Below are 45,711 nucleotides of genomic sequence, written 5' to 3' on the forward strand. Positions count from 1 at the left end.
CGGCGGCCTTTCAGAGGGGAGGGCGCTGCTCCGGGCTCGCCTCTACCAGATCAGGAGAACGTGCCGTGGCAAAGACCACCGATAGATCGTCGCCCGCCGACACCATCACAAACGCGATCATCGACAAACTCGAATCCGGCGTGCGCCCTTGGGTGAAGCCGTGGCGACCTGGCCTTGGCGGCCGTCCACTTCGCGCGACCGGCGACCCTTACAAGGGCATTAATTGCTTCTGGCTGTGGCTCTGCGCCGAAGGCGCGGGCTACCATTCGCGCACTTGGATGACCTACAAGCAGTCGCAGGCGCTGGGCGGCCAGGTCCGCGAAGGCGAGCGGTCGCAGATCGCCATCTTCTACAAATCCTACAGCAAGACCGTGGAGTCGCCCGTTACCGGCGACACCACCGACGAAATGCGCCGCGTGCTGCGATCCTACGCCGTCTTCAATGCCGATCAGATTGAGGGGTTGCCAGAGAAGTTTTATCCCTGCGCCGTCAGCGCCGTCGCCCCCGACGACGCGCTGCCGGATCGTGCACAGCGCTTTCTCGATGCTCTTCCTGCGAGGGTTTACCAGCGCGGCGATCGCGCCTTCTACGACCGCGTTGCCGACAGCATCACGATGCCGCCTGTCGAGTTGTTTTCCACCCGCGCGTATTTCGCTTCGACGTTAGCGCATGAGGCAGGGCATTGGACCGGCCATCCTGACCGGCTCAACCGAGAGTTTGGCAGGAAATTCGGCGACAACGCCTATGCGTTTGAAGAGCTTTGCGCCGAGATGACATCCGCCCTGCTTGGCGCGGATCTTGGCCTCCCGACCGCCCATATCGACGATCATGCAGCATATATCGGCTCGTGGCTCGCGGTGTTGCGCAAGGATGCCCGCGCCATCATGACGGCTGCGGCAAAAGCCGAAGCGGCGGCCGCCTTTCTGCTCCGCGCAACTGGCCTCGCCACGTCGGACGAAGCCCAGGAACAGATCCGTGAAGCGGCATGATCGCGGCGATCGCCTGCCCCGACCCCGGCGCCTACCGCCGGATCGCCGCAGCGTTCCGCCGCCGCAAGGAGGGGGGAGGAGAGGACGCCTTCGGCCTTTTGAGCGCGCCAGAGCGCTCAGAAGGAGGCTCCCATGTTCTACGATACGCTCTACCGCCACAATCAGGCCCTTTCCCCCGCCGGTCTGGACCATCTGCCGGCAGCACTCCACGCCCTCAACGCCGCCGTCGACGACTGTCAGCGTGCTGGCAAGCCAGTCGCCAGCGACGCGGCAACCCTTCTCCTCATCCGCCATCTGGCAGACGTTGCCCTACGCGATGCGCCCAGCGCGGCCGCCCTTCGCCTTCGTTGCGAAACGGATCGCTTGGCGGTCGACGCCGCACCAGCGCTGCTCGGCATTGCCGGAAAGAGCGTCGGCGGAAACTACCACGCCAAACGGACCTTCCACTATCAGGCGCGCCGCGCGCTTACACGTCTCGCAACGGCAATCGGCCTCGACGCGGACGACACCCGTATCAACACCATCATGGGTGCCGATCACGAAGACGGCACGACGGAGCTGCGCCACGCGGATCTCGCCCTTCGCGTGGTCCCGCGCGGCTTTCTTCCGGGCAGCGAGGTCTCGATCAGCCGCTGTCGCGACGGGCAGGAGATCGGCAGGCCCCACCGCGCGCCGATTACCGAATTACTCGACGTGGCCGCGTTCCAGCACCGACTTGCCGGCATCCCCGGCGACATCGGCGCGGCGCGTTTCGCGGCTGCCGCCTGAACCCCGCAATCGCAGGAGATATCTCATGGGTTGGCTCTTCATGCGCGATATGGGTGGCTACGCCACTCCGCGCTCCTATCTCGACAACCAGTTCACCTATGCGCACGCGGACCATCGTCTCACGGTTCTCGCGTCTTCGATGGTCGGATCTACCTATTACGCGGCGTGCGAACGGATCGAGGCGTCCGGCGGTCGGGCCGTCTTCGCCGTCGTGTGCCTGACCCGGCAAAGCACCGGCGCGCGCGACGGCTGCACGTTCGGCTACAAAGACATGACGGAAACGATGGGTCCGTGCGAAAGTGACTGCCCTGCTGCCATTCTCGATGAATTGACCGAGACTGACAGCACCTACGCCTCCGAATGGCGCGCGCGCTGCCGTGCCAACCTTTTTCGCCGCAAGCTCGAACGCGCGAAGCCGGTCCCGAAGCCGGGACAGACCATCATCTTCGACGAACCCATTCGTTTCAATGACGGCGAGGATCGCAACCGCTTCACGGTCATTGCCAATCCGAAGGGCAAGGCCCCGCTATTTCGCGATCCCATAACCGGCGCCGTGTGCCGGATTGCAAAGTTCAGGACGCGCGCATACCGGCTTATCAACCCGGGCATTGTCCCGAAGGACACGACCGATGGTTGAGCGCGCGCCGGTGATCGCGGCCTGGGGCGCGGGCGTCGATTCTACCGCCATGATCATCGAGCTCGTCGAACGAGGCGAGCCGATCGATATGGTGTTGTTCGCCGATACCGGTTCCGAGAAGACCGATACCTACGCCTTCCTCCCGGTCTTTCGTCGTTGGATGGATCGTCACGATGTCGCGTCCGATGTCGTCCGCTACGAACCACGAAATTTCAAGCATTGGCCGCCCTATGATAGCTTGGGCACCAACATGCTGACCAACGCCACCCTGCCGTCCAAGGCATTTGGGCGGGGGTCTTGCTCGCTCAAATGGAAGGTGGCGCCGCAGGACAAATGGACGGCGCAATGGGCACCCGCGATACGGTGCTGGGGAGAAGGCGGACGTGTCGTCAAACTGATCGGCTATGACTGTTCCAGTGCCGATCAGCGTCGCTACGCGCATGCCGAGGGATATGCCGACCCACGCTATGACTATCGTTATCCCCTTCGCGAACTGGGCTGGACCCGGGCGGATTGCATTGCACGCATTGAGCGTGCGGGCCTGCCTGTACCGCCCAAATCCTCCTGTTTCTTCTGTCCCGCGATGCGGCCGCACGAAGTGGATGCGCTCTCTAAGGATGAACTGCGCACCATCGTTCTGATGGAGGCTCGCGCAAAACCTCGCTTGCGCACGATCGATGGCCTCTGGCGCAAGCCCGTTGTCGGGCGAGGCGGGGCGACACCGAGACCGGGCAATATCACCGCCTATATCCGTCAGCACGGCCTTCTCTCGCCGAGCGAAGTTGATCGGATCGTGGCGGATGCACCGCTCGCGCTCGTCGCGTTCCAGGCGGCGCAAGCCTGCAAGCCCGTCGAGCAGCGCATGTCGATGGCGCGCTGGCTCGACGCATTCCACCGTGGTCAGTCCACAGGCTGACCCCCCTCACTAGCTACGGAGACTCTCATGGCCGATCGCGCTTCTGTCGCGATCCGCATTGGCGGATCGCTGTCCCCTGAACTCCTTCCCGGCTTCTGTGCTGCCGTCGAGAGCGACGGCGCCTTCACGGATTGGGAGGGCACCGCGTTCGACCCGGACGATCTCGATCCGAGCGTTCCCCTGTACCTGGCCGACCATGAGGTTGCCTGGGGCCGGTTCGAAGCGATCGAGACTTTCTGTGTCGATCATGCGCTTGTCTTCGCCCGCTGGGCGGGCGGCGCTTCTGGGGCGTTTGGCCCGGAGCGGGTGGTCTTTGACGGCACGACCGTTCGGAGTTTCAGCGCCTCGGACGATGACGAGATCCTAATCTCGGCGGAAACGGTGCGCGGTCTCGGCAGCTACGCGGCGGTGCTCTCGCATCTCGCGGCGGCGGATTTGGAGATACCCCCGTTCCGGATCGACGGCGCAGGCTGAGGACAAAGCGAAAACCGGTCTGTGACGACACCTCCCCGCCAGAGGATGCTGCATATGGGCGCCCGCGAGGCGCTGGCAACCCGCGAACGGCGGGCCGAGTTGCCGTGTGCCACGGCTGCCCGCACCACCCCTTGTTCGCGAGTTTCCCTCGGCTGTGCCTCGGTGCCAGCCCCTCTTTTGCGAGCGCCCGGAGGATGCGCATCCGGCGGAGAGGCCGCCGGCACAGACAGAAAGGCTCGCTATCATGTCCACATCGCTTGCAGCCGCACTCGCGGCACTGGAGCTAGGGCACCTCGAACCCCGCGCTGAAGACCTCAGTGGCATGGCGCCGCCACCAACCGAGGCGCTGGAGCAGACCGTTACCGCAATCTGGAGCGATCTCTTCACAACGATGAGCAACACATCGATCGAGCGTGACATCGAAGATCTGGGCTGGGGGCTGGTGAACCTCTTCCACCGCGCCGCCGCCAAGAAACACGGGCTGGTCGACCGGTTGACCGACGACATTCGCTTGCTCCTCGCCGAACAGGACGGCTCCGAAATCAGCACGGCCAATCTGGAGGAAAAGATCGATCTCGCCAAGAAGGTCGAGGAATCCGCGGGTGCCTTCGAAATCATGCGCGATGTCGCCGCCGCGCACTATATCCGGGAAACCGGGAGATCGTGGGTGCCATCGTCCGGCAACCGCATTTCGCTCGGTGTCACCGCCGGGATCGTCGATGGCCACGCCTTCTTGCGGGCGCGCCGCGAGCGGGCTTTGAACGCCAACACCGCGCAGGGTACGCCCGTTGTGTTCGCCGGTGGCCGCCTCACCTTCGCCAACGATTTGGATATGAAGACGTTCGCCGACAACCTGCTGGCGACACTCAACAAGGTTCGCGCCCATGTCGGCGACATGTATCTCGTACACGGCGGCGATATGAAGGGTATCGAACGGCTTGCAGCGTCCTGGGCCGAGCAGAATGGCATCCAGCAGGTGCGGTTCGGTCTCGATCGCAAGCTCGGAGATCGCGCCGGCTTCCGTCGCAACGAGCAGATGCTCTCGCTCAAGCCGAGATTCGTGATTGCCTTCCAGGGCAATGGCGTGACGGAGCGGCTTGTCATCGAAGCCAAGGCTCGGGGACTCCGGGTCGTTGATCGTCGCGGCCCATTGGGAAGCCCTCCTTCAGCTGCTCGTCGCGGTGCGGGCTGAAGCCGCGGGCCGCCGGTTTGCCGGCGGCCCTTTTTTGGCTCTGCTTACGGTTGTCCCATCGGAATTCCCGCCAGCGAGAGGGGAGGGTGCCGAGGCGTGTTGGTTTGGCTGAATAGCGCCGGAATCCGTCGGCCGTGTCCGCAGCGTGGATCCATTTCAGTGTCCACCAGCCATCCGCGTTGCTCACGCCGCGCCGGCCGGCGCCTTGCCACAAATGAGAGAGAGATGATGATGCGCGATTTGCATGATGAGGAACTGCGCGCTTTGCTTGCGTTCCGACAGCGCCATGGTCGCTGCTGGAAGGCGGCGTTGCTGCTGCGCTGGTCGGCCGGCACCGACACCGATGAACCCGGTTCGGCGCATTTGCGCCATCTGCGCAATATCGGAGGACCGCGCTGGCTGATCGGGCTATCGGCCGCCACGCTCGATGACGCTGCGCGGCGTTTCGCCGGAAATGTCGATCCGGTGCTGATCGACATTTTCATGGAGAATGCCACGGGCTTTGCCCGCGGCGCGTCGGCAAGCGTCGGGATCGCTCCGGCGAGTGCTGCACATTCGCTGGCCATCGCGATCGAACTCAGCCTCAAAGCCTTTCTGATGAAGGCGGGCTATGCCGACGACTGGAACCGTGTCCATATTCGGCATGACCTCGAAAAGGCCCTGGCGCTTGCGACGGAAGCAGGCCTGTCCGGCCTGCCTCTGGAATTGCCGGATCTCACAGCGATCCTTTCGCCGGCCTATAGTCACCACGAGATCGACGCGTTGTTCCGGGTCGGGGCGTCACCCTTCGATGTGGCCGACGCCTGTCGCTGCGTCGACCGTCTCCTTGCCGTGATCCGGGTGCAGATCGCGTAACCGGTCCCGCAAGATCATCCGTGCGCGCACCACTCGAAAGGGATTTGCCAACCCGATTGAAGCCAGAGACGGTTTTCCGACTAAACCCGCCGGACGGCCATCATGTCTTCTTGTCGTAGGGGCCGCCGCTGCTTCGCTGCGAACGACAAGTCGAACTGGAAAATGGGCTGACCAACGGTGGTGGGGCTATCGGGCGTAGATTGCTGCGGTGATAGGGCAATGCTTCTGCAGCGGTTCCTGGGTTCATAGAACCAAAGCCACCATCCCTTCTTTTTGACCTGATCCCTAAGTCGGTCGTTCGGTGCTTCCAACCCGCTCCCCTTCGGGCCGAGTTGCCGTGTGCCACGGCTGCCCGCACCACCCCTTGTGTCGGGGTTCCCCTACGCCGCTTGCGCGCTCCAGTGGAAGCACCGCCCATGCCCGCCTTTTGCGGGGGTCAGTCGAAGGGACGGTCCCTTTGGCACCCAAAAAAGGAACTTCGACATGCAGAACCTCGTCATCCTCGCCGGCAATGTCGGCGCCACGCCGGAAGCCCGCACCACCCAGGGCGGCACCAAGATCACCCACTTCAGCCTTGCGACCTCGCGGCCCAAGCGAGACAGCAACGGCAAGATCGTCAAGGACGACAATGGCCGCCGGATCGAAGATACCGAATGGCACCGGATCACCTGCTTCAACGGCGTCGGCAAGACCGTCGAGCAATATGTCGACAAGGGGATGAAGGTGATGGTGCGCGGTCGCATCCACTACACCCGCTGGACCGACAACGAGAATATCGAGCGGTACGGCGTCGAGATCATCGCCGACGAGGTGACCTTCCTCACCCGCGCCAAGCCCGCCAGTGGCGACCAGGGCGGCAATGACAGCTCGGTGGATGACGACGAAATTCCCTTCTGAGACCGGCAAAGGCCCGGCGGCTCACGCCGCCGGGCCTTTTGCTGTTTTTCTGTAGCCGGTTCGGGATCGAGGAAAGTTCGGGAAATGGATCTGAACGAGCGCGGCTAGGATATTGCTCTTCCGCGTCCTCTCAGCGGCAGTGGCCCGCCGCATAGCGGCTCCATCGCAGCACCGTGCCACTCGCAATCATGGCGCAGCTTAAATCGCTGATCGCTGGCGCGGCGCACCAGGCACCGGTGCGATCCCCTTTCGCATTGCCAGTCGATCGGCATTGGAGTCTTGGACCTGTGACAAGGATATGGCCTGTGGCGCTGCGCCCCTTCGCGCCGCCCAGCAACCGCACCAGCGTGTCGCGCGCGACAATCCCGCTGGCGCGCGGGCAGGGGTGTCCCGTGCGGCACGAGCCATCGATCTCCCGCGCCGCTATCCCAGCGAGCCGGATCCGTGGTCCCTCGCGACACCAGATCGGGCCATCGCCGTCCCAAACCCTGATCGGTGTGCAGGTGAACGACTGGCCGCCCTGCACGACCGCGACGGCAAGCAGAAATACAGCGAGCATCAGCGCTCAACCCGGACAGGGGTGTAAGTCATGCTTCAGGGAAGAGCGGCAATGTATCCGACCTCGTGGCGGGCTCGTCGGCGAGGATGTCGTAGCAGCGCAACCGCATTGCCAGGTGTCGCGCCAACTCCGCCGTTGCACGGCGTCGTGCAACGGTATCGCCACACCCAATATCGGTGACGAGGGCCGGTTCGGCCGTGGCGAGCGACACCTCGAGGTGGAGGGCCAGACTGTCTTCATCGACTCGGAGCATGGCTGCAGAATAGAACAAAGGAAGAACATTTATCAAGTGTCGAGATCCAGCGAGCCATCCATTATTGCTTGGGTGACGCCAGCCAAGACTGGACATCGCCCAGCGTCCCCAACAGCGTGCTGATCGCCAAGCCCTTCGCGATCAGCCGTAGAGCCGGTCATCCCACCAGATTGGTTCGGACAGCTCGAAGCTGATTGCTTGCGCGTCGGGGTGTCCGGGATTGATCAGGATGTTGCGTTCCACCCGCGCCGGGATCGACGGCACCAGCAACAGCGCCGAGCGCCCTGCCGCGAACCACGCCTCGCCAAAGGCCTTGCAGATATCTTCGCGCTTGCCGTCCCACCCGGGGAATTTCGCGGTTGGGAAGACTTCGTAGCTGACGCCGTTGGGGATCGTGATGCGGATATAATGCTGGTTGGGCGGCATCACCGTGTTCGCGTGGACGAGCTTTTCGAGCATAGCCGTCGAATAATGTTCTGACGTGTAGATGATCGGGCTGGCCGCGGTGTTCCACCGTCCCGGATAGAGCCGTGCGCCCTCGCTGTCATAGATCGGATGCGCGCCATCGGGATCGCCGATCCGGAAACAGGTCAGCACGCGGTCGGTGATCTGGGCGCTCACGCCCCGCCGCCATACGCCGCCCGTCCCAGCAGGTTGATGACGACATCGGCTCCCGGACCCGTCGCCAGCGCCACATCGAGCGGCGCTTTGTTGTCGAGCATAGGATGCGCGCGGCCGAGAAAGTCGCGGACCTTGGCGGGATCCTTATAGATATCGAGCGCGAAGCTGAACACCTTGGCGATCCGCGCCAGCTTGTCGCCTTCCTCGCTGGTCAGGCGCTTGGACGCCGATTTCTTGCGGCGATCAAGCGTCGCCTTGGAAATCAGGCGGAACTTGAAGCGGCTGTCATTGGGCGCGACGGTGTCGGCGAGATGGTCGAGTGCGCCGACCGGCAGGCCTTCGAGAATCGAATAGCTCAGCCCCAGGCGCGTGTCGCCCTTCCGGGGCGCAACCCCAAGCAGGGTCTCGATCGTCACGGGCTGGCTCGCCATCTGCTGCTCCTGTATCATCTGATGCAGATATATGTCTCACATGAGGCAAACACAAGCAACGGTGATATCAGCCCGGTGGGGCCATGACTTCTTCTGGCCGGCAGCTTCACCCCGCTCTTTGAGGCGCAATCCTTGGTCCGGCGGGCGGCCTAATGCGATCAACCCGTAAAGGGTCCGGTCGCTTCGCTACGGCTTTTGGCCTGCGGCAAAAAGTGATCGCGGCCACCCACCGAACACTTCGGGCGCCAGTCGAGCGGGGATGAACCCGCCGGCTTTCAAGGAGCCTCGACATGTTCACCGACATCAAGATCGCCCGCCTCAATGCGCTCGGCCTCTCCAAGACCCTCATGATCGCGACGATGGTCATCGGGATCGGCAACCAGTTCGCCGTCATCACCGCCGACGACTTTGACGGCGACCTGGTCGTCATCAACGAATATGATCCGTTCGCGTGACACTTGCCGGGAGCCCCAGGGCTCCCGGCTCTGTCCAACATCAACGGGCATCGCGCGCTGTTTGCGCTCTCGAGCAACCGATTATCAACATGCGCGCGATACAAAGTTGGGATGAATGCCGAAACAAAGATTCTACCCCAAAGTGATGACGCATTGTGGAGCCGGGTGGTCCATGATGTGAACGCATGGCGCGGGGCCTGTCTGCAGTGTTTCTCCGCGGCCGAGGCTGGCGTGACCGAAACCTTGCTATCTTTGAGCACGGTGCCGGAGAAAGGTGCGGCCGTCCGTCTGCGCCATCTGACCGGGCAGCGGTTCGACGATATCGCGGCGGTCCTTGGTACGGAAGGGGCCTTTGCCGCTGAGGGAAAAGCGGCGTTCAAAGCGATTGAGGCTTTTCGTGCCCATGAGCGCCTTCGAACATTTCTGGCGCATGGGGTGGCAAAGATTGCGGTTGAGCGCACGGACAAGTGGATCGTGGTTTACCGTCAGGTCTCTATCCGTGCGCGGCAGCCCGAACGCACCATGCTTCTGGTCGAGGAAGCGGAAGGCCTTGAGATGCTCGCTGATATACGGCGGAAAAGCCAACAGCTCTGCTCAATTCTGGCAAACCTGCGCCACCAACTGGTGAAATAGACGCAGCACGCATCGCATATCGGAATGAAGCGAGGGCGTCGGCGGCTCCGGTTGCACCGGACCGGGCTCTAGGCTTGCGCCCCGAGCCCCGTGCCGGGTCTCGGCCCATGCGGGTAACGATCCCTGCCGTGGTCGCACAGTCAACAGCGCTCGGTTACGAGCGGCGCTGCGCCGTCGCTGCAAGGGGCTGGTCGACCAAGCGCAAGATGGGCTGGCGGGCATAGGCTCAGCCCGTCGCGGAGCGCCGCATCGTCGACCAGGATGCGCCACGGTCCACCATAGCGCCGGGCGGCCAGGTAGAAGGTCGCGCCATCGCACGCGACCATGCGGCATCGCTCCTGGCGATCGATCAACGACGCATTCCCGCCATAGCGGGCGACCAGCTCGTCGAGATCGGCGCGCATCAGGGCGCCGCAGCGGCGGCATTGGGTGCGGGCCTGGATCTGCAGCCGCTGCATCGCGCCGACGCTCGAAGTCCAGCTTGGCCAAAGGGCAATGATCCGGGCGGTGTCTGTCATGATCGCAAGGATAGCGAAGCCCTCGCTCGCGCGTCCAGCAGCACGTCTGAAAAGTCGGCCATGCCGTTCCTTATTCCCTCTGACCGCCGCACCAACGGTCCCTTCCTGGCTTGGCGTCCTCGCCGCGGCACTTGCCAGCGCAAGCCCGTGCCGGGCTTCTCCACATCCGTTGCGACCCTGTCGGGTGCGCGGGCGCGCTATGCCCCGGCGGTCCGGTCGCCTGTCGGAAGGCCCCGATCGGCGGGGTCTGACACAGCTTGGAAAGTCGAACGTCATGGCCGACCCCCAGAATGACAAAGTCCTATCCGCAGACCAGCGCATCGCGACCATCGCGCGGCTCAATGATGCCCTGCGCCAATCCATCCACAGCCCGGGCGTAAACCAGGTGGTGATGACTGCCGGGGTCGCCGACCTGATCGGCGATACCAGTCTGTTTCGCGGGTTCCAGCGCCGCGCCGAACTGCTGCGCACCGTGCGCGACTATGACGCTTTTGGTCCCGACGTCGATCCGCATGGGGAGCGTGATTTCGGCCGCTTCGAGTTCGCGGGCGAGAACCTGTACTGGAAGATCGATTATTATGATCGCGCGCTGACATACGGATCGCCTGACCCGACAGATCCCGACGTCACCACCCGCATGCTGACGCTGCTTCTCACCCACGAATATTGAGCTATCATGGCCCCGACCCTGTCGGGGCCACCTTTTTACTGAAAGGATTCGCCGGTGCCGCCCGCGCGGATCGCTTTGCGTACCCGGTTGCGCCCGGCGTCGGCCTGACCAGATTTCCCATCCCTGGCGAGCGACCCCGGCCATCCCCCTGACCGGGGGGATAGCCGAAAAGTCTGCTTGAGCAGACTGTCTGCGGTGCCGCCCGGACGTCCCATCGGGCCTTGCTCACCGCGATCAGAGGGGAGGCTGCGCGGCGAGAGCGTCCGCGTCTTGCTGCGCGGTGAGGGGACCGATCGGTTTCCTGCAACAAGCCTAGGAGACCGGCTATGGCCGATTATTTTTCCCGTCATCCAGACCATGCGTTCGTGTTCGCATTCGTCTGCTTCGCGATCACCGTTTACCTGTTTCGCTATGTCGGCCCGGGTATCGGCGGCGGTGGCGACTGGTCGTCGCGTGACCATTATGAGCGCAATCTGCGCGATGGTCCCGACGACTATGAATCGTGAAGGCGCTGTGCCCATGAAGACGATCGTCGTCAGCCTGCTCAAGGGCGGGGTCGGCAAGACCTTCCTCGCCACCCACCTCGCCTGGTATCTGGCCGAGCAAGGCGGCAATCGCGTCGCCTTTCTCGACCTTGATCCGCAGGGCAGTTCCACACGCCGGCTTGCCAGCGAGCGGACCGGGTGGTTCTCGGCGGACCTGTTCGATCCCGAGGCGCGGCTCGAGCTTACCGATGCGCCCGGCATCACGGTCTTCGCCGCCGATCAGCGCCTGCAGATGGTCAAGGCGGCTGCGGATGTCCGCGATTTCCTCGGTCGGTTCCCTGCGCTTGGTGCCCATTTCGATCATATTGTCATCGACACCGGTCCCAAATGGGATGAGCTGACCTTGAGTGCGATGGCAGTGGCCGACGCAGTGATCGCGCCGGTCCAGGTCGCCGAGGATTCGATCGAGTGCGCCAAGATGCTGCTCACCGCGCTCAAAAAAGCGGAAGGCGCTCGCGGCGGGCGCAAGGTCAATTTTCTCGGGCTGTTGCCCTCGATGGTCAATCCGTTCGACCGCCGCGAAATGGACAATGCGGTCAAGCTCGCCCGCGCGGTTGGCGAGAAGCTGATGTTCCCCGCCTTCATCAAGGCGCGGCCGACCTACAAGCATTCGGCCGAACAGCATCATCCGGTGTGGCGCGAAACCGGCAGCGGCGCAAAGGCGGCCGCTGACGAAATCCGGCCGATCCTGGCGGAGATCGTTCGCCGGATGGACGTCTGCCATCTGAGTGCGGCGTGATGGGCAAGTTCGATCAGCGCGCCGAAGAGTTCGGGCTGCTTGTCCGTCTCCACGACAGCGCGCGGCGCGTCGAGGATCTGCCGCTCGACTGGATCATGGCCGATCCCGAAAATCCGCGGCGCGTGTTCGACGAGACGGAGCTCAAGGATCTTGCTGCCTCGATCGCCGCGCGCGGCGTCCTGCAGCCGATCATCGTCGCCCCGAAAAATGGCGACGGCCTTCACGTCATCCGCGTCGGCGAGCGGCGCTTTCGGGCATCGCGCCTTGCCGGGCGCGAGACCATCCCGGCGATCGTGATGGCGGTGGTGAACCGCGCCGACACGCTCGCCGATCAGATCGTTGAGAATGACCAACGCGCAGGCCTGACCCCCCATGATCTGGCGACCGGGATCGAACGCATGCTGGCTGCCGGCGTTACCCAGGCGGAGATCGCTCGCGCGCTCGGCCGATCGAAGCAGTTCGTATCGCTCTATGCCGCCTGTGCCGACATGGCGCCCTGGCTGCGTGCGGCAATCGACCAGATGCCGATCCGGTTGCTCTACGACCTTCACCGGGCTGCCCGCACCCATGGCGACGCGGTGCGCGCCTATGTCGCAGGGCTTGGCGATGAGAGCGTGACCCTGGCCGAGGGTGGCCGGTTCATCGCGGGGCTTAAGGCATCCGAGGCTCTGCCCGTCGCCGGTCGTCATGACGTGGCCGCGCTCCCGAAAGGGCAGGGCACCGAGCGCGCCGCACCGAGCCGGCCGGTTCGTGCCGGTGCCGGTTTGCGGTCGATGTTCGAAACGGAGGTGCCGCCGCAGCCTCGGCCGCTCGATGCGGTTCGGGTGACCGTGGGCGGGCGGATAGGACGTTTGATCCTGCCCGAGCGCGTTCGGGTGGTGTTCGATGACGGCGAGGAGGTCGAAGCGCCCGTTACCGAAATCGCCATGGAGTGAACCATCGGCGGGGCAGGTCGGGGCGCATCCAATCACCCCTCACTCCGCGTCGAAACGATCGAGCTTTTCAGACAAATTTTACAGCCGTGCCCCTTTCTTCAGGGGCGCGGCTGTCTTCATTTTGGCGGGCGGAGGGAATTGGTTCGCTCGGAGATATTCTCTTTTCCCATCGAGGCCAAGTCGAGTTGGATACGTCGCTTGAAGAGGGGCGGAGTCTGTTTGAGCAGACTATAAGACGAGTGGTTTTAGGTGAGGGCCGGATAGGCTTGGCGCCGTCATTGTTAAACAATAGCAATGGGGTGTGGCGTTTTTTGGCCTCCGTCTGCCCGATGATCTCGCGGCGCGCTTCGATGCTAAGGCGACTGCCGCCGGCGGTCGCTCAGCGCTCCTGCGCAAGCTGATCGACGGTGCGCTTGAGGCTGCCGGGGACGCGTCGAGCGAGACGGCACTGCCTCGGACTCGCACGACTGACCGGCTGCAGCTTCGGCTCATGCGCGAGGATATCGTTCAGCTCGATGCGGCGGCCGACGCGCGTGGCCTCAAACGGACCGAATGGCTGGTGATGCTGTTGCGCCGACGGTTGCATGCGACGTCGCCGCCGCCGCGTGGCGACCGGGTGCTGATCGCGCAGTCCTGGCGAGAGCTCAATCGGATCGGCATCAATCTCAACCAGGCGGTCCATGCGCTGCATGCCGCGACCATGGTTGATTCCCGTCTCGACTTGGCGCGCGAGGCCGCGCGTGTCGCGTCCTTCAGGGACGAGGTGACCGAGCAGCTGCGCGTGCTGGGCCGGGCGCTAAAGGGCGACATGGCCTATTGGGATACGGCTGATGAATGAGGATGACGACGGCGTCCTGCCGCTCCCCAGTCTGATGGAAGCCTGGCGACCGCCGACTGGCGGCAAGCGCAGCCTGCGCGGGGGGACACTGCGGATCCGGTCGGGCGGGAAGGGCAGGGGCGGGAGCAATGCCGCGCCGGCGCTGTCGGCGGCCGAGGCGCGAGCCAAGCTCGAGCGGATCGTGCGCAAGGCCCCCGAGGTCATGGTCAAGATCTCGGGAAAGCAGCGTGGAGCCAGGCATCTTGCCGAGCATTTTGGCTATATCTCGCGTCACGGGAAGCTCGAAATCCGCAGCAGCGAGGGCGAGATCATCACCGATGAAACGCGGTTGAAGGCGATTGCCGCCGACTGGGACATGCTCGATCAGGCGATGAATGCTTATGGCAAGGACCGGCCGACCTCTATGTCGATGGTCTTGTCGATGCCCGGCGGTACGACCGATGCCGCGACTATCCATGATGCCGTCCAGGCGTTTGCGCGCGTCGAGTTCGAAGGGCAGTTCAGCTATATGGTGGCGCTCCACACCGACACCGCTAACCCCCATGTTCATCTGACCGTCGCGACCCAGGGGGGGGACGGGGCGCGGTTCAATCCGCGCAAGGCCGACCTTCATCATTGGCGCGAGAGCTTCGCCCATGAATTGCGCCAGCGCGGCATCGCCGCCGAAGCGACGCCGCGCCGCGCGCGCGGCCATGTCCAAAAGCGTGTGCGTTCGCCGGCGCACCATCTGGAGGCGCGGACAGCGGGGCAGGGCAGGGACTTGGATCTTAACCGGCTGATTGAGGAGCGGGCGCAGGCGTTCGCACGGTCACAGAATCCGGAGCGTCGGGCGGAGGACGTGCTGGCGCTCGGCCGCCAAAAGCAGATCCGGGGGGCTTACGCAGATGCCGCAGCCGCGCTGGCGGCGACCGGGAAAGACGAGGATCGCGCGCTGGCCGAGGATATCGCAGGGTTCGTGGCCGATATGCCGGCGGCGGTGTCGCGGCGATTGGAGCGGGCGCGGGAGATCATGCTCGCCGATCGGAAAGCAGCGTCACAGGATGAACGTGGCAAATCAGGCAGGGGTGAGCGAGAGGAACAAAGCATCGCACCCTCGAAGCCGCGCGATCGTGGGCGCTAGTCCGCAAAATCAGCATGGATAGCTTTTCTGCAAAATCTTAGTCCCCGATTCCGTCGGGTGCGGCATGGGCGACATCACATGTAAAAGCTGTACCGCGGCGCGATTTCCTGGCCTTCTGGCACATATTTCAAGACCTCTCCTACGTTTCGCGCGGCTGCAATCGTGATCGGCATTCCATTGTCGAATTGGGTATTGTTCCAGTTCATCTTTGTCAGTGCGAGCGTCTCCTCGGCGATATGCTGAAGTGGCTGACCCAGCGCCTGACATCTCAGCATCAGGGGCCGCGGCACATACATACCTGGATATGTGCGGAAGAACTCGACGCTTCCACGAGTGTAGAGCAAAGCCTGGTCCTTATCGAAGCGGAGTAACGTACCGCGCAAGGGCGGATAGACTCCCATGCGATAGAGCCGCGTCATCGACTTCTGGATCCAGACAAAGTCCGCATAATCAATGTCGCGTTCGTCGATCGCCTTGTGGAAACCGGCAAGTTCGTTTCGATCGAACCGCGACGTCTTGTGAAGCACGACCCGCGCCGGGTAATGTCCGTGCTGCTGCCTGAACACCTTAAGCGAGCTTTTCAGCAGTTCGTAGGCATCCTCCGCCGTCAAGTGCGGCTTTCGATCCTCTTCGCTTTCTACCATCCTACCGCCGCGGAGGATTAGACCTTCGCCCCGCTCGTCGAACATCTGGGCGGTGCTCGTGTGGATGTGCTCGCCATCGACCGATCGGTAGAAGCTCAATCCCACGAACGAAGTCCGCAGCTGGCGGGCATCGCGCGCGAGCCTCCAGGGCAATCCTCCGGCTTTGTAGTAAATGGCGGTCAGCAGATTCCACGCAACCGTGGCAGGATCTTGCGTGCGTCTGTCACTGGTCTCCTTCAGCTTACGCGGAATCTTGAAGCTGGGATCGTATGTTGTTGGCCAAAGAAGCTGGATCGGCAAATGGAGGCGCATGCAGGCGGCTTTGAGCATTCCGCGAAAATCGAGATCGGGGCCGGCCTCTGCCTCCTCGCCGCCTTCCGTAGCCTCGTTTGAGCCGGCAGCATCGCGCGCGTTATAAGTCCGCTGAATGATTTCGATGGGCAGCGCGACAAGTACGACGTCGGGCTTCGTCGTCCGTTCGGCGAGCACGCCCACTTCCTCTGCGATTGCTTCGACGACCGCACGCGTCATCTCGCGCTGGCCCGCGATCGCAACGATCTTGGCAATTTCTCGAGGCGGAATTACCCTCTGAAGCTCATCGGACGTTACGAATTCACATCGGAACGATTCGTCCGCGCCCGTGCCTGGAAATGGCGGGAATAGATTTGGCTGCCGGCTTTCCTTCGCCGGAAAACCGACCCGGCATGCTTCGAGCCACCGAGCCGTACCTTCGACGGTTTCGCCACTGCCGACGATGCCGACTCGAATGCGTTTCGGGGCGCCCTCCGTGCCTACATCGAAGGGCCCATAGTCCATCAAGCCGAAGCGAATGTCGGGGTGCCGAAATGCGCCTCCGAACTCCAGCGGGGGCTCTTGAACATGGGACAGTCTCATTCCGTGCCGCCCTCTATTTGTGCATATTCGAAAAGTGGGGAAGATGGATCGGCCTCCTGCGATTTCCAAAGATCGTCCGGGACACCCACATCCATCTCAAGCAGATCCAGCGAAGCGAATGAGAGGAAGGGATAGCGTGTGGTCAGCAGATCGTCGGCGCCGTGGGTTAGGAAGAAGTCCCGCCACATCACGAACTGGCCCATGACAGCGGCGTTGTTTTCCATTTCCTTGATCTTTTTCAGATGCTCGCCGGCCCAGGCGTCAGGGTTTTTGCCATCGTGCGTGAAATGATAGGTCGGAGTGATTTCCACGAACCAGTTACTGGCAAAGCGGACGAACCGGTGCTGAAAGGCGGAGTGACGCCAGTATGATGCGCGACCTGGATCGGTCTTTCGCTTCCCGTAGCTCCCAACCACTCTGCGGGTCGTTGTGTTTTTCAGGCTCCGATAGGCGTAGTTTAGGATACTACGATCGTGCGGTTTCTGGAAATAGAAGACCCCTGACTTTCGGTCATGCCAGAGGTCCGGTCTGACGAACTCACCGATCGCCCGATTGAGCAATGCAACGAAGTCGCGCTGCCGGTCCTCATCGTCGCTGTCTGCCCATTCGTCGGCGCCGAACTCCTCCATCGCTTCCGCTTCGCAGAGCTTATTCCAAGGCCACCGGTCGAGATCGTGGAATGACAGGACGGATTTACCGCGTACGATCCACTCGGAACCCGCCTGGCGGTCAAGTGCTCTCAGTGCCGCCCCAAAGGCTTTGTCTGTGGAGAATGTGGTGGGCGCCCAATACAATGTCTCCGCCGTCGTTACGCCAATGAGATTCGTGAGCAAATCTTCTTGCCGCCGGACGCTCGGGCCGGATGCGCCAGGTGACACGGAGGCTGCGACAGCCGTTATGGCGGCCTTTGAATCTCTTGTGAAAAGGTCGGCTGCTTTGTCGAAAACGACCTTTCGCGTTTTCAGTCGTTCAGCGTCGGAGAACCAGTCCTTGATGGACTTCCAGTAGGCTGTCCCCTCTTCCGGGCGAACAACGATCAAAAGGACCGGGGCCGTTCCGTGCATCCAATAGGCGATGTCCGCTTCCGCGCAGGGATATTCAAATGACTCGTCCGTCTCCCCCTGCAGCCGTTTGCGTTCGGTCGCCTTTCCCTGGATCTGTAGCAGCAGGTTACCGACCGCGCCTGTGGCGACGTCACGAAGTTCGATAAACCCGTCGATGCCGGCCTCGACACCACCGGTTTCGTAGAACATGTAGCCCATCGAGAGGACGATTTCCTCAATGCGCGCAATTCCGCGCATACCGATTATGTCGCTACCGCCGATCTTCTTTGCCAAATTGTCCTCCAGTAGAAGATCTCTATCGTCCGAGGCCGACTTCCTCGCCAGAACTTATCGCGAACGTGCGCAGGTCAATCATCCTGCGCTATCGTCCCCAGTGCGACGGCCCCGGCGACCGTTATGTATCAGGCTGCGCACGAGGCGACCGGCGCGAGTGATACTGTGATGATATCGCCCGTCGTCATCAGCACGACCAGCCCGCGGTCGGCGCCGGTCATATCCAGATAGTTGCCTACCTGCGCGCGATAGTGATTGAGGGTTTCGGCTGTCGGCTGCACATCGCTTTTCCAGTCGATGACGACGGCGGGCTTACCCTCGCTGTCGAAGCTGGTGGCGTCAGCGATCCCCACGGTTGCCTGCTCGAGGCCGTCAACTTCCACCGCCGCATAAACCGCCAGTTCGGGCGCCAAAGTGGGGCGCAACTCCGCGACCTCGGGAAGCGCCAATGTGCGGACAACGCATCCGGCAAGCTCGTCAGGGAAAAGGCCCTGAGCGGGGTCTTCCATAACGGGCCTGCCGATCTCGACGATCAGCGCCCGTGCCCGCTCGCTGAGTGTCTCGGGATCGTCCGGCGTCTCACCGGTCAGGACTTCTTCCAGCAGCTTGTGCAGGATCAGGCCTCTTTCGCGGCCGCCCTGAACATTGGGGCGCACCGCCTCGTCATCGGGCTGACCGGCCTCCGACGCTGCCCAGATTTCAACTGCCTCCGGCGTCAAAACCGGTCCATCGGCGCTTTCGTCGCGGCTTGGTGCAAGCCAGATCAGGCGACGTTGGCGCGCTACGATCGATGCCGCTTCAGCGGCAAAGTCATCCCGGGTCTGATCGTTGGCCTCGTCGCCTGCGGCAAGGTCGAGCTCAGGCGGCAAATGCGAGAGGTCGAGTGCCGGCAGTTCGGCAAGCGAAAGATCCAGAAGCGAAATCCATGCCGATTTCGATTGCGTCGCGTCGAGGCGCGGAAGCACCAGAAGCTCACGGGCGCGCGTTGCTGCGACATACCACAAGCGGATGCGCTCGCGGTCGAGTTCGGCCTTCTCGGCGTCACGAGCGATGTCATAGCCAATCGGCTTCACCCCAAACACCGGGCAATAGAAGGTGTCGTTGTCGCGGTCGGTCACGGCGCTTTCGGGCGCCATGATGCCGGTCATCGTGTTGATCGGGACGACGATCGGCCATTCAAGGCCCTTGGCCGCGTGCATCGTGTAGAGCGCCACGGCCTCTTCCTGAGCATCGGGCCGTCCCTCGACCGCCCGGGCCTCATCGGTCCACGCCGCTGTCATCGTCTCGGCGAAAGCGCGCAGACCGCGAACAGCGAAGGACGTGGTCAGGCTGAGATAGAGATCGACGTTGGCAAGCGCGCGCTCTGCCTGGCCGCGATGGCGTTCCAGCAAGATGGGGCGAACCCGCAGCGCGTCGACCGCTTGCGACAACAGGTCGTGCGGTGTGGTGCTGTTGGTTTGACGATAGAGCGCCTGTAGCGTCTCGATGGTCGATCGGGCCAGCGGATGCGCGATATGCTCGAGCTCAACGCCCAGGTCGAGGCGGGGCAGCCGTTCGGGATCGTCTTCGGCACGAGGAAGCGCCCAGATGATGTCGAGCAGTTCTTCTTCGGTCAGACCGACGAGCGGGCCGCGCAGCAATGCCCCGAGGGCGAGCGTGTCCCGGCGGTCGGCGAGAACACGCGTCAGCGCGATCAGATCCTGGATCTCCTGGCGGCGGAACAGGCCTTTGCCTGCCTGCGTGGCGACCGGGATGCCGTGGCGTTCGAGCGCCTCCTCGTATCGCCAAAGATCACTGCCGGTGGGCGCAAGCAACGCGATGTCGCCTGGCCTGCAAGGTCGACTGGCGCCGGAGCGACGATCGAGGATCATCTCACTGCCAATCAGCCGGGCGCACATTTGGGCGATCGCGTCGGCTTCAGCGTCGCGCTGTTGTTCGGCTGAGGCTTTGCCGTTCTCGTCGGCAACGGCGACGTCGAGAGCCGCAACGCAAAGGGCCTCGCCGCGATCGGCGTGAAAGGGATCGAGCGCCGTGAAGCCGGGTTGGCCCTCGCTCGAAAGCAGCGCCTCGAAGCGGTCGTTCACATAGGTCAGGATCGGCGCGCAGGAACGGAAATTGGTGGAGATCGCCAGGACGCTGTCAGGGTCCTGCGCGAGATAGGCATCGCGCGCCCGGACATAGGCGCTGACATCGGCGCCACGGAACCGATAGATCGCCTGCTTGGGATCGCCGACGAGGAAGAGCGCGCCGGGACGGATGATGAATGCGCTCCAGTCTGCGCTCGCGACCCCGGCCTGCGGCTCGCCGCAGAGGCGCCAGAAGATTTCCGTCTGAAGCGGGTCAGTATCCTGAAACTCGTCGACAAGGACGTGGGCGAAGCGGGCGGCGAGGGACCGTCGGACATCGTCGTGATCGCGCAAAAGATCGCGCGCCGCGAAGATCAGATCGTCGAAATCGAGCTGGGCGGCCGAACGCTTATAGTCCCGAAAACGGGCCAGCACAGGCTGTACCTGAGCGATGAGGTCGCACAGGACGCGACTGGCGACGTTCTGGACCAGATCCTGCCAGGCTTGGCAGCACGCGGCGTAATGCGCATCCGCCGCGATGTTCAGCCGTTCGCCTTCGGTCTTGGCCAAGCCTTCGCGCTTGGCGGCTTCGACCCATTTGCCTTTCTTCTTGTAGGCAAGGAACGAGCCGGTTTTAGTGCAGAGGTCGGGATGCGGCGGCGAAACCAGCAATCGCACCAAGCCGACGGGCGTTTCGATGATCGGCCCGCTGTCGAGCCCTACGGCCATTCCGGCGAAGCGCTCGGCGAGCATGGCGGTTTCTTCCTCCACCGCTGGCGCGTTGCGGATGAACTCCATCAGACCATCGACGGCGTCTTGGAAAGCGCTCAGGTGCGGGGTCAGGTCGCTGACCGGCGGCGCGGAGACGGTCCTGCGTTTGCGCAGGTTGGCGACGATCTTGTGGATCAAGCCCACGGTTTCGCCGGGATTGTGCAGCACCATTTCCGCGATGATGCCGCCTTCACCGTCCGAGAGCTGTTCGCGCAGCCACGTCTCGACGATTTCAATGAAGGCGAGATCGGCCTGGTTGCGGTCCATCACGCTCGCACCGGGATCGATGTCCGCCTCGACCGGGTAGGGTTTGATCAGCCGCTGGCAGAAGCCATGGATTGTCGAGCAGGTGATCTCGTCGATGACCGATGCGGCGGCCGCAAGGTTCGCGCTGTGGTTGGCTGACAAGCCGTCGGGAAATGCGATGCGCAACTCGGTCGGAATTGTGCCGGCCGCGAGGTCGGCGACGAAGTCGCGAACGCGGATCAGCAGCTCGCTTGCTGCCAGTTCCGTGAAGGTAACGGCAGCGATCGACTTGGGTGCGATGCCCTCCGCGAGCATGGCGGCGATGCGGCCGGCCATCACGGCTGTCTTGCCGGAGCCTGCGCCGGCTTCGACCAGGATCGAGCGATCATGGACGCCGATGGCGGTGCGGCGGGCGGCGTCATCGCGCAGTGTTTTGGTAGCAGCGGTCATCACTGTGCCTCCCAGACCAGCGCAGCATCGCCGAAAGCTTCGGTTGCGGCGGGCAGTTTTCGTTTGCAGTAGGTGGCGCCCGCATTGGCCGGCAGGGCGAACGCGAGATCGTCGTATGCGCCGCCAGTGTCCGGACCGATGAGGGCCTGACCGGATTGAAGGTTCGCCCGGGCGGCTTGCAAGTAGCCGGTGATCTCGGTGAGCGTCGCTTCCGGGTCGCCAAGCTGGAAGTCGACCTGATCGCGCGGAAAGAGCAGCGATGCACTGATCGACACGTCGTTGCCGAGGAGCGCCTTGACGGCGAAGGCATAGAGGCAGCGTTGCAACTCGCGGCCCCCGTCTAGACTGATATCGTCCTTGGGCGGCCGTCCGGTCTTATAATCGCGAACGAGCGCGCGCTTGCCGTCGCCGGCAATGTCCAGGCGATCAATATAGCCGGCGATGCGAAAGCCGGTTGCGGGGATTTCGACGGGTGTCTGCGAATCCCACGGGCTGGCGGTGTCCGCCTTGGGCGTCGCGCCGCCGAAGGCGACTTCGCCAAAAGAGCGGGCGTCGGGCAGATGCTCGTCGCCGTAAGTCAGGGCGCGCGTGGTAAGAATTCGGGCGTCGTCGAGCGTCCGTCGCCAGATGAGCGCCGGTGGGACCGCTCGTTCGCTTTCCCACACGACCGCGATCCTGGCCGCAGCATCCTGCACGGCGCCGGCGATCTGCGCTTCGTCAGCCGCGGCGAGGCCGCCGGCCTCTTCAAGCGTCGCAAGCGCCACATCGAGTGTCATGTGAACCAGGTCGCCCATGGCCAATGCATCAAGGACAAGCGGGTCCGCGCCGCTCTCCGGGGTGCGCAGGCGCATCCCGTAGCGCCATACAAAGCCGAGCGGGCTGCGGAGCAGCAGACGAAGCGAGCTGGCCGATTGGGTCCGGCCAAGGATGGCCTGCAGGAGAGGATGGTCGGCGCGAACCAGTCCATCATGCGGTGTGATCTCCTTGCGATGCCAGTTCCGCCAGGCCGTGGTGGCGCTGATGGCCTGGCTGTCCCGCGCGAACTCATCGGGTCGCGCCATCAACCGATCGGTCTCGCTGAATGCGTGAACCGGAACCGCATTGCGCCGGATGTAGATCTCGTCAGATGCCGGACCGAGCAGCGCGCTGCGCCCCAGCAAGCGGCCTTCGCTGTCGCGACGAGCGCGCGACATGACGATCTGACCGCTCGTCGTGGCGAGGATGGTCTCAAAATCTCGCCGATCCGCCGCGCCGACCGGCAGCGGGTCCAGCTCAGCGGTTGGAATGATGTGATCAGAAATCAGACGATCTTCGGAAATGCCGCGCGGCCAGCGCGATGAATTCATGCCGATGAGCCGAACGAAACGGCGCGGTGAAGCCGCCAAGGCGCTTGCGGGCATCCAGGCCACGGAAACGCAGGCCTCAAGCCCGTCATCTTGTTTCAGGCTGTCCAGCGTCGCATCGAGCGACCCCGATGGTCCAGCCAGCAGAGCCTTGCGCCAGATCGTTAGGGAGCGACCTGACAGAAAGGCTGCGCCGATCTCGTCGGCTGCCGGATGTCCCTTCGCCAACAAATCAATGATGCCACGCAAGGTCGGCGTATGATCCGTCGCGTCGGGCCAGTCGTCGGCGGTCAGCCGGTCCAGCAAGCGTTGCCAAGATCCCGGCGAAGCCAGCGGCGCGTCGGTCGGCAGGACCCGCAGCCAGCCCTGCGGCAAGCCGCCAAACGGTCCGGTTTCCGAACCGCACAACGCTGCGAGCCGACGCATCCGGGTCTGCGAGAAGCCGCGAATGAGGAGATCCGCGAGCGCCGCAGCCGCCTGACCGTCCCGGGTTGTCGTGACCTTGATGCCGTGGACGAAATGAAGATCCATGTTTGCATCGGCGCGCAGGGCGAGGAGATGATCGTCATAGTCACCGGTCGATGCGGCCGCGATCGCGATGTCGGCGGGCCCCGCTTCGCCTGAAGCCATCAGGCCCCGCGCCCATCGAATGGCCTCGATCGCCTCGTGATAGGCAGTCGCGGCGCTGACCGTGCTGATTGCCGGAGCGGTCGCGTCTGCCCGGTCGATCGTGACGTCGAAGGCTTCCAGCCACGGCGGGGTCGGACGGGGGCCGGCTGTCCAGCGCACCGGGGTATGTGCGGTGAGTTCCTGCAGGAGCGGACGCCAGCACGGCGAAAGCTCGGTGATGCCGACAATCTCGACCGGACCCAAAACCGCCGGAGCGTGAGTGATCCGCCCCAAGGCGCGGTTCACGAGATCGGTGGGAGGCATCATGCCCGGCGGCAACTGGGCGAGAACCGCAGCTTCGAGGCGTGCGATCGAGTCGAGCCGAGGATGATCCCCGGCGCGAGCGGCCAGATCGATACCCGCCCGCCACGCCTTGTGGAGGGTGTCGGCCGCCGCATCGACCATGCCGGGAAGCAGCTTGATGCTTTCCAGCTCTCCGAGCGCTGTGTCCGGCAGCACGGCCTGGATCGCCGTTCGCAAACACTCGTCATCGATCGGGCGGGCGAAGCCGCCGGCCAGACGGACCGCGAGTTGTTCAAATGACATGATCTGAACGCCGTGTCGGCGTTGGCGCGCCGCGTCGAGGCGCAGCTCGCGCATCGCCAAACGGCCATGGGCGACGATGGTCCGCCGGTTGGAAAGGGTGGTCATCGTCGTTCTCCCTGACTTACTTCTTGTTCGGGCGCTGCGTCAGCGCCGAAGCCGCCGCCGATTTTGCCGCCGCGCTCGACTTGGGGTCGCGCAGCACCTGCGATGCCGCAGTCGCGGCTTTCTTGCTCGTTACTTCATTCTTCGAGGGGGTCTTGGCCATGTGGTCCTCCTGTTGCCCGGCACGGTTTCGCTTGACGCGACTCCGTGATGAGAATAGAAACTACACACGTCGTGCAGATGTGTCCATATAGTTTTTATCTGCATCCGGTTTAGAGGAAGATTCGGATGGCGGAAAGCCTGACGACATTGAAGTGGGGCGTTGAGCGTCGGCTCGAGTTCATCGAGTTCCGCCTGTTCTGGGAGGGCGGGGTCAATCGTTCGGACATCATCGAGATGTTCGACGTCTCCGTGCCGCAAGCGTCGAAGGATCTGACGCTCTACCAAGAGCGAGCGCCAAACAATGCCCTCTACGACAAGAGCGCCAAGCGGTATGTCGCGAGCGAGCATTTCGAACCCCATTTCCTCAAGCCCGATCCCGACGGCTATCTGTCGCGCCTGCGGTCGGTCGCTGAAGGACTGATCGATCTATCGGAATCCTGGATCACCCAGGTTCCTGACACTGACATCGCCTTGACACCCCGGAGAGATATCAACGCGTCCGTGCTGCGCACGGTCCTCAGCGCTGTGCGCGATCACCGGTCGGTGGAGGTTCACTATCAGTCGATGAGCAAGGATCGGCCCGATCCGATCTGGCGACGGATCACACCCCACGCTTTCGGCTATGACGGTTTCCGCTGGCACGTTCGCGGCTATTGTCACGTCACCGACAAGTTCAAAGACTTTCTTTTGCCCCGAATCCTCGACATAGGTGACCTCGGCGAACCAGGCCCTTCGGCCGAGCAAGACGCGCTTTGGCAGGAGCGTTTTTCCGTTGAGATAGGCCCTCATCCCGATCTGACCGAAAGCCAGAAGGCGGTCGTCGCGAAAGATTACGGGATGACCAGCGGCTCGGTCGTCCTGACGGTCCGCTATGCAATGCTGTTCTATGTGCTGAAACGTCTCGGCCTTCTTGGCGACGCCGTCCAACTGCCCGCTCGCAGCCAGCATATCGTTGTCGTCAACAGGCATGAGACCGTCGCGGCCCTAGAGAAAGCGGAGTTCGCGCCGTGAGTTCTGGCAGATTTCCGCAGAAGTCAAAGTATCGGATGTCCTTCAGTGTGGGCGGGTTGATGCTCAATGAGAGCCTCATGATTGCCCAGTCTTATCAACCCGGAGAAAGCTGGGCGTCTGCGCGTGAGCGCTTGCTGGCTCAAGGTGCTTCTTCCTTGCCCAAATTGGCGTCGCAAACCCGCGCACTTCGGGAAGTGTACGACCGCATAGGTCATCTATCCGAATTTGAGCGCCATTACGTGTCGGCCGAGGCTGACCGCGCTGAGCAGCAGGCGATGATATGGCTGGCGATCTGCCGGACCTATAGTTTTGTCTATGAGTTCGCTGTCGAAGTGATCAGCGAGCGCTACCAATCCTGGCGGCTTGACCTGCGTCATGAGGTTTTTGATCGCTTTCTCGCGGAGAAAGCTGAACGCGATACAGGCCTCGCGGAGCTTTCATCATCAACCTGCGCGAAATTGCGTCAGGTATTGTTTCGGATTTTGCGCGAAACCAGTTTGATAAGCGTCGAGGGTAGAATTCAGGCGATTTGGTTGTCGGGGCGCATGAAGCGGCTGATTGAGGAGAATAATCCGGCGGATCTGCGGATCTTTCCCGGAAATGGGGGGTAGTTGTGAGCACGAGAACTGATCGGCGCGCCCGTGCCGAGCACCTATTCAGAGTGATTTCCAGTGACCGGTTCTTGCAAAAGCAGGGACTGGGCAACGAGGTTCCCTTTTTCATCTGCGCTTTTGATGCCGAAGACGGGCTGAGTCTGGGGGACGATCGCGAGGACCTGATCGCCAAGTTGGGGCACGCCGGTGTTCGCGTACTTGATATTGACCTCTACGACCTTTCACTCAGGATTCTCGAGGATCGGGGAATCTTTGAGCAGATTCTTGAGGTTGAAGCCGAGACGGAGAAGGCGGAGCTCAAGGAACTCTTGCAAGGCGTTCTGGACCCGCAGGCGCATCTCATTCCGGAGATCGCAAGCCAGATCGAAGAAATTCCACATGATGTGATCTTTGTGTCAGGCGTCGGTGAGGTTTACCCCTTCCTGCGTTCGCACAACGTGCTCAACAACTTGCAAAGCACCGCGAAGGATCGGCCGACGATCATGTTCTTTCCGGGAAAGTATACCCATGCGTTGGCGACAGGGGCCTCACTGGAATTGTTCGGCGTGCTGCACGACGACAAATACTACCGCGCGTTCAATATCATGAATTACGAGGTCTGACCGATGGCTAATCTTCTGCGTGATATCTTTGCCAAACCGGTCGACCGTTCGATCGATGGGGTCATCAAGGCTGATGACATGGGCAGCCTCCTGACCGAGCTCGATGAATATGTCATCACCAACGAGATCGGCGCCCGGCTGGAGCAATTCCTCGACGCCTACAACAATTACGATACCGCGAATGGCGTGTGGATTTCCGGCTTCTTCGGATCAGGTAAATCTCACCTGCTGAAGATGCTCGCTCTTTTGCTGGAGAACGACGAGGTCGAAGGGCAGCGCGCCATCGAAATCTTTGAACGCAAGCTCGCGGGTAACCCGATGCTGGCGGGGGCGTTGCGTAAGGCGGTTTCTATCCCTTCGCGGTCGATATTGTTCAATATCGACCAGAAGGCGGATGTGATCTCGAAGACGGATGTCGATGCTCTTCTGGCCGTATTCCAGAAAGTCTTTGACGAGATGTGCGGCTATTATGGCAAGCTTCCGCATATCGCACAGTTCGAGCGTGATCTGGATAGTCGCGGCAAGCTTGATCCCTTCAAAGCGGCTTTTGCGCAGTCTTCTGGCAAGCCTTGGGAGCGTGGGCGCGAACAGGCGCTGATGGAAGGCAAGCACATTGCTGCGGCTTTTGCGCAGGTCACGGGCGATGAGGCCAAGGATATTCTTGGCCAGTATCGCAAGGATACGAAGGTCTCGATTGAGGATTTTGCCAATATGGTGAAGTCGTGGATCGATGCGCAGGGGCCAAAGTTCCGGCTGAATTTCTTCGTCGATGAGGTGGGGCAGTTTATCGCCGACAACGTCAAACTGATGACGAACCTGCAGACCATTGCCGAAAGCCTGAACACGAAGTGCAAGGGGCAAGCCTGGATTGTTGTCACCGCCCAGCAGGACATGGGTTCGGTTATCGGCGATTTGACGGCGCAGCAGGAGAATGACTTCTCTAAAATCCAGGCGCGCTTCGCCAACCGGATGCCGCTGAACTCTCAGGATGTGGCCGAAGTCATCCAGCGCCGTCTGCTGGCCAAGACCGAGGCTGGCCAGATCACCCTTGGCAATCTTTACGATGCTGAGGAGAACAACCTCCGCACCTTGTTCGATTTTGGCGATAATTCGTTCAAGTTCAAAAACTTCTCCGGAAAGGAGCAGTTCGTCGCGAGCTACCCGTTTCCGAACTACCAGTATGATCTGTTCCAGCGTGCGATCATGGGTCTCTCGCAGCATAATGCATTCGAGGGCAAGCACAGCTCGGTCGGCGAACGCTCAATGCTGGGGGTGTTTCAGGAGGTCGCAAAGCGGTTGGCTGATACGCCGGTCGGCGGCCTTGCGACCTTTGATTTGATGTTCGAGGGGATCCGTACCGCTCTGAAATCATCGGTTCAGCAGTCAATCCATCTGGCGGAAGCGAACCATCGAGGCGAGGATTTCGCTCTACGGGTGCTTAAGGTGCTGTTCCTTGTGAAATACGTGAAGGAATTCAAACCGACCGCCCGTAATATCTCGATCCTCATGTTGTCCCGGTTCGAGGCGGACCAGACCGAGCAGCGCCGCAATATCGAAGAGGCTTTGTCGCTTCTGGAACGCCAGACGCTGATCCAGCGCAATGGCGAAGTCTATGAATTCCTCACGAATGAGGAAAAGGACGTCGAGGCCGAGATCAAGGCAATTGCCGTTGATACCGCCGAGATCGAACGTCGGCTCGACGAGCTCGCTTTCAGTGCGATCCTGCGTCACGGCAAGATCAAGCATGCTGGCACAGGGGTCGACTATGCCTTTACCCGCAAGCTCGACGGGCACAGCCTGAACAAGGAATATGAGCTGGCGGTGAATATCGTCTCGCCCTTCAGCGACGAGTCCGACACTCCGGATGTGGTTCGTTCGAACAGCATGGCAAGCGATGAGATGGTTGTTATGCTGGGGCGGGATGTGCGCTTTACCCGCGATCTTATCCTGGGGCTCCAAACCGAAAAATTTGCCAAGCAGGCTAACAGCGGGGATGCTCAACCCGGTCGCGATCGTATCATTGCGGAAAAGCGTGACCAGAATACGCGGCGTGAAAAGGACCTGGTGCAGCGGCTCCGCAATCTGATCGCAAATGCGCGGCTGTTCGTGCGCGGAGCCGAGCTGGAAATCGGGGGGGAAGACCCGCAAGAGCGGCTGGTCAGAGGTTTCCAGACCTTGGTGGACAAGGTCTATACTAGCCTGCCGGTTTTGCGCGGGGCCACTTACGCCGAAGCCGATCTTGCCCGCGCAGGCAAAACTGATGGCGAACTTTTCGGTGGCGAAGGCAGCGGTTTGACCGAAGCCGAACAGGATGTGCTGAACCACGCTCAGGCCCAGATGCGTCTTGGAACGCGGGTTTCGGCCAAGGCCTTGGTCGAAAAGTTCGGCGCAAAACCTTATGGTTGGCCGGCCATTGCGGTTCTGTGCCTGACCGCGAGCCTTGTCGCGCGCGGCAAGCTCGAGGCGCGGTCCGAAAGCGCCCTGCTGGAAGGGGAAGCGCTGGTGCAGGGGCTGCGCAACAGCCACGCCCTTGGCAATATTCTCCTCTCGCCGCAGATTGAGTTCACCGCTCCTCAAGTTCGTAAATCGCGCGAACTGTTCCAGGAGCTGTTCGATCTACCCGCCTCGGGGAATGACGCGCGCAGTCTTGGTGCGGAGTGGCAGGCGCAGTCGCGCAAGCTGACCAGCGAACTCGAGGGGCTTGGCCGGCAGGCGACTGGCTACCCGTTTGTTGCAGCTCTCGATCCCTTGCGGATCCTGCTCGACAGCATGCGCGATCAGCCGCCGAACTGGTTCATTACTGGCCCGGTGGGGCAGGAAGACCAGCTTCTGGATGCGAAGGAAGATATCCTCGACAAGGTCCGCAGCTTCATGTCGGGGCCGCAAAAGGGCATCTATGATGAGGCGCGTGCATTCCTGACCGCGCAGGAGCAGAACCTTGCCTATGCCGAAAATCCTGCTGCCGACACGTTGCGCCAGGTTCTTGCCGATCCGCAGTGCTTCAAGGGCACTGCAATTCAGGAATTGAAGGCGGATTTCTACGACCTGAAAGAACGCATCGAACAAACGGTTCTGGCGGAGCGCAACGCCGTCATCGCCGCAATTGACGAGGTGGCTGAAAAAATCGCCCAGACCTCTGAATTTCGTGCGCTACAGCCCGAGCAGCAGGGACAAATCCGCGAAGGGCTTGCCGCGCAGAAATCCGGCCTTGCCTCACAAAGCCTGATCCCGGCCTTGCGCAATCGGGCGACCGAGGTGCGGTCAAACCTTCTGGCCGATACGCTGACTCGGATCGCCGAACTGACGCCCGCACCAGCACCAACACCCGCGACCCAGCCCGAACCTGCGGGTGGTGTGGCCGAAGGTCCGTCTGCCCCATATGTGCCGCCAGCACCTATGAAACCGCAATATATCAAGGCGCAGTCGATCACCGTCCCCTTCGCGAAAACCTATCTCGAAGATGAGGACGATGTGACCAGCTACCTTGATGTGATGAAAAAGACCCTGCTGGCTGAGATCGGCGCGGGCAAGAAAGTGATTGTCTGATGGATACCAATGCCCTGAAGAAATTTGCGCAAAGCGCGCGCAACTTGCTGATCGATCAGGTTACTGCCCGGCTGGACATGGTGCTGGCCGAAGGCGCAGCGGCTCGCCGTGAACATCCCGAGGCGATTGGCAGGCTGGAAGCGGCAGCCAAGAGTAACCGCCAACAGGTGATCGAGCAGGCGGCTTACACCTGGTTCAACCGCTTCACCGCTCTGCGCTTCATGGATGCAACCGGTCTGACCAACCCGCGCGTCGTATCGCCCGCAGACGGCGCCACCCGGCCCGAGATTCTGGCCGAGGCGATGGCGGGTAACCTGCCGGATCGCGCGCGCGCCGAGATAGCCGAATATCTGAACGGCACCCGCCCCGCCCATGACGGGCAGGCGGAGGCCTATCGGCTGCTGCTGATCCATGCCTGCAACGAATGGCACGGCCAGATGCCCTATATGTTTGAGCGTGCCGATATGCTCGACCGGGCCGAGGATTATACCGAACTGCTGATGCCCGATGATCTTCTGGCGCCGGACAGCATCCTCGCCCGCCTGCGCGGCGTGATGACCGAGGACGCCTGCCAGGATGTCGAGATTATCGGCTGGCTCTATCAGTTCTACATCAGCGAGAAGAAGGATCAGGTCTTCGCCGGGCTAAAGAAGAACATCAAGATCACGGCGGAAAACATCCCCGCCGCGACGCAGCTGTTCACTCCGCACTGGATCGTCCGCTATCTGGTGGAAAACTCGCTGGGGCGGCTGTGGCTGCTGAACCGCCCGCAATCAAAACTCGCCGCGCAGATGGACTATTACATCGCGCCGGAAGAGCCCGAGACGGACTTTCTGCGGATCGAGCGGCCCGAGGATATCCGCATCTGCGATCCGGCCTGTGGCTCTGGCCATATGCTGACCTACGCCTTTGATCTGCTCTACGCGATCTATGAGGAAGAGGGGTATGAGGCCGCCACGATCCCGGCGCTGATCCTGACGCACAACCTGACGGGGATCGAGATTGACGACCGGGCCGGGGCGCTGGCGGCATTCGCGCTGTCGATGAAGGTGGCGGCAAAGCTGGGGCGGCGGCGGTTCCTGCGGACGGACGCAAAGCCTGACATCGTCGTGCTGCAGGATGTGCGCTTGACCTCCGCCGAGATGCACGACGTGGCCGTCGTGGTGGGTAAGGATCTGCTCACCGATGAATTGCGCGAGACGCTGGGGCAGTTCGAGCAGGCAAAGAACTTCGGTTCGCTGATCGTGCCGAAGCTGCGCGACCCTGCCGAGACGCTGCGGGTGGTCGAAGCGCGGGATTTTGGCGGCGACCTGCTGCTGAAGGAGGTGCAGGCGCGCGTCGTCGCGGTGCTGCGCATGGCTGAGGCGCTGTCGCCGAAGTATCATGTGGTGGTCGCGAACCCGCCGTATGCTGGGTCGAAGGGACTTAACCCCGAGCTTCAAGATTTATTGAAAGGCAAATATGCGGATTGCAAAGCCGATCTTTTTGCAGCGTTTATCCAACGCGGACTGAGTTTGGTTTCACCAAGAGCATTCTCTGCCATGGTGACCATGGAGAGTTGGATGTTCTTGTCTTCATACGAGAAATTGAGACTTTCTATACTTGAAAACAGGACGATTTCGAACATGCTTCACATGCCTTATCTCGGAAAAGGTGGGACGAGCATGGGGATAAGTTTCGGAACAACCGCTTTCGTTGCTGAGAAACGCAAATCCCCAGACGAGAAAGGCAACTTCCAATGCGTCCGCTATTATGAAACCGATGATCTTGGTGTGCCACTCAGCTTCCCAACTCTCAACGAGAGATCGGGCAAAGCATCTTCAGCAGACTTCACATCTATTCCTGGTGGACCTCTGGCCTATTGGGCGAATGGGAAGACGCGGCAGGCATTTGCGGCGGGTCAATCATTCAAAGAGTTTGCCAATCCGAGAGTCGGTATGCAGACGGCAAATAATGACTACTTTCTCCGCTCTTGGTGGGAGGTGTCGCTTAACGATTGCTCTTTCTTCTCCAAAAGCAAGAAATGGATTCCTTATTCCAAAGGTGGAGAATATCGCAGGTGGTGGGGAAACAATGAGCACATCCTATTTTTTGACGCTGACGGGGGGCGCCTAAAGGCTCAGAAAAATGCCACTTTGCCCGACTTGAGCACATATGAGCGGGAACGTTGCACGTGGTCGGATCTGGGAGGGAATAGCAAGTTTGGAGTCCGGAAGGCTCCATCGTGCTCGTTCTACGACATCAAAGGTCATTCCTTCTTCCCGTCCGTGGATGGCTCGTTAAGTTACTCAAATTCAAATGTTTTCTCTTATTTTTTGAGTTTTGTTTGTAGTGGTATGAATTTTCAAGTTGGTGATGTTGGAAAGGCTCCTGCACCCGAAGGCGATGCGGTCTATTCGGCATCGAAACACGAAGGGCGGCTTGTAAATCTCTCCAAATCGGATTGGGACGCTTACGAAGCCTCTTGGGATTTCACCACGCTCCCGCTGCTTTCGCCCGATAACCGGACCGATACGCTCGCTGCCACGTATGCCAATCTCCGCGCCCATTGGCAGGGCGTGACGGACGAGATGCAGCGGTTAGAGGAGGAAAATAACCGCACCTTCATTAAGGCCTATGGATTGCAGGAAGAGTTGGCACCTGAGGTGCCGGTCGAGGAAATCACTCTGACTTGCAACCCGGCTTATTCACTCAAGGCAGCAAAAACCGATGAAGAACGCGAGGCGGCGCTACGCGGTCGCACGATAGAGGAGTTTCTCCACTACGCTGTGGGCTGCATGTTCGGCCGCTACAGTCTCGACGCGCCGGGCCTGATCCTCGCCAACCAGGGCGAAGGGAATGAGGATTACCTTGCCCGCGTGCCGGAGCCGACCTTCGCCCCCGACCGCGACAATGTGATCCCGGTGCTGGATGCTGACTGGTTCGCCGATGACATCGTCACCCGTATCCGCGAGTTCCTGCGCGTGACCTTTGGCGAGGCGAAGTTCCGTGAAAACCTTACCTTCATCGAAAAGGCGCTCGGCAAGGATCTGCGCAAATGGTTCACGAAGGACTTCTTCGACTACCATGTCCGCCGCTACAAGAAGCGCCCGATCTACTGGATGTTCTCCAGCCCCAAAGGCAGCTTCAACGCGCTGATCTATATGCACCGCTACCGGCCCGACTCCGTCTCGGTCGTGCTGAACCAGTATCTGCGTGAGTTCATCCACAAGCTGGAGGTGGAGCGCGCCCGGCTGGAAAAGCTGGCCGCCGACCCGACCGCCACGCAAGGCCAGAGCACGAAGGCACAAAAGGATATCGGCGCAGTGATCAAGCAGATTGCCGAGTTGACCGAATGGGAACGCGAAGTTGTCTATCCGATGGCGCAACAGAAAATCGCCATTGATCTGGATGACGGGGTGAAGCGCAACTATCTGCTGTTCGCTGGTGCTCTAAAGCCGATCAAGGGGCTGGACGCTGCGGATGACTGACCGCATCACCGCCGGCCTGATGCGGCTCTATGAGGATCAGGGGCATCGCATCGTCTTCTGGTATGACGCTGCCCGTGGTCTGCGCGCGGTATTCGAAGCGGTGGACCTGCCCGGCGTGACCAAGGTAGAGATCGTCAACAACGAATTCGGCTTGAAATACCGCATGCTGCGGGAGGAGCCGAAGGCCCGGTTTCTGGTCTATAAGGACGGCCCGGAGCCGCCGATGCCTGAGAACTGGCTGCTGGATGTGCAACTGGCAACAGCAGTCTTCCGCGCCGATCAGGCGGCGATATGGGTGGCGGATCTGGGCATCCCGGCGAAATACGAAGCGGCCGTGCGCGACCATGCCGAGTTCTACCGTTCCGGCAAACGGCTGGAAGCGCTGCGCGCCACCGAGCGCGAACGCCCTTCGCAGAGCGCGAATGATGTTCGCCGCAAGATGCTGGCCGTCTGCGCCGGCGCGGATGGCGATCTAGATACTGTGATCGAGGCGTTGCTGGCCGAGCTGGCCGAAGACCGCGATGATGCCCTGCGATTGATCGATCGGGTCGGCCTGGCGGAGTTCTTCTGGAAGGAAGTGGCCACGCGTTATGGTTACGCGGCTTCCGAACCGGATTTCCAAGACTTCGCCATTACGCTGTTTTCCAGTGCCTGGGCGCGCGCGATGGGGGAGGCGGCGGATCTGAATACCGATGCCGCGCTGATGTTCCGTCGCTGGAGCGCTTCGCGCCGGTGGGGCGAGGCGTTCGAGAAGCTCTCGGGCGATTATCAGGATGTGCTGAAGATCCGAGACGACCTGGCTCCACGTGATTTCCGCAAGCTGATGCCGCATGACCATTTCGAAGAGGTGGATCGGCGGATCGTCATTGCCATCGTTGAGGGGTTGGCCCAGCAGAGCTTGGCCGCGACAGATGTGCTGAAATGGGTACGCGATCGGCGTCAGAGCCATTGGTATGGCCGTTACGCGGATGTCTATCAGGCCATAGGTTACGCCACCGAGTTTCAGCAGGCGTTGGCCGAAGCCGACCTGACCATGACCAGCATGTCCGATGGCGTGAAACGCTATTCCGCAAGCTGGTTTCGTCTGGACCAGCTTTATCGCAAGTTTATCTATCACATGCAGAAAAGCGGGCAGTCAGGGCTGTTGTCCGCGCTCTATGAGGCGGTCGAGAACCGCTACACCACGAATTTCGTGCTGAAGCTGAACGATGCCTGGCAGGATCAAGTTGCCCGCCTGCCGGATTGGGCAGTGCCGGGCTTCCCGCGTCAGGTGGATTTCTATCGGGAACAGGCTGCGGAATACCGCCGCAAGGACCAAAAAGTCGTCGTCATCATCTCAGATGCGCTGCGCTATGAGGTCGCCGAAGAGGCGTTGCGGGAGATCCGCAAGCTCAACCGGTTTGATGCCGAGCTGACGCCGATGATCGGTGCTTTGCCCAGCTATACTCAACTTGGCATGGCGGCGCTCTTGCCGCACCGGCAACTGGCCATCCGCGATGACAATGATCTGGTGCTGCTGGACGGTGAAAGCACCATGGGTGCTGCCGCTCGTGAAAAGGCGCTGCTGGCGGGCCGGGCCGGAGATCGGGCGAAGGTTTTGGCGGCGAAAGATTACATGAATCTCGCGACCTCAGAGGGCAAGGACCTCTTCCGGGATCATGACATCCTCTACCTTTACCACAATCAGATCGACGCGATTGGCGACAAGCTCGCCACCGAAGAGAATGTGCCTGCGGCGGCGGAGGCCGCCATCGAGGATCTCGTGAAGCTGGTGCGCAAGCTGACCTCGGCCAATTTCTCGAACATTCTGATCACCGCCGATCATGGGTTCCTGTGGCAACACAAGGCTTTGGAAGAAAGCGGTTTTGCGCTGAGTGAGCCGGAAGGCGATATCGTCACACGAAATCGGCGCTATGTGATCGGGCGAGGCCTTAGCAGCGGCGGTGGTATGAAGAAGTTCACCGCCGCGCAGCTTGGCTTGGGTGGTGATCAGGACATCCTGATCCCGAACTCGATCAATCGTCTGCGCGTGAAAGGATCAGGCAGCCGCTTTGTCCATGGCGGAGCGAGCTTGCAGGAGATCGTCCTGCCGGTTCTGCGTGTGGGCAAGCAGCGCAAGGAAGATATCGGGCAGGTGTCGGTGCAGATCATTCCTCCGGCCCGCGCCCAGATCACGACAGGTCAGATCCAGATCACATTCTATCAGGCGGAGCCGGTTACCGAGAAACAGCAGCCCTTGCAGGTCTATGCCGCAATCTTTGCCGGTGATGAAACTCTCATCTCTGACGAAGCCGAGCTGGAATTCGATTTCGTGTCCGAGAACCCGCGCGAGCGCGAGCTACCGCGGGGTTTCCTGCTATCTCGCTCTGCAGACGCCTATAACAATCAGACGGTCTTCCTGAAGCTGCGGACGCGCATCGGCAAGACCAGCCGTTTCGAAGATCACGCTTCACAACCATTGTTGCTGAAACGCGGGATCAGCACAGATTTCGATTTCTGAGGTGACGATGTCGACCCTTGATGACAAGATCAACGAGCATTTTGCCGGTTTCGTGGTCCGCAAAGACCTGGTGAAGGCCGTGAAGGGCAATGCCATTGTCCCCACCTATGTGCTGGAATATCTGCTCGGCCAATATTGCGCCACCGATGATGAAGCCTCGATTGCGACAGGCATCGAGACCGTCAAGGATATCCTGCGCAAACATTACGTCCATCGTTCTGAAGCAGGGCTGGTCCAGTCGACGATCAAGGAGCGCGGTCGCTACAAGGTTATCGATCAGGTCAGCGTGGCGTTGAATGAAAAGACCGATGCCTATGAGGCGGTGTTCGAAAATCTTGGGATCAAACGGGTTGCGATCGACAGCGCCACGGTCAAGGCGCACCCGAAACTGCTGGTTACCGGGATCTGGTGCATCGCCGAGGTGCAGTACGAGTTTTCGGAAGAGAGCCGGATATCTCCCTGGATCATCGACACGCTGAAGCCGATCCAGATCGCCCGCGTTGACTATGACGGGTATCGCGAGACGCGTGACAAATTCACCACCGAGGAATGGATTGATCTACTGATGCAGAGCATCGGCTTTGATCCGTCTCTGTTCGGGCGCCGGTCGAAACTTTTGCAGTTGCTGCGACTGATCCCCTTCGTCGAACGCAACTACAACCTCATTGAACTTGGCCCCAAGGGGACGGGCAAATCGCATATTTATTCCGAGTTTTCCCCCCATGGCCAGTTGATCTCCGGGGGCGAAGTCACGATCCCCAAGCTCTTCGTGAACAACTCCAATGGGCGGATTGGCTTGGTTGGCTATTGGGATGTAGTTGCTTTTGACGAATTTGCTGGTCGCGAGAAGACTGCCAACAAGGCGCTTGTCGATATCATGAAGAACTACATGGCGAACAAGCAGTTCTCGCGCGGGGTAAATCCGATGGGCGCTGAGGCAAGTTTCGCCTTCGTTGGCAATACCGACCATAACGTCCCATGGATGCTGAAAAATACCGACCTGTTCGAGGCACTGCCGCCACAGTTCCACGACAGCGCCTTTATCGATCGATTGCATGCATATCTCCCCGGATGGGAGGTCGGCATCATTCGAGGCGATATGTTCACATCTGGCTATGGGTTTATCGTCGACTATCTCGCCGAAATCCTGCGTCACCTGCGTGCCGAGGACTTCTCGCATCGACCGGATCGCTACTTTACCGTGCCTGTTCAAACCCATATCCGGGACCGTGCAGCGATCAGCAAAACCATGTCGGGTCTGTTGAAGCTGATTTTCCCGAATGGAGGCGAGACGGAAGCGGAGGTCGAAGAGCTGCTGCGGTTTGCGATTGAATGCCGCAAGCGGGTGAAAGACCAGCTCCTACGGATCGATAGCACCTTTGAGAGCGCGGATTTCCATTACATTGCGTCGGATGGAGCAAAGCGAGCGGTCACCACGCTGGAGGAGGAAGAGTTTCCCCAGTTCTACCATCGGCAGTCCGCCGGGGATGTGGATGGCAGTGCGGATCAACCTGATATCGTGCCGGTTTTGGTGGAGTCGGCTTCACCGGCGGCTGCCTCCGCAGCGCCTGTTGTTGCCGCTGCTCCTGATTTTGTCCCAAAGCCCGGGCATGTAGTTTTCACGGAAAACCGCAAGGGCATCAGTTTCGACAAGATCTTCGGCCCCTGGACGGATGGAGCGTCGAGGATCGTCATCACCGATCCTTACATCCGCAAGTTCCATCAGGCACGCAATGTGATGGAACTGATTGAGATGCTGATCCGGCGCAAACTTCCCGAAGATCAGGTCGCTGTGCATCTGGTCACGGCTCCGGACGATGGAAACATTCAAGAGCAGCGGGAATGCCTGGACGGGATCGCCGAGGCCTGCACTGGCACGGGTGTTGATTTCACCTGGGCCTTCGACAAGGCCGGGACGCTACATGCCCGCGATATCAGCACGGATACGGGCTGGAAAATGGTTCTGGATCGCGGCTTGGATATCTTCCAACCAACGCCTCGTAAGATGAACGGCTTTTCGTTAGGAGAGCGGATGCAGGAGCATCGTATGGTCCGCAGCTTTTACGTGACCTATGTGGAAATGCCCTGATTTTGAGCGCGACTGAATTCTAGGCGATAGTGAGCAGGCGATAGGTGCGGGATGAGCCTTCAGGCTTCCCGGTTCTTTCAAAAATATCGACGCCGATAAGTTACTGAATTAACTGTCCGTCGTCAGAACATTTGGCGCAACTCAGTGCGCAAATTAGCGGGGTGTCGGCCTCGCCTGACCGGCCATTTTGGGTCTATTTTACGCCTCTTTTCGTCAAGCCTATTCCGGAAGATCGGCTTCGCGCAGCACGCGCATAACCTCGCGAAACACCCCTTCGAATGGCGGCAGATCGCTCATCTGTTGCTGCAGCCGACCCGTCCAGAGCGTGCCTAAACGCTTTTCCTTGGCGGCGATCGCGGCGGTCACGCCATTCGGCATGCGTTCGCGAAGGGCGAGCTTCTGGGTGAACTCGGCGAAATATTCCGCCGGACGAATGTCACGCTCATCGAGCAGATTCCAAAGGTCGTAGAGATCACGCGGCTCGGTGCGCGCCTTGTCCGACAGGGCTGCCAGCTTCTCGATGAATATCTCCGCCAGGCTGTAGGCCAGAATGGTCGGGCCCTCCGGCAGGTCGGAAAACTCCTCGAAGGTACGCAGGATCGGGCGCGCGGCCAGCGGAAAGCAGAACACCTCATTGATCGTGACATCGACTTTCACGTCGCTCCGCGCGGGCAGGGGGCCTTTGTAGCTCAGATAGAAGGTGTGGGTGTTCTGATGGCCGTGCCGGTCTGGCCGGTCGTAGGCCATGTTGATCCCTGACGCCGCCTCGACGATGGCAAAGATCTCGTCCAGGCCGGAGAGGATCGCGTCCAGTTCGATTGGCTTGATCAGCGAAAAATCGAGATCCTCGGAGAAGCGGTAATTCTCGAACCAGCAGCGGCGCAATGCCGTCCCGCCCTTGAAGGCGAGAAATTCGCGCAAAGGATGCTGGGCCAGACCGGTCAGGAACCAGGCCAGGCAATAGTCGCGTTCGATCACCGCCTCGGGCACGCGGCGGCCGCGAGGCTTGAGAAGGCCGTTGGCGATACGGGAGAGATCGCGCTGGGGAATCATCAACTGCTCCGGATCATATCGAGTTCGTCGGGCTCGACGTTGAGTCGGATGCGCCATCGGGCCAGCATCCGGCCCTCATTGGGAAACAGGGGATCGAGACGCTGATAGGTCGGCGTCAGCCGCGCGCGCAACGGCTCCAGTGCGGCTGCATCGGCCAGCCCGTAAAATTCCAGCAGATAGCCAAGGCGGCGGATGACCGCGCCAACGCCGAGACGAAGCGCATAGTCGATCATAAGTTCGACCCGCAGCGTGTCGCGCTTCATCCAGAGTCCCTTGGCGACCTCTGTGACGCCACCGACATATTGCGGATGGTCCAGACCATCGATGATGGTCCGCTCGGGATCGCTGACCCGGACCTGCTCTTCGGATGTAATCCAGATCTCGGTCAGGCCGAAGAAATCCTGCGGTTTGACGTCGACGAAGCGGAACTCATACCCGTGGATGTGCTGCGGGCGCAGGCGTTTGGCGCAGGAGACGACGATAGCCAATTGCGGTTGGGTGACCATGCGGTGCAGCTCGAGGGCGCTGCCGTGGGAGATGAAGTAGTCCGCGTCGCCAACCAGCGTTCTTGCGATGAGGTAAGGATCGCTCACATGCTCGGTGTCCCGGCCCCGCTCGAAAGGCACCAGATTGTATAGGCCAGGCTTGAGGCGCGTGACGATCCCGCGCGCTTCGGTGTTCGCAACCAGGCTGCGTGCCGATGACGGGCTCAGACCTGTGATCTCAGTGACATCCGCGAGCGAAAAGATCGGCTGACGGCGTTCGTTGAGTTCGACGATCAACTGGGCAGCCCGAGGTCCAAGCGTCTTGAGATTATATCCTTCGCGCAATTTGAGCCTCTGTGAGCGATGTCCGGCGCGTTCGATATAACGGTAATTATATTATATGGCAAGACTGTTGCGCTTTGCGGGACGGTTCGCGCGCATAGTATACATCAGGCAGGCTCGAGTTGCACCGCTTGTGGTTTTCAATCACGATAAATGTTCGGCAAAGCCGAACAAAGGTGGCGGTTCTTAAACCAGGAGCGATCGGCTTACCCATCTGCGCAGTGGCGATTGCGGCCCAAAGGACCCGATTCCCGATCACCGAGACCGGCTACGTTCTTGGGGCTTGGGCTCGCGACCCGGACGAGGGATGGGGGGTGTGGCTGGGTCACGGCCGCGGACCACATCCTGCCTGACGCTGGGGGCGGCATCCTTGACCATTGCCGGTCGGATGTTCCTTCCCGCCGCGATATGCGCATCAAGCTGTGTGCGGGCGACTGTCATCACCCGCGCAACCGCCTCGGGATTGTCGAACAAAGTCCGTCGGATCACCGCTTCCATCACGCGCATCTGGCTGTCGGCCGCGCGATCATTCGGCGTGGTGCCACGATCGCCGCGCCGCACACCCGGCCGCTCCAAACCACTGGCGTCGCTCTCGCGGCCCATCCCAGTTGAACCACGGACGACATCGACGTCGCGGGCTGCCAGGGGCGCAATCGTATTGCGGCTCGTTTCCCCGCGCCGCCGGTCGAGTTCCTGGAGGTCGCGATCGTTGGGCTTGTAGCCACGTACCTCCAGCCCCTTTTGGCTGGCCTCCATCCAGACCGATCGCCGAAATTCTTCCGATCCCGTGACGTGAATCCGATCCCAATTGCGGTGTTGTGCGATCGTCACCAGATCCTTGACAACCTCCTGGCTCTCCGTCGCCGTGACCAGACGCCGGCCCTGATCGCGAAACGCGGGATCCTTTGCTTGCGCCGTCGTGAAAAAGGCGGGTTCGCCCGACCATTTCGCCTTGTCGGCATAATAGCGCTTCCGCACGCTCTCCGGCACGTCGCCCGCCTCGAGGGAATGCACTTTGGGCGCACTTCGTGACGCACCGACAGCGCCGACATGGCCAGGTGCTTCGGTGGGCCCGTCCTTTGGTCCCCCGGGCGAGGACTTTTCTGGCGCAGCCGTCTTGCGCTGTTTGGCGTCGTCGAGGCCAACGCTGTTAGCACTCGTCCGGGCCGTACCGGATTGCTTGGAATCATTCTCTGCCATGGTCATACCTCTCGGTCGCAAATTCTGGAGATTGAGCACCGGCATCCACGGGCTCGAGAACGGCCCGGGCTGTCATCGCCGTGACAAAGGCGATAGCGGCCTGTTCGTCGCCGGGCGGTGGTAGATCCACCATGTCGCCAAGCACCAACATGTCATCGGTGATTTCGGCAAAGCCCGAGAACTCGTCACCGGTGAGCGCGCGCATGACAGGTTCCGCCCGCTCTGTGGGCGCAATCGCCTGACCGTCGCTCAACAAGGCGGCCTTCTTCGCGCTAAGTGCCTGTGCCAACGGATCACTGCTGCTCACCTCGCCTGCCAATTTGGCGGCCGATGACACGGCGTTGATCGCGATCGGACGGGGCGCGACCTTGGGTGGGTCGCTGATCCGGCTCGTGAAGCGCTTCGAGCGGAAATACTCGATCTTGCGGCCCCTGACGGGTGGAATGCCGCCGCGCATCAGCAGAAGGTCGCCCTTGGGCATCTGCATCAGTTCCTGCGGCATCATCAGCGCACGGCGCTGGTCTGATTCTGATATGCTGCGATTGGCGAGCAGGCCATGAATCGTCCGGCTCTTCGATTTGACGTTCATCGTGAAATAGCCAAGCCGCTCGGAGAGCTCGTTGGCGACCTTCAATTCCTTGGGCGTGAACACGATCTCCAGTCCGCAATTGGCGATGATCTCGTCGGTGACATCCACGCCATAGACGCCGCGGGGCTGGGACCGGCTCTGGATGACTGGCAGCAGGCGAAGCCCGTAGCCTGCGACATAGGAAAAGGCCGACGCGATGACCGGCGCCTTGCCGAGGCGGGCAAATTCGTCGAGCAAAATGAGCACCGGCACGCGGCCGCCGTTCTCGGGCAGTTCCCGCGTATTGAGATCGATCAGCTGCTGGAGAAAGAGGTTATAGACCGGAGCGATGCGGTCGATATTGTCGGGCGACACCCCAAGATAGATCGATATCCGTTCGCGCCGGACCTGACGCAGATCAAAATCGGTCTCCGACGTTGCGGCATCGACATAAGGGTTGAGCCAGAGATTGAGCTTCGATGTGATCGTCTGCTTGATGCCCGAAAATGTGTTGTCCGACGCGGAGGTAAAGTCGCTCAGCGCTGAGACACAGGCTTGGCTCAGCCGCTGGCCGCGGCGCTGGGCCTCTTCGACCACCTTGGGCAGTTCGACCTTGGGATCGCCCGTCGTCAATCGCCGATAGATTTCGCCGATCGTGAAGGGGCGGGCGGGATTGGCTGCGACGAGCGCGCCGACGCCGACAAAAGCGGCGCGCGCGGCCTCCGCCCAGAACGGATCAGCCTTTTCCGGTGCCGGAAACAGCATGCCGCCGATCTTCTGAAGTTCATTGATCACATCGGTGTCGTCGAGCCGGTCGATAAAGCTCAAGGGATTGTAGCGGGCGCTTCGCCCTTCAGGATCAAGCGGATCGAACAGATAGACCGCTTGGCCATGCCGCGCGCGAAAACCAGCGGTGATGTCCCAATTCTCGCGCTTCACGTCGAGCACCACCACCGAGTCTGCCCAGCTCAGGAGATTGGGGATCACAACGCCGACGCCCTTGCCGGCGCGCGTCGGCGCCTCGAGCAAGACATGTTCGGTGCCGCCGAAAACGAGATAGCGGCCGCCTTTCTGTCCGACGATGATCCCGCTGTTGCTGCGCAGATGTTCGCGGCGGATTTCACTTTCACGCGCGAACCTGGCTTCGCCGTGGAGCGTGCGCCCTCGCTTCAGGATGATGAGCAGGATGACGAAAGCGATCGCGCCGCTGATCAGCGCGCCTCGCTTCAGCCACAGATGAAGCAGCGGATCGCCGCGATAATACCAGAGCCATGCGGGTATCGCCGAGATCTGCATCCGCGGGCCGATCTGGTTCAGGCCGACCAGTGCGACCAGCACCGCGCACAGGGCGCATGCCAAAAAGGTTGCCGCGAGAACCCCCGCGACGATTACGACCCTAGTGAGCGGTCGTGCGTCCGACAGGCGGGTCAAAATACACCTCCTCGACTTCGAATTTTCCGGCGCGCTTGCGCGTCTGGACGACGACGTCGACGAGCATGTGCAACAGCCCGCGGATGTCGTCGCGGGCCAGATCGCGCCCGCCTTCGGATTCCTTGACCAGCAACGTCAGCTGCTCGAACGCGCCCATCGCCGAGCCGGCATGGACGGTTGTGATCGAACCCGGGTGCCCCGAGTTGACGTTGCGCAGATAAAAGAAGGCGGTGCCGTCGCGCAGCTCCTGCAGGAGGATGCGATCGGGCCGCATGCGCAGCGCACTTTCGAGCAGCTGCTTGGGGCCGACCTTCGCCAGCCCCTGTCGCTCGCTCGAATAGACCATGTGCACGACGTTGCGATGCTCGACGACGAGCTCGCGCGTATCCTCGATCGTCAGCAGCCGTTCCTCGGGCGGGATCAGTTGGATCAGCGCCTTGGCGAAGGTGGTCTTGCCCGAGCCGGTCGCGCCGCTCACCAGGATGTTCTTACGGGCGGCAACGGCGGTCTTGAAGAACGCCGGCCAGTCAGCGGCATCGCGCTGCGCCACCAGCTGGGCATCGACCTCGCCGAGACCGTGGGAGGCCGAGCGTGTGCCAGCGAACAAACCTGTTTGCGCGAGTTGATCGATCGCGAGATTGACGCGCGAAGGCTTGCGCACCGTGAAGGATGGCGCGCCGGTCGGGGTTACCGAGGGTATGACGATCTGGCAGCGCTCGCCGCCTGGCAAAATGGTCGAGCAGATCGGGGTCTCGGCATTGACGTCCTGCCGGGTGAAGCTCGCGGCGGCGACGGCCAGCGTCGCGAGCCAGTCGCTGTCGAGTTCGGCGACGTTATGCCAATGCCAACCGCGATGATCTTCGATGCCGACTTCGCCGGGCTTGTTGATGACAAGCTCCGTCACCTCGACCGGCTCCAGCAGCGGCAGGATCGGCGCGAGATAATGGCGCAGGACGGCGGTATCGCTCATGGGTCAGCGCCGCAGCTCGAGATTGTAGACGTCGGCGAAGTTAAAGTCCTTGGCGACGAAGATGCCGACTTCCTCGCCCTGGTTCTTTTTCAGGACCGGACGGATGTTGATGCTGTTCTGGAGCGCGATGCTCGCCCCCTCGCTCGGCGTGCGCGTCGTGTTGTTGAAATTGTTGCTGCCGCCCGAGACCGACTGTCCGGCGATATAGGCGGCATCATCGACCAGCGAGAGCAACAGCGCGCTGCCGAAGCGCGCCCAGAAAAAGGTGTCCACGGACCCGGCGATGCCTGCGCGGCCAAGGGCGTCCGACCCCGGCGAAGCCAGGTCGATGCGCACGCCCTGCGGCGTGACGGCCCGGGTCCAGAGCACAAAGAGCCGGTTCTGCCCTTGCTGGATGCCGCCATGATATTCGCCGAGCACTTTGGTGCCCTTCTCCATCAGCACGACGCGGCCGTTCTCCGAATAGACGTCGCGCGGAATGAGGCAGGAGGTGTAACCTGGCTGCGCCGAATTCATGGCGGTCTGAAGAATGCAGGGGATCAGCGTGCCAGCGGTGACGAGATAGTTGCGATTGGGCAGCATCGAGGCGCGTGCCTCGCCAACGGCCGAACTCTGACGAAGCGCATCGAGCGCATTGGGCGCGCTGCGGACGGCCGGATCGGTCGAGCCGTCGCCAGCTGTGCCCGCATTGCCGGTGTCGGAGCCAGCCTCGTTAGAACCCGCTGGCGCTTGGAGCGCGTCGCGGCCGCCATAGGCGATCAATGTTGAACGACGCGCCTGATCGGCCAGGTTCTGGCGCGTGTTCTGCGGTGCCGCCGTTGGCTGCGCTCCGGGTTGTATTGCCGGTACGATCTGTCCATCGGGGCCAACGGTTGGCGGAGGATTGAGCACAGGCGCGTTGGGATCGGCGCCCACGGCGCCGAGCGGCTTGGGTTTTGCCGCGACAGCATCATATTTGACCGTTTCGCGTGCCGCGAGATCCGGCCGCTTGGCCATTGCCTCGGGCTTCCCCATCAAACTCGAGCCGGTCTTGCTTGGTCCCGAATTCACCCATAAAATGCCGAGCACCATCGCCGTCCCGGCGAAGATCAGGGCGGTATTCCGCTTTGCCGGCGTCATCCCACCGATCGGATCGATACCGCGCTCGCGGATGATTTCATCGCGTTCGGGTGTTGGGTCGCCTTGCGGGCGACGAGGGGCCTCGGCCGCAATCTCGTCCATCGCACTCACTCCTTCGGGTCTTGTATGGGGTCGGTACATAGAACGGACCCAGATATACGCTAAGGTTTCTCCGGACCTTCGACGGCGTGCATCTGGCGAAGGGGCCTGAGGGCCGGCGATGGCGCATCGGGGTCGGTCCAAAGATAATCGCCGGTGAGGTTGATGTGCTGCCATCCGAGCGGCGAAAGGTGTTGCAGCAGGTCCGGCGGGATCGACCGGCCGAGACTGGCAAGATGCATGCGGGCGGCTTGCATGTAGGCGTCGCCTCAAGGTTTGTGCGCCAGACAACGATTTGGCGGACATAATGGGAACAATGGCTATGCCACACGTTTGA

Annotated in this window: 38 protein-coding genes and 1 pseudogene; 23 read left to right on the forward strand and 16 right to left on the reverse strand. The window is 61.5% G+C overall.

From position 1 onward, the window contains the following. Positions 1-65 precede the first annotated feature (65 nt). The 8 genes from AAC640_RS12010 to AAC640_RS12045 all read left to right on the forward strand — a co-directional run bounded on the left by AAC640_RS12010 (position 66) and on the right by AAC640_RS12045 (position 6,728). On the forward strand, positions 66-989 hold the full coding sequence (locus AAC640_RS12010; RefSeq protein ID WP_340266561.1) for an ArdC family protein: 924 nt from the start codon (positions 66-68) through the stop codon (positions 987-989). Between the two features lie 132 nt (positions 990-1,121). Continuing rightward, a complete protein-coding gene (locus AAC640_RS12015) occupies positions 1,122-1,757 on the forward strand; it encodes a hypothetical protein (protein WP_183956155.1) in 636 nt (211 codons plus the stop codon). A gap of 25 nt (positions 1,758-1,782) precedes the next feature. After that, complete coding sequence (locus AAC640_RS12020; protein WP_340266564.1) at positions 1,783-2,394, forward strand: DUF6927 domain-containing protein; 612 nt, start codon at positions 1,783-1,785, stop codon at positions 2,392-2,394. Next, a complete protein-coding gene (locus AAC640_RS12025; protein ID WP_340266566.1) occupies positions 2,387-3,310 on the forward strand; it encodes a hypothetical protein in 924 nt (307 codons plus the stop codon). Before AAC640_RS12020 ends, AAC640_RS12025 begins: the two co-directional genes overlap by 8 nt. Before the next feature lie 27 nt (positions 3,311-3,337). Continuing rightward, the gene (locus AAC640_RS12030; RefSeq protein ID WP_150411979.1) at positions 3,338-3,784 is read left to right on the forward strand and encodes a hypothetical protein; all 447 of its coding nucleotides are present in this window, start codon (positions 3,338-3,340) and stop codon (positions 3,782-3,784) included. A 244-nt stretch (positions 3,785-4,028) separates the two neighbouring features. Beyond that, positions 4,029-4,976 (forward strand): DUF2493 domain-containing protein, encoded by a 948-nt coding sequence (locus AAC640_RS12035; RefSeq protein ID WP_011950787.1) that lies wholly within the window; start codon positions 4,029-4,031, stop codon positions 4,974-4,976. 231 nt (positions 4,977-5,207) lie between these two features. Then, positions 5,208-5,831 carry a hypothetical protein gene (locus AAC640_RS12040; protein WP_150412007.1) on the forward strand — a complete coding sequence of 208 codons (624 nt, stop codon included), beginning with the start codon at positions 5,208-5,210 and terminating at the stop codon, positions 5,829-5,831. Between the two features lie 483 nt (positions 5,832-6,314). Then, positions 6,315-6,728 carry a single-stranded DNA-binding protein gene (locus AAC640_RS12045; protein WP_056366854.1) on the forward strand — a complete coding sequence of 138 codons (414 nt, stop codon included), beginning with the start codon at positions 6,315-6,317 and terminating at the stop codon, positions 6,726-6,728. A gap of 130 nt (positions 6,729-6,858) precedes the next feature. On the opposite strand, the gene AAC640_RS12050 is transcribed toward AAC640_RS12045, so the two are convergent. The 3 genes from AAC640_RS12050 to AAC640_RS12060 all read right to left on the reverse strand — a co-directional run bounded on the left by AAC640_RS12050 (position 6,859) and on the right by AAC640_RS12060 (position 8,592). Beyond that, on the reverse strand, positions 6,859-7,287 hold the full coding sequence (locus AAC640_RS12050) for a thermonuclease family protein (protein WP_150411980.1): 429 nt from the start codon (positions 7,285-7,287) through the stop codon (positions 6,859-6,861). A 394-nt stretch (positions 7,288-7,681) separates the two neighbouring features. After that, complete coding sequence (locus tag AAC640_RS12055) at positions 7,682-8,161, reverse strand: RES family NAD+ phosphorylase (protein ID WP_150411981.1); 480 nt, start codon at positions 8,159-8,161, stop codon at positions 7,682-7,684. Further along, entirely contained in the window at positions 8,158-8,592 is a 435-nt protein-coding gene (locus AAC640_RS12060; protein ID WP_150411982.1) for an antitoxin Xre-like helix-turn-helix domain-containing protein, read from the reverse strand. The genes AAC640_RS12055 and AAC640_RS12060 overlap by 4 nt, the downstream gene beginning before the upstream one ends. Before the next feature lie 290 nt (positions 8,593-8,882). On the opposite strand from AAC640_RS12060, the gene AAC640_RS12065 reads away from it, so the two are divergent. After that, the gene (locus AAC640_RS12065) at positions 8,883-9,047 is read left to right on the forward strand and encodes a hypothetical protein (RefSeq protein WP_170271947.1); all 165 of its coding nucleotides are present in this window, start codon (positions 8,883-8,885) and stop codon (positions 9,045-9,047) included. Between the two features lie 111 nt (positions 9,048-9,158). Beyond that, positions 9,159-9,680, forward strand: a complete 522-nt coding sequence (locus AAC640_RS12070; RefSeq protein ID WP_150411983.1) for a hypothetical protein — start codon at positions 9,159-9,161, stop codon at positions 9,678-9,680. Positions 9,681-9,820: 140 nt separating this feature from the next. Here AAC640_RS12070 and AAC640_RS12075 read toward each other — a convergent pair whose 3' ends face one another. Continuing rightward, a complete protein-coding gene (locus AAC640_RS12075; RefSeq protein WP_340266579.1) occupies positions 9,821-10,198 on the reverse strand; it encodes a hypothetical protein in 378 nt (125 codons plus the stop codon). A 274-nt stretch (positions 10,199-10,472) separates the two neighbouring features. Between AAC640_RS12075 and AAC640_RS12080 the strand changes: the two genes are divergently transcribed. The 6 genes from AAC640_RS12080 to AAC640_RS12105 all read left to right on the forward strand — a co-directional run bounded on the left by AAC640_RS12080 (position 10,473) and on the right by AAC640_RS12105 (position 15,045). Continuing rightward, positions 10,473-10,868: a DUF3768 domain-containing protein gene (locus tag AAC640_RS12080; RefSeq protein ID WP_340266581.1), complete on the forward strand. Its 396-nt coding sequence runs from the start codon at positions 10,473-10,475 to the stop codon at positions 10,866-10,868. A gap of 326 nt (positions 10,869-11,194) precedes the next feature. Continuing rightward, positions 11,195-11,374: a hypothetical protein gene (locus AAC640_RS12085; RefSeq protein ID WP_104955424.1), complete on the forward strand. Its 180-nt coding sequence runs from the start codon at positions 11,195-11,197 to the stop codon at positions 11,372-11,374. Between the two features lie 13 nt (positions 11,375-11,387). Beyond that, a complete protein-coding gene (locus AAC640_RS12090; protein ID WP_340266585.1) occupies positions 11,388-12,152 on the forward strand; it encodes a ParA family protein in 765 nt (254 codons plus the stop codon). Then, complete coding sequence (locus tag AAC640_RS12095; protein ID WP_340266630.1) at positions 12,152-13,087, forward strand: ParB/RepB/Spo0J family partition protein; 936 nt, start codon at positions 12,152-12,154, stop codon at positions 13,085-13,087. The genes AAC640_RS12090 and AAC640_RS12095 overlap by 1 nt, the downstream gene beginning before the upstream one ends. Positions 13,088-13,388: 301 nt before the next feature. Continuing rightward, entirely contained in the window at positions 13,389-13,925 is a 537-nt protein-coding gene (locus tag AAC640_RS12100; protein WP_340266587.1) for a hypothetical protein, read from the forward strand. After that, on the forward strand, positions 13,918-15,045 hold the full coding sequence (locus AAC640_RS12105; protein WP_340266589.1) for a relaxase/mobilization nuclease domain-containing protein: 1,128 nt from the start codon (positions 13,918-13,920) through the stop codon (positions 15,043-15,045). The genes AAC640_RS12100 and AAC640_RS12105 overlap by 8 nt, the downstream gene beginning before the upstream one ends. 74 nt (positions 15,046-15,119) lie before the next feature. On the opposite strand, the gene AAC640_RS12110 is transcribed toward AAC640_RS12105, so the two are convergent. From AAC640_RS12110 to AAC640_RS12130, 5 genes are all read right to left on the reverse strand, one after another. Next, on the reverse strand, positions 15,120-16,583 hold the full coding sequence (locus AAC640_RS12110) for an argonaute/piwi family protein (RefSeq protein ID WP_340266591.1): 1,464 nt from the start codon (positions 16,581-16,583) through the stop codon (positions 15,120-15,122). Continuing rightward, positions 16,580-17,920, reverse strand: a complete 1,341-nt coding sequence (locus AAC640_RS12115; protein ID WP_340266593.1) for a DUF4365 domain-containing protein — start codon at positions 17,918-17,920, stop codon at positions 16,580-16,582. The genes AAC640_RS12110 and AAC640_RS12115 overlap by 4 nt, the downstream gene beginning before the upstream one ends. Before the next feature lie 128 nt (positions 17,921-18,048). Further along, positions 18,049-21,453 (reverse strand): UvrD-helicase domain-containing protein, encoded by a 3,405-nt coding sequence (locus AAC640_RS12120; protein ID WP_340266595.1) that lies wholly within the window; start codon positions 21,451-21,453, stop codon positions 18,049-18,051. Continuing rightward, a complete protein-coding gene (locus tag AAC640_RS12125) occupies positions 21,453-24,116 on the reverse strand; it encodes a PD-(D/E)XK nuclease family protein (protein WP_340266597.1) in 2,664 nt (887 codons plus the stop codon). Before AAC640_RS12125 ends, AAC640_RS12120 begins: the two co-directional genes overlap by 1 nt. Positions 24,117-24,132: 16 nt before the next feature. Further along, entirely contained in the window at positions 24,133-24,276 is a 144-nt protein-coding gene (locus AAC640_RS12130; RefSeq protein WP_173655764.1) for a hypothetical protein, read from the reverse strand. Positions 24,277-24,401: 125 nt separating this feature from the next. Between AAC640_RS12130 and AAC640_RS12135 the strand changes: the two genes are divergently transcribed. From AAC640_RS12135 to brxL, 7 genes are read left to right on the forward strand one after another with little or no spacing between them, the layout of a single operon-like run. Continuing rightward, positions 24,402-25,286 (forward strand): WYL domain-containing protein, encoded by an 885-nt coding sequence (locus tag AAC640_RS12135; RefSeq protein WP_340266600.1) that lies wholly within the window; start codon positions 24,402-24,404, stop codon positions 25,284-25,286. A 35-nt stretch (positions 25,287-25,321) separates the two neighbouring features. Next, complete coding sequence (locus AAC640_RS12140) at positions 25,322-25,897, forward strand: DUF1819 family protein (RefSeq protein WP_340266602.1); 576 nt, start codon at positions 25,322-25,324, stop codon at positions 25,895-25,897. 2 nt (positions 25,898-25,899) lie between these two features. Further along, complete coding sequence (locus AAC640_RS12145; RefSeq protein ID WP_340266604.1) at positions 25,900-26,502, forward strand: DUF1788 domain-containing protein; 603 nt, start codon at positions 25,900-25,902, stop codon at positions 26,500-26,502. A gap of 3 nt (positions 26,503-26,505) precedes the next feature. Then, a complete protein-coding gene (gene brxC / locus AAC640_RS12150; protein ID WP_340266606.1) occupies positions 26,506-30,048 on the forward strand; it encodes a BREX system P-loop protein BrxC in 3,543 nt (1,180 codons plus the stop codon). Next, positions 30,048-33,518 (forward strand): BREX-1 system adenine-specific DNA-methyltransferase PglX, encoded by a 3,471-nt coding sequence (gene pglX / locus AAC640_RS12155; RefSeq protein ID WP_340266608.1) that lies wholly within the window; start codon positions 30,048-30,050, stop codon positions 33,516-33,518. The genes brxC and pglX overlap by 1 nt, the downstream gene beginning before the upstream one ends. Further along, positions 33,511-36,018 carry a BREX-1 system phosphatase PglZ type A gene (pglZ, locus tag AAC640_RS12160; protein ID WP_340266610.1) on the forward strand — a complete coding sequence of 836 codons (2,508 nt, stop codon included), beginning with the start codon at positions 33,511-33,513 and terminating at the stop codon, positions 36,016-36,018. The genes pglX and pglZ overlap by 8 nt, the downstream gene beginning before the upstream one ends. A gap of 7 nt (positions 36,019-36,025) precedes the next feature. Then, the gene (brxL, locus tag AAC640_RS12165) at positions 36,026-38,107 is read left to right on the forward strand and encodes a BREX system Lon protease-like protein BrxL (RefSeq protein ID WP_340266612.1); all 2,082 of its coding nucleotides are present in this window, start codon (positions 36,026-36,028) and stop codon (positions 38,105-38,107) included. Positions 38,108-38,326: 219 nt separating this feature from the next. On the opposite strand, the gene AAC640_RS12170 is transcribed toward brxL, so the two are convergent. The 7 genes and pseudogenes from AAC640_RS12170 to AAC640_RS12200 all read right to left on the reverse strand — a co-directional run. After that, positions 38,327-39,160, reverse strand: coding sequence for a nucleotidyl transferase AbiEii/AbiGii toxin family protein (locus AAC640_RS12170; protein WP_340266614.1), 834 nt, complete (start codon positions 39,158-39,160; stop codon positions 38,327-38,329). Next, on the reverse strand, positions 39,160-39,990 hold the full coding sequence (locus tag AAC640_RS12175) for a type IV toxin-antitoxin system AbiEi family antitoxin domain-containing protein (protein WP_340266616.1): 831 nt from the start codon (positions 39,988-39,990) through the stop codon (positions 39,160-39,162). The genes AAC640_RS12170 and AAC640_RS12175 overlap by 1 nt, the downstream gene beginning before the upstream one ends. 252 nt (positions 39,991-40,242) lie before the next feature. After that, on the reverse strand, positions 40,243-41,001 hold the full coding sequence (locus tag AAC640_RS12180; RefSeq protein ID WP_340266618.1) for an LPD7 domain-containing protein: 759 nt from the start codon (positions 40,999-41,001) through the stop codon (positions 40,243-40,245). A gap of 172 nt (positions 41,002-41,173) precedes the next feature. Continuing rightward, the gene (locus tag AAC640_RS12185) at positions 41,174-43,186 is read right to left on the reverse strand and encodes a type IV secretory system conjugative DNA transfer family protein (RefSeq protein WP_340266620.1); all 2,013 of its coding nucleotides are present in this window, start codon (positions 43,184-43,186) and stop codon (positions 41,174-41,176) included. Further along, on the reverse strand, positions 43,152-44,156 hold the full coding sequence (gene virB11 / locus AAC640_RS12190; RefSeq protein WP_340266622.1) for a P-type DNA transfer ATPase VirB11: 1,005 nt from the start codon (positions 44,154-44,156) through the stop codon (positions 43,152-43,154). The genes AAC640_RS12185 and virB11 overlap by 35 nt, the downstream gene beginning before the upstream one ends. A 3-nt stretch (positions 44,157-44,159) precedes the next feature. Beyond that, the gene (gene virB10, locus AAC640_RS12195; RefSeq protein WP_340266624.1) at positions 44,160-45,377 is read right to left on the reverse strand and encodes a type IV secretion system protein VirB10; all 1,218 of its coding nucleotides are present in this window, start codon (positions 45,375-45,377) and stop codon (positions 44,160-44,162) included. Positions 45,378-45,436: 59 nt separating this feature from the next. Next, positions 45,437-45,634: pseudogene (locus tag AAC640_RS12200) on the reverse strand (Tn3 family transposase); the annotation flags it as partial. Between the last annotated feature and the right edge of the window lie 77 nt (positions 45,635-45,711).

This window comes from Sphingobium mellinum (assembly GCF_037860795.1).
Classification (GTDB): Bacteria; Pseudomonadota; Alphaproteobacteria; order Sphingomonadales; family Sphingomonadaceae; genus Sphingobium; species Sphingobium mellinum.

Excerpts from the sequence above, each read along its gene's own strand:
- AAC640_RS12015 (WP_183956155.1), top strand. The coding sequence starts at position 1,122 with ATGTTCTACGATACGCTCTACCGCCACAATCAGGCCCTTTCCCCCGCC.
- AAC640_RS12020 (WP_340266564.1), top strand. The coding sequence starts at position 1,783 with ATGGGTTGGCTCTTCATGCGCGATATGGGTGGCTACGCCACTCCGCGC.
- AAC640_RS12025 (WP_340266566.1), top strand. The coding sequence starts at position 2,387 with ATGGTTGAGCGCGCGCCGGTGATCGCGGCCTGGGGCGCGGGCGTCGAT.
- AAC640_RS12030 (WP_150411979.1), top strand. The coding sequence starts at position 3,338 with ATGGCCGATCGCGCTTCTGTCGCGATCCGCATTGGCGGATCGCTGTCC.
- AAC640_RS12035 (WP_011950787.1), top strand. The coding sequence starts at position 4,029 with ATGTCCACATCGCTTGCAGCCGCACTCGCGGCACTGGAGCTAGGGCAC.
- AAC640_RS12040 (WP_150412007.1), top strand. The coding sequence starts at position 5,208 with ATGCGCGATTTGCATGATGAGGAACTGCGCGCTTTGCTTGCGTTCCGA.
- AAC640_RS12045 (WP_056366854.1), top strand. The coding sequence starts at position 6,315 with ATGCAGAACCTCGTCATCCTCGCCGGCAATGTCGGCGCCACGCCGGAA.
- AAC640_RS12050 (WP_150411980.1), bottom strand. The coding sequence starts at position 7,287 with ATGCTCGCTGTATTTCTGCTTGCCGTCGCGGTCGTGCAGGGCGGCCAG.
- AAC640_RS12060 (WP_150411982.1), bottom strand. The coding sequence starts at position 8,592 with ATGGCGAGCCAGCCCGTGACGATCGAGACCCTGCTTGGGGTTGCGCCC.
- AAC640_RS12065 (WP_170271947.1), top strand. The coding sequence starts at position 8,883 with ATGTTCACCGACATCAAGATCGCCCGCCTCAATGCGCTCGGCCTCTCC.
- AAC640_RS12070 (WP_150411983.1), top strand. The coding sequence starts at position 9,159 with ATGAATGCCGAAACAAAGATTCTACCCCAAAGTGATGACGCATTGTGG.
- AAC640_RS12075 (WP_340266579.1), bottom strand. The coding sequence starts at position 10,198 with ATGACAGACACCGCCCGGATCATTGCCCTTTGGCCAAGCTGGACTTCG.
- AAC640_RS12080 (WP_340266581.1), top strand. The coding sequence starts at position 10,473 with ATGGCCGACCCCCAGAATGACAAAGTCCTATCCGCAGACCAGCGCATC.
- AAC640_RS12085 (WP_104955424.1), top strand. The coding sequence starts at position 11,195 with ATGGCCGATTATTTTTCCCGTCATCCAGACCATGCGTTCGTGTTCGCA.
- AAC640_RS12090 (WP_340266585.1), top strand. The coding sequence starts at position 11,388 with ATGAAGACGATCGTCGTCAGCCTGCTCAAGGGCGGGGTCGGCAAGACC.
- AAC640_RS12095 (WP_340266630.1), top strand. The coding sequence starts at position 12,152 with ATGGGCAAGTTCGATCAGCGCGCCGAAGAGTTCGGGCTGCTTGTCCGT.
- AAC640_RS12105 (WP_340266589.1), top strand. The coding sequence starts at position 13,918 with ATGAATGAGGATGACGACGGCGTCCTGCCGCTCCCCAGTCTGATGGAA.
- AAC640_RS12110 (WP_340266591.1), bottom strand. The coding sequence starts at position 16,583 with ATGAGACTGTCCCATGTTCAAGAGCCCCCGCTGGAGTTCGGAGGCGCA.
- AAC640_RS12120 (WP_340266595.1), bottom strand. The coding sequence starts at position 21,453 with ATGACCGCTGCTACCAAAACACTGCGCGATGACGCCGCCCGCCGCACC.
- AAC640_RS12125 (WP_340266597.1), bottom strand. The coding sequence starts at position 24,116 with ATGACCACCCTTTCCAACCGGCGGACCATCGTCGCCCATGGCCGTTTG.
- AAC640_RS12130 (WP_173655764.1), bottom strand. The coding sequence starts at position 24,276 with ATGGCCAAGACCCCCTCGAAGAATGAAGTAACGAGCAAGAAAGCCGCG.
- AAC640_RS12135 (WP_340266600.1), top strand. The coding sequence starts at position 24,402 with ATGGCGGAAAGCCTGACGACATTGAAGTGGGGCGTTGAGCGTCGGCTC.
- AAC640_RS12140 (WP_340266602.1), top strand. The coding sequence starts at position 25,322 with ATGTCCTTCAGTGTGGGCGGGTTGATGCTCAATGAGAGCCTCATGATT.
- brxC (WP_340266606.1), top strand. The coding sequence starts at position 26,506 with ATGGCTAATCTTCTGCGTGATATCTTTGCCAAACCGGTCGACCGTTCG.
- pglX (WP_340266608.1), top strand. The coding sequence starts at position 30,048 with ATGGATACCAATGCCCTGAAGAAATTTGCGCAAAGCGCGCGCAACTTG.
- pglZ (WP_340266610.1), top strand. The coding sequence starts at position 33,511 with ATGACTGACCGCATCACCGCCGGCCTGATGCGGCTCTATGAGGATCAG.
- brxL (WP_340266612.1), top strand. The coding sequence starts at position 36,026 with ATGTCGACCCTTGATGACAAGATCAACGAGCATTTTGCCGGTTTCGTG.
- AAC640_RS12170 (WP_340266614.1), bottom strand. The coding sequence starts at position 39,160 with ATGATTCCCCAGCGCGATCTCTCCCGTATCGCCAACGGCCTTCTCAAG.
- virB11 (WP_340266622.1), bottom strand. The coding sequence starts at position 44,156 with ATGAGCGATACCGCCGTCCTGCGCCATTATCTCGCGCCGATCCTGCCG.
- virB10 (WP_340266624.1), bottom strand. The coding sequence starts at position 45,377 with ATGGACGAGATTGCGGCCGAGGCCCCTCGTCGCCCGCAAGGCGACCCA.